The organism is Sphingopyxis sp. LC363 (assembly GCF_000756385.1).
In the GTDB taxonomy this organism is placed as follows: Bacteria; Pseudomonadota; Alphaproteobacteria; order Sphingomonadales; family Sphingomonadaceae; genus Sphingopyxis.
This window is the reverse complement of sequence record NZ_JNFC01000056.1, coordinates 114,611-170,060: the sequence shown is the minus strand read 5'-3', so window position 1 is coordinate 170,060 and position 55,450 is coordinate 114,611. Positions and strand designations below refer to the sequence as shown.

Genomic DNA, 55,450 nt, shown 5'->3' with positions numbered 1-55,450 from the left:
CCGAACCATAGCTGCCGGTCGAACCGCCGACGCCGACCGACACGGGCGAGCGGCGCCCCTCGGGCAGCTGTTCGACGCGGTCGAAGGAGATGCGGACGAGGAGCGGCGCGCGTTCGCCCGACCCGGCGGGGACCAGCCCCTGCCGCTGGAGCTGCTGGTCGACCGCGGCGCGGTAGCTGTTCCATTCGAGCGAGGGTATCGCCGCGCCCGGGGGCCGTGTCCCCGGGGCGTCGAACGTCCCCGGAGCATCGAGCGGGTCGGTCGCGATGGCGTAGCGCGTGCCCGGCGCCCAGCTTGGCGCCGCGTTGGTATGAAAGCGCGTGACTTCGACCGGCGGAACCGCGGTGGCACAGCCGCCGAGAGCGAGCGCCGCTGCAGCGAGCAGGGCGGCGAAAAGAGGACGCGTCATCCGCGCATCATGCGCCAGCAATTATGGCTTGGCAATGAACGGGATGCGCGACGATCCTCCCTGTGCCGCAGGCATGGGGAGGGGGACCGCTCGCAAAGCGAGTGGTGGAGGGGCTGCGACGTCGCGCTAATAGCCCCTCCGTCAGCGCTGCGCGCTGCCACCTCCCCATCGCTGCCCGAAGGGCAGTTCATCCTGAGCGGCCGGCCTGCCGGCCAGCCGAAGGGCGACAGGGAGGATCAAAGATCAACGATAGAAGATGTGGTTGTCGATCTGCGCGATGCGCGTCTTGCGCCAGCCCGGCGAGACGTAGCGCGCGTGGAAAAAGAGCGCGCCGGGGGCGTGGTTCTTCCAGCTGCCGTCGCGCGCGATCTGGGCGATCGCGACGGCGTTGTTCCACTGGGCGCCCTGGCGGATCGCCGGCATCCGGCCGCCGCGCACAAAGCTGAACTGGCTTTTCTGATGGACGACGCCGCACAGGCTTTTGGGGAAGCGGCCCGACTGGGCGCGATTGATCACGACATGCGCGACCGCGAGCTGGCCCGGAAGCGATTCGCCGCGCGATTCGAAATAGACCGCGCCGGCGAGGCAGCGCAGTTCGGGATCGATTTCGGCGGGCCGCGGCGTCGCGGCGACGAGTTCGGCGAGCGACGCGGCGGTCACCGGCGCCGGGGTCGGCGCGGGGTCGGCTTCGGTTTCGTTCTGGGTGCTGTCCTCGACCGGGGTTTCGATTTCGGTCGGGAGATTCGCCTGTTCCTCGACCGCCGGCGCATCGGTGCCCGGGAGGATGATGGCGGGAATATTGGCGTCGGCCGCAAGATCGCTTGCAAAGCCCGGTTCCGCCAGAAGCAGCATGGAGGCGGCAGTCATGCCGACGGCAGCCATGCCGGCCACGTTCAAAATGCGACTCATAGTGTCCGTCAAAAGGGCGGCCGATGAACCGAACCTCTCAAAACAGGCGGGGGACTATGGTCCAATATCGCCTGCGGTCATCGTCCGACTGCGTGTCCGAACCGTTTTACCGGAGCTTCGCCCAAGGCGATGCAACCCGCGGAACGACCTACGCGTTATCGAATGGGCGCCAGTTATTGTGCGCCGCAACAGAGTCAAGTTAACGCGGCCCACTCCGCGACGAGTCGTGGCGCATCTGCGATATCCAGTTCGACGATCCACAGATCGGGATCGGCTCTTCGCCGCCGCTCCTGATAATTGGCGCGCGATTCACTATCTTTTGCGTCGCTTGGGCCGACATCCTCCCAAATATAGTGGCCGCCGGGTGCGAAGCGCCGTTCGAGAAGGGGGCCGGGCTCGCCGCGATCGCTGCACTGGACGAGAATGACGCCCGACGTGTCGTCGCCTTTTGCGAGAATAGTGGCAAAACCTCCCGCTGCCTCGGTGCGGCGGAGGAGCAGGTCGACGAGGAAGCGGCTTTTGAGGCGGGTCACAACGATCCTCCCTGTCGCGATGGGGAGGTGGCAGCGGCGAAGCCGCTGACGGAGGGGCAATGACGCGACGTTACGGCCCCTCCACCATTCGCTTCGCGAACGGTCCCCCTCCCCATGGCTTCGCCACAGGGAGGATTTAGTCAACATGCTAAACGGCGTTACGCCGCGTCACGCGTTTCGGTGTCGGCGAGCAGCGCGTAGAGCGCCTCGTCATTCTTCGCACCGCGCAGCCGGTCGGCGATCGCCTCGTTGCGCAGCATCCGCGACACGCCCGCGAGCGCTTTCAGATGGTCGGCGCCGGCGTCGAGCGGCGAGAGCAGGACGAAAAGCAGGTCGACCGGCAGCCCGTCGACCGCGTTGAAATCGATCGGCCGCGCCAGTTGCAGGAACAGGCCGCGCACCCCGCCGAGGTCGGCCATCTTGGCGTGCGGCAGCGCGATGCCGCGGCCGAAGCCGGTCGAACCCAGACGCTCGCGTTCGAGCAAAGCCTCGCTGACTTCGCCGGCGTCGAGGCCGAGCGAACGGCTGGCGAGATCGCCGACGAAGGGGAAAAGCGCCTTTTTCGAATCGAGCTGAACATGCGCGCGCACGGTCGCCGGATAGAGAAGGGAAGAAAGATTCATCGTCTGGCCAAATCTTGTTAAACGCCGGCCGCCGCCAGGAACTTGGCTGGCAAGCGGTCGCGGATCTGTCGTGGCAGGCCCCCCGCCATCCCGGCTTCGGGCATCGTTGGGCGCGGCCCTTAAGCCGGATGGCGGAGAAAATCCAGCCCTATCGTGGTTCGACCCAGCCGATCGTCCCGTCGTCGCGACGATAGACCATATTATGCGTGCCGGTCTTGCTGTTGACGAAGAGCAGCGCGTTGGTGTTCCGAAGGTCGAGCATCATCACCGCGTCGGACACGCTGCTGCTGGGAATGTCGACGCGCGTTTCGGCGATGATCGCGGGCGCGTCGCCCGCATCCTCTTCGCTGCCGGCGTCGAAGACGGTGTAGGCCGCATTATCCTCGATCTCGTCGATCGTCGGCGACGGGGCCGCCACGCCATTATTATGATCCTTCAACCGCCGCATATAGCGCCTGAGCTGCTTTTCGATGCGTTCGGCCGCGCCCTCGAACGCGACATGCGCGTCCTGCGCCTGACCGTGCCCCTTGAGCACCAGCCCCTGCATCACATGCGCGACGATGTCGCACTGGAAACTGTCGTGCGGACCTTTCCCGAAGGTCGCGTGCGCCCCGATCGCGCGCGAGAAATATTTGTCGGCAATCGCGTTCATCCGGTCCGACACATGCGCCTGGAGCGCTTCGCCGGTTTCGATCTGGTGGCCAGAGACGCGGATTTCCATTTTTCTTCTCCTTCTTGGCCGGTGCGACGACAATGGGAGAGTCGTTACACCGTATCGAGCCACAGCGGCTGGTTCAGCCCTGCGACAAATTCGGCGTGCCGCGCGATTTCGGCGGCCGACGCCATATGGGGACGGGGTTCGCGAAAAGGGCGGTCGGGGCCGCGCGGCGCGGCGGGCGCGTCGGCGTCCATCGACACCGAGACGGCAGCGGCCGCCGCGAGACCGAGGCCGATCTGCCGCCCGCCGGTCATTTCGATATAGAGATGCGCGAGCAGTTCGGCGTCGAGCAGCGCGCCATGCTTGACGCGGTGGCTGCGGTCGATGCCGTAGCGCGTGCAGAGCGCGTCGAGGCTGTGCTTCGCGCCCGGATGAAGCTTGCGCGCCATCTGCACGGTGCAGCACATGCGCGCCATGTCGAGCGCGGGGCGGCCGGCGCGGGCGAGTTCGGCGTTCACGAAGCCGAAGTCGAAGGCGGCATTGTGCGCGACCAGCGGCGCATCGCCGAGGAATTCGATCAGCTCGTCGACGCGCGCCGCGAACAGCGGCTTGTCCGAGAGGAACTGGATCGACAACCCGTGCACCGCTTCGGCGGCGGCGGGCATATCGCGCTCGGGATTGAAATAGGCGTGGAAGGTGACGCCGGTTTCGCGGCGGTCGATCAGCTCGACACATCCGATTTCGACCAGCCTGTCCCCGCTTCTGGGATCGAAACCCGTGGTTTCGGTATCGAAAATAATCTCGCGCATCGAATGGATAATCTGGACCCTATCGGGCGTGGAAACAAGAGGTGATGAAACGAATTTGGCGGTGCGTCTCGCTTTTGGGGCGGCCCGTTTCGATGATGAAATCGGCGCGCGACCGCTTGACCCGATCGGGAACCTGCAGGCGGCGGATTGCCTTCAGTTTCGCAGTCGTCATGCCAGGGCGCCGCATCACGCGTTTGCGCTGCATCCACGCGGGCGCCGAAACGACCGCGATCGCGCCGACCTTGCGCCAGCCGCCCTTTTCGAAGAGCAAGGGAATGTCGAGCACGACGAAATCGCGCGCGCGGTGGCGGGCGAGGAAGCGTTTCTGGGCCTTGCCGACCGCCGGATGAACGATCGCTTCGAGCGCGGCGAGTTCATGGGTGTTGCCGAGCACGCGCGCGCCGAGTTTCTGCCGGTCGACCCCGTTCGGCCCGGTGGTGCCGGGGAAGCGCGCCTCGATCGCCGCGACGAGCGCGCCGCCGGGACCTTGCAGCCGGTGGACCATCGCATCGGCGTCGAAGACGGGGACGCCCTCGCGTTCGAACATCGCCGCGGCGGTCGACTTGCCCATGCCGATCGAGCCGGTAAGCCCGAGAATGAACGGCCGGCGCAGCCGCGAGCCGGGGCGCGGACGATGGGTCATGTCCCTATTATCCGGCCACCAGCAGCGCGCGCAATTCCTCGTCGCGGCCTTCGGGCGGCGACGCGCCGAAGAACAGCTCGAACGCGAGCGCGGCCTGACCGATGAGCATGTCGAGCCCGTCGACGGTGTCGAGCCCGCGCGCCGCCGCGGCTTTGAGCAGCCCGGTCTGGAGCGGCGAATAGACGAGGTCGTAGACGATCGCATCGTCGGGGAGCGGCGACAGGTCGAGATCGAGCGGCGGCTGGCCCGCCATGCCGAGGCTGCTCGAATTGACGAGCAGGGACACTGGCGGCAGCGGAGCGTCGAGCGCGACCACCTCGCCCTTGAGCCCGAAGGTCGCGAGCAGGCCCATCGCCTTCAGCGGCGAGCGATTGAAGATCGTCACCTTGCCGACATGGGCGCGGGCAAGCGCGAACAGCACCGCGCGCGCCGCCCCGCCGGCACCGACCACCGCGACGGGCGCGCCCTCGAGATCGAGTTCGGCGAGCGGCGAATAAAAGCCCGCGGCATCGGTGTTGGTACCGATCAGCGACCCGTCGGGCTGGCGCACGACGGTGTTCATCGCGCCGATCGTGCCGCGGATATCGCCCGGATCGTCGACGAGATCCATAACCGCCCCCTTGTGCGGCATGGTGACGTTGCAGCCGCGCCAGTCAGGATCGCTGCGGCGCTCAGCGATATAGGCGGCGAGCTCGTCGGGTTTCACATGCGCGCGGCGGTAATCGCCGGCGAGCCCCAGCGCGTCGAGCCAGAAACCGTGGATCAGCGGCGATTTCGATTGTGCGATCGGGTCGCCGATCACTTCTGCGTAAGGTGCGCTCATTGCGGCGCGAGCCCGATGGTGCGCAGCCACGCCAGCAAGGGAAGCATCGGCATGCCGATGATGGTCCAGGGGTCGCCTTCGACCCGGTCGAACAATTGCACGCCCGCCCCTTCGATTTCGTAACAGCCGACGGTCCAGCGGATGCTGTCCCAGTTTCGCGCGACATAGTCGGCGATGAAGGCGTCCGACAAGGGGCGCATCCAGAGCTTCGCCTCGCCGACCGCGCGCCAGACCGACGCGCCGTCGCGCGCGGCGACCGCGGCGCTGAACAGCCGGTGCCGCGTTCCCGCCATGCGGCGGAGATGATCGGCGGCCTCTTCGGGGCTTCCGGGTTTCGCGAGCATCGCGCCATCGTCGAGCGCGAGCGTCGAATCGGCGCCGAGCACGGTCACGCCGGGAAGCCGCGACGATATTTTGACCGCCTTCGCCTCGGCGAGCGCGTCGGCGATGTTGCGCGGCGTCTGGCCGGCGGCGAGCAGCGACGCGGTGAGCGCCTCCTCGTCGACATGCGCGGCGCTGGTTTCGAAGGTCAGCCCGGCGGCGCGAAGCATCGCGGCGCGGCCACTGCTTTGCGAGGCGAGGAGCAAGCTCATGCGTCCGTCCGGTCTTCGACGAGCTTGATCACCGCGGCGGCGGTTTCCTCGATCGAGCGGCGCGTCACGTCGATCACCGGCCAGCCATTGTCGGCGAACATCCGCCGCGCATAAGCGAGTTCGGCCTTGACGCGTTCGTCGTCGACATAGGAGGTTTCGGGCGCCTGATTCAGCGACAGCAGCCGGTTGCGGCGAACCTGGACGAGCCGGTCGAGCCCGGTCGTCAGCCCGACGATCATCGGGCGCTTCAGGTTGAACAGCGCGTTCGGCGGCGGCGATTCGGGAACGATCGGGATATTCGCGGTCTTGAAGCCGCGGTTGGCAAGATAGATGCTCGTCGGCGTTTTCGACGTGCGCGACACGCCGGCGAGAACGATGTCGGCCTGTTCCCAATTTTCCCAGCCGATGCCGTCGTCGTGCGCGACGGTAAATTGAATCGCCTCGACGCGCGCGAAATAGGCGGCGTCGAGAACGTGCTGGCGGCCCGGACGCGCCTTCGCTTCCTGCCCGAGCATCCGCGACAGCGCGTCGGTGACCGCGTCGAGCGCGGCGACGGTCGGCAGGCCCTGCGCCCCCGCGCGGCGTTCGAGGCTGGCGCGCAGCTCGCCATTGACGAGGGTGAAGAGGATCATGCCGGGGCTCGCCTGCACTTCGGCCATGATCCGGTCGAGATGCGATTCCGACCGCACCATCGGCCAGAAATGGCGCACCACCTCGACATCGTCGAACTGCGCGATCGCCGCCTTGGCGATATTTTCGAGCGTCTCGCCCGTGGAATCGGATATGAGGTGAAGGTGAAGCCGGCCCATCGCGCCACCATGGCGGGAGTCCGCGAAAAAAGGCAATGCCGGATCACGCCCGCGACGACGAAAAGCCCCTGTGGATAAATTTGGCAAAAGCCCCGGGATGATTTCGGCAGGCAGGATTCATCCCCGGCCGTGTCGATTCCGCTCCACCGCTTATCCACATGGGACGAATCTTATCCACAGGCTGTGAATTAGGGGGACTGTGCAAGGCGACTCCGGGGCGTGACCCGCAACGCCCCGAGTCAAGCTGTTGGCAAAAAGGACGCCCCGGCCTAAAGCCGCCTTGTCCGCCGACCTACAAACCACCACAATCATATTTAAAACTATATGAAGAGAGAAAGAGGGGCCGCGTGAAGGCGTCACCGAAGAAGCTGCTCGCGACGCTGCGCGGGGTGCGGCAGGAACGCCCGCCGCTCTGGCTGATGCGCCAAGCCGGACGCTATCTGCCCGAATATCGCGCGCTCCGCGAGACCAAGGGCGGTTTTCTCGAGCTCTGCTACGATCCCGAGGCCGCCGCCGAAGTGACGCTGCAGCCGATCCGCCGTTTCGGCTTCGACGGGTCGATCCTCTTTTCCGACATTCTCGTCATCCCGCACGCGCTCGGTCAGCATCTGTGGTTCGAAGCGGGCGAGGGGCCGCGGCTCGCGCCGCCGCTCGTCGACAGCGCTTTGGCGTTGCTCGAGGCGGCACCCGAGCGGCTCGACCCGGTTTATGCAACCGTCGCGCGCGTCGCGGCGGCGCTGCCGCCCGAGACGACTTTCTTGGGCTTCGCCGGAAGCCCATGGACCGTCGCGACCTATATGGTGGCGGGACAGGGGTCGAAGGACCAGGCTGCGGCGCGGCGCATGGCGTTCGGCGATCCCGAAGCCTTCCAGGCGATCGTCGACGCGATCGTCGAGCTGACCATCACCTATTTGTCGGGGCAGATCGAAAATGGCGTCGACGCGGTGCAATTGTTCGACAGCTGGGCGGGCAGTCTTTCCCCCGCCCAATATGAGCAATGGGTGATCGCCCCCAACGCCGAGATCGTGCGGCGGATCAAGGCGCTGCATCCCGATACGCCGGTCATCGGCTTTCCGAAGGGTGCCGGGGGCAAGCTTCGCGCCTATGCCGACGAGACCGGAGTCGACGCGATCGGTCTCGACGAGACGGTAGACCCTATATGGGCCGACGCCGCGCTGCCGGCGCATCTGCCCGTGCAGGGCAATCTCGACCCGCTCGCGCTCGTCGCGGGCGGCGGCGCGCTCGATGCGGCGATCGACCGCATCCTTGCGGCTTTCCCGTCGCGTCCCCATATCTTCAATCTCGGCCATGGCATCGTGCCCGACACGCCGATCGCGCATGTCGAACATCTCATCAAACGCGTTCGCGGCGGATAATCTATGGAACTGGCAGGTTTTTTGGGGGCGACGATGCTTTGGATCAAAGCCGCGCATATCATTTTCGTGATTTTCCTGATGGCCGGCCTGTTCATGATGCCGCGCTTCTTCGTCTATCATCATCAGGCTCCGGTCGGGTCCGACGAGGACAAGAAGTGGATCGAGCGCGAGGACCGGCTGCGGCGGATCATTTTGAACCCGTCGCTGATCATCGTCTGGATCTTTGGGCTGATGCTCGCCTTCAACGGCGATTATTGGCGCGAGGGCTGGTTTATCGCCAAATTGCTGCTCGTGATCGCGCTGTCGGGTTATCACGGCTGGATGATCGGCTATTTCAAGAAGCTCAAGAAGGGCGAGCGCCCGCTCAGCGAAAAACAGCTCAGGATGCTCAACGAGGTGCCCGGCGTCGCCGCGGCGATCATCGTCATCCTCGTCGTCGTGCGACCCTGACCTTCATCGCCCCGGCGCAGCCCGATTGACTTGATCCGAAGCCGGTTATAGGGGCGATTCAACCCCGTTCCATACGGGCGGCGCGTCCCCCGCGCCGATGCTATCGAAACGGTCGTCCCACGGCCGGATAGGCACCCCCGCGGTGCGACAAATTCGCGTCCTATTTTTCCCGAAGACCTACCTGGAATCCATCCAATGCACCTCAAAGAACTCAAGACCAAGGCGCCCGCCCAACTCGTCGAAATGGCGGAAGAACTGGGTGTCGAAGGCGCATCGACGCTGCGCAAGCAGGACCTGATGTTCTCGATCCTGAAGGAACTCGCCGAAGAGGGCGAGGAAATCATCGGATCGGGGACGATCGAGGTTCTCCCCGACTCGTTCGGTTTCCTGCGCTCGTCGGACGCGAACTATCTCGCGGGCCCCGACGACATCTATGTCTCGCCGAACCAGGTCCGCAAATATGGCCTGCGCACCGGCGACACGGTCGAGGGCGAGATTCGCGCCCCGCGCGACGGCGAACGCTATTTCGCGCTGACCAAGCTGATCAAGGTCAATTTCGACGATCCCGAAGCGGTGCGTCACCGCGTCAATTTCGACAACCTCACCCCGCTCTATCCGAACCAGAAGCTGTCGCTCGACACCGTCGACCCGACCGTCAAGGACAAGTCGGCGCGCGTCATCGACCTCGTCAGCCCGCAGGGCAAGGGCCAGCGCGCGCTGATCGTCGCGCCGCCGCGCACCGGCAAGACGGTGCTGCTGCAGAATATCGCCAAGGCGATCACCGACAACCACCCCGAGGTCTACCTCATCGTCCTCCTCGTCGACGAACGTCCCGAGGAAGTCACCGACATGCAGCGCAGCGTGAATGGCGAAGTCGTCTCCTCGACCTTCGACGAGCCCGCGACGCGCCACGTCCAGGTCGCCGAAATGGTGATCGAAAAGGCGAAGCGCCTCGTCGAGCACAAGAAGGACGTCGTCATCCTGCTCGACTCGATCACGCGCCTCGGCCGCGCTTACAACACCGTCGTTCCCTCGTCGGGCAAGGTGCTGACCGGCGGTGTCGATGCCAATGCGCTCCAGCGGCCGAAGCGCTTCTTCGGCGCGGCGCGCAACATCGAGGAAGGCGGTTCGCTGTCGATCATCGCGACCGCGCTGATCGACACCGGCAGCCGCATGGACGAGGTGATCTTCGAGGAATTCAAGGGCACGGGCAATTCGGAAATCGTGCTCGACCGCAAGGTCGCCGACAAACGCATCTTCCCGAGCCTCGACGTCGGCAAGTCGGGCACCCGCAAGGAAGAATTGCTCGTCGAGAAGGACAAGCTGTCGAAAATGTGGGTGCTGCGCCGCATCCTCATGCAGATGGGCACCGTCGACGCGATGGAATTCCTGCTCGACAAGATCAAGGATTCGAAGACCAACGAGGATTTCTTCGACAGCATGAACCAGTAAGCCCGGGTCATGGCGGTGATCGAACACGCCCTGCTGCCCGTTCGTGCGGGAAGCGAGGCGGCTGTGGCAGAGGCAAAGCCGCTGATCGAAGCCTCACCGGGCTTTATCTCGCTCAAAATTTTCCGCCCGGCCGCAACCGGACAGGCTTATCTGCTGTTGGTCGAATGGAGGTCTGTCGCGGATCATCGCGACGGCTTCCGGCAATCGGACCGCTACGGACGGTGGCGGGCGTTGCTGCATCGCTTTTATGACCCTATTCCAGAGGTCAGTTATTTCGGAGAGCCGCTGTGATTTTGGAATTTCTGACTCAGGCCGCGTCGCACGCCGGCGGTTTCGGCGGCCCCGCCGGAATGTGGGACGCGATCGTCAAGGATTTCTCTAACATTACCGAGCCGGCCGCCTTCGCGGCGTTCCTGCAGGTGCTGATGATCGACCTCGTCCTGGCGGGCGACAATGCGATCGTCGTCGGCGCACTCGCCGCGGGGCTGCCCGCCGACCAGCGCAAGAAGGTCATCCTGATCGGCGTGCTCGCCGCGCTGGTTCTTCGCATCGCTTTCGCGCTCGTCGTGACGCAGTTGATGCAGATCGTCGGGCTGATCTTCGTCGGCGGGCTGCTCCTGATCTGGGTGGCATGGAAAATGTGGCGCGAACTGCGCCACACGGGCCAGTCGCAGGGTTCGCCCGAGATTGCGGGCGATGAACATTCGGGCCTGAAGCCCGCCAAGAGCTTCGCGGGTGCCGCCTGGGCGGTGGCGGTCGCCGACGTCAGCATGAGCCTCGACAATGTGCTCGCGGTCGCGGGTGCCGCGCGCGAGCACCCCGGCATCCTGATCGTCGGCTTGATCTTTGCCGTCGCGCTGATGGGCATCGCGGCGAATATCATTGCCCAATATATCGAGCGTTACCGCTGGATCGCCTATCTCGGCCTCGCGGTGATCGTCTATGTCGCGGTCAAGATGATCTACGACGGCTGGGTCGACCCGAGCGTCGGCGTCGGAACCTTGTTCGGCTGACCGGTTTTCAGCGTAAAATGAAAGGGCCAGCCTCGTGAGGGGCTGGCTTTTTCGTATCGGCTTCCCATCTCGCGATCATGCCCCAGCTCCATATGACCCGCGTCGCCGTCGGCTGCTCCGATTATCCTGCGCTTGAGGCACGGATCGCCAATTACGCCGCCGATGGCGAGATCCGTTTCGCGACACGCTTCCGGCCCAAGCGCGCCGACGAGCTGATCGGCGGCAAGCTGCATTTCATCGTCAAACACACGCTCGTCGCGCGCGTCGAAATCCTGCGCTTCGACGATCGTAGTGATGGCCGCGTCGACATTGTCTGCGTCGCCGACCTCGAGCGCGTGCACCCGCAGCCGAAGCGGGCGCACCAGGGGTGGCGGTACCTGATCGATGCCGATGCGCCCAAGGGTATCGACGATGCGAGCGGGATCGGCGCGTTGCCGCCCGAACTGTATCGCGAGCTTGCCGAGCTCAGCCTGATCTAGCTTGCGGCCTGCGCTGCGAGCATTTCGGCCATTTTTTCCCAGACCTTGTTGATCGCCTTGAGCGGCCTGACCATCACCTTGAAATCTTCTATCTTTCCGTCGGCGTTCCACCGGATGATGTCGACCCCGTTGATCTGGATGCCGTCGAGGATGCTCTGAAACTCAAGGACGGCTTGGTTGCCGTCGACGATCTCGCGCAGATAGCGGAAATCGTCGCCGCCGAGGACATGGCTCGCGGCGTGGAGATAGGCGAAGACCTTGTCGCGCCCTTCCTGCGGCGTGTGGACGACGGGCGAGTGGAACACCGCATCCTCGGCGAGCAGGTCGCGCAAGGCCCGCGGGGCGCCGCCGCCCGCCATATAGGCGTGCCAGGCGGCGAGACCGGGATGCGGCGCGGTCATGCGAGATGCTCGGCGAAAAAGGCGCGCGTGCGGCCGTCGGCGAGCTGCGCGCCGTCCTCGTCGCGCCGGTTGCCCATCGTCGCGGCAAAGCCGTGGTCGAGCCCCGGATAATCGTGAAGCGTCACCTTCGGATGCGGATCGAGCCCTTCGTGAATCCGCTTTTGCGCATCATGGTCGACGAGATGATCCTCGGTCGGGATATGGAGCATCAGCGGCCGCGCGATCGCGTGGCTTTCGTTCAGCATCTGGTCGATCATGACGCCATAATAGCCGACCGACGCATCGATATCGGTGCGCGCCGCGGTCATATAGGCGAGGCGGCCGCCGAGACAGAAGCCCACCGCACCGACCTTGCTCGCACCCTGGCCGTGCAGCCAGCGGATGGCCGCCTCGATATCCTTCACCCCGTCGTCGGCATCATATTGGGCGAAATAGCCGAAGGCTTCCTGCAGCTCGGCCTCGACATCGGGATTGAGCTCGACCCCGGGCGCGAAGCGCCAGAAGATGTCCGGTGCGATCGCGAGATAGCCTTCGGCCGCCCAATCGTCGCATTTCTTGCGAATCCCTTCGTTGATCCCGAAAATTTCGGGAATGACGATGATCGCGCGCGAGCTGTCGGCGTCGGGGCGCGCGACATAAGCGGGAATTTCGTTCGTCCCGTCGAGTGCGGGGATCGAGATGTTGGTCGCGGCCATGCGGGGAGCTCTCCTGTCTCTTGCTTCTTTGCGGTGAAAGCGCGAAGCTAGACGCGCGATGGGCATGGCTCAAGCGGCTAACCGGCATTTTTCGGGGCGGAGACAGGCGATGAAGTTCAATATCGAGATCGATTGCACCCCCGAGGAAGCGCGGCGCCTGTTCGGTCTCCCCGATCTCGAGCCGCTGCACGACATCTACCTCGACCGCGTCAAGGAATTGATGGCGAAGGGGATCACGCCCGACATGGTCCAGTCGATGGTCAAGACCTGGGTGCCGATGGGCGAGAGCGGGCTGGGGCTGGTCCAGTCGTTGCTCGGCCAGTTCGGCGGCGGACTGATGGGCGGAGCGAAGCCGGCCGATGCAACTGCCGATGATGACAAGCCCGCCAAGGGGCGCAAGAGCTGAATCAAGATCCGTCAAGCGATACGATTTTCGCGCTGTCGAGCGGGATGCCGCCGGCGGCGATCGGCGTCGTGCGCGTCAGCGGACCGGCGGCCGGGGCGGCGCTGCAAGCGCTGGCGGGACGCCTGCCCGCGCCGCGCCGCGCGGTGCTGGCGGAGTTGAAGAACGGCGATGGTGCGGCGCTCGATCGGGCGCTGATCCTGTGGTTTCCGGGGCCGGCGACGGCGACGGGCGAAGATCTGGCCGAGCTGCATCTGCACGGCGGACGCGCGGTGGTTGCGGCGGTCGAGGCGGCGCTTGCGGCGCTGCCGGGGCTCCGCCGCGCCGAGCCGGGCGAGTTCACGCGGCGCGCGTTCGAGAATGGGCGGATCGACCTTGCCGAGGCCGAGGGGCTCGCCGACCTGCTCGCGGCCGAGACCGAGAGCCAGCGGGTGCAGGCGCTCGGCATGGCGAGCGGGCATGTGTCGCGCGCGGTGGCGGGCTGGCAGGATCGGCTGCTTGGACTGATGGCGGGGGCGGAGGCCGAGCTCAATTTCGCCGACGAAGATGATGTGGAAGTTGTCGAAGGTGCCGCGCGGCGTTTGATTTCGGGGATGGGGGCGCTTTCGGACGAGCTGGGCACATGGCTGGCGCGGCCGGCGGCGGAGGTGATCGCCGAGGGACTGTCGGTGGTGATAGCGGGGCCACCAAATGCCGGAAAATCTACTTTAATCAACGCGTTAGCTCAGCGTGAGCTGGCGATCGTGTCGCCCGTCGAAGGAACGACGCGCGATGTGATCGAGACGCCGCTGGCGCTCGACGGCATCGCGATGCGCTTTTCGGACACGGCGGGGATCCGCGGGGGAGGTGCCGATGCGATCGAGGCGATCGGGATCGACCGCGCGAAGGCAGCGGTCGAGGCGGCGGACATATTGTTGTGGCTCGGGCGGCCGAAGGAAGCTCCGGAGCATCCCCGCTGCATCACGATCGCGCCGCAGGCCGATCGCTGGCGCGGCGACGCGGCGGCGGAGGCCGACGCGGCGCATTGCGACCTCGCGCTGTCGGCGGCGACGGGCGAGGGGATGGACAAGCTGCACCGCATGATCGTCGAGATGGCGCGGACGCTATTGCCGCGCGAGGGCGAGGCGGCGCTGCGCCAGCGCCAGCGCGCCGCACTTGCCGAAGCAAAGCAATGGCTGACGGTCGAAGCCGATTCGCGGGAGGCTGGCGATTTAATCCTTCTTGCAGAAAGGCTTAGGCTCGCCGCGACCGCGCTCGACCGCATCACCGGGCGCGCGGGGGTCGAGGAGATGCTCGACGCGCTGTTCGGCCGTTTCTGCATCGGGAAATGATGTTTCACGTGAAACATCGAGCGGCAAGCAGTGCGGTGGATTCGATGCGCGCTTTGCGCTATGCGCGCCGCCATCATGCCGGATAGCGCAATTTTCGATGTCATCGTCGTCGGCGGGGGGCACGCCGGGACCGAGGCCGCCGCGGCCGCGTCGCGGCTCGGCGCGCGCGTCGCGCTCGTCAGCTTCGACCCCGCGCTGATCGGGACGATGTCGTGCAACCCGGCGATCGGCGGGCTCGGCAAGGGGCATCTGATGCGCGAGGTCGATGCGCTCGACGGGTGGATGGCGCGCGCGGCCGACAGCGCGGCGATTCATTACCGGATGCTCAACGCGTCGAAGGGTGCGGCGGTGCAGGGGCCGCGCATCCAGGCCGACCGCAAATTGTACCGCGACGCGATCCAGGATTTGCTCGCCGCCGAGGATGGCATCGCCGTCGTCGCGGGCGAGGCGGCGGCGCTGCGGCTGTCGGACGAGGGACGCGTCGAGGGCCTCGAACTCGCCGATGGGTCGGTGCTGACGGCGAGCGCGGTCGTGCTCGCGACCGGAACCTTCCTCGGCGGACGCCTGTTCCGCGGCGAGGAGCGGATGGATGGCGGGCGCATCGGCGAGGCCGGAGCGCACCGGCTCGCGGAGCAACTTCGCGCAGCCGATCTGCCGATGGCGCGGCTCAAGACGGGGACGCCGCCGCGGCTCGACGGGCGGACGATCGACTGGGCGCGGCTGGACGAGCAGGCGTCGGACAGCGCCGATGGCGCGAGCTGGACCTGTTCCACGTGGAACAGCACCCGCACGGTGCCGCAGATTTTCTGCGCGATCACGCGCACGAACGTAGAAGCCCATGCGATCATCGCGGCGAACCTCGACCGATCGCCGCTGTTCACGGGGGCGATCGGGGCGGCCGGGCCGCGCTATTGCCCGTCGATCGAGGACAAGATCCACCGCTTCGCCGACCGCGACGGGCATCAGGTGTTTCTCGAACCCGAGGGGCTCGACACGTATCTTGTCTATCCGAACGGCATTTCGACCTCGCTACCCGCCGATGTGCAGCTTGCGATGCTGCGCACGATGGAGGGGCTCGAGCGGGTTACGATGGTCGTCCCCGGCTATGCGGTCGAATATGATCATATAGATCCGCGCGCGCTCGACCGGACGTTGCAGGTGCGCGCGATGCCCGGCGTGTGGTGCGCGGGGCAGATCAATGGCACGACGGGTTATGAGGAAGCGGCGGCGCAGGGGCTGGTCGCGGGCGCCAATGCGGCGCTCAGCGTTCAGGGGCGCGATCCGCTGATCCTCGACCGGGTTGAATCCTATATCGGGGTGATGGTCGACGATCTGGTGCTGCAGGGGGTGAGCGAACCCTATCGGATGCTCACCGCGCGCGCCGAATATCGGCTGCGACTGCGCGCCGACAATGCCGCGACGCGGTTGACGCCGAAGGGGATCGCGCTGGGGCTGGTGCGTCCGGCGACGGCGGAACTGTTCGCCGAACGCCAAGCCGAGCGGGCGAGGGCCGAAGCCTTGCTCGACGCTGCGGTGAGCACCGCCGATTATGCCGTGGTCGGGCTGGCGTTGCCGGGCGACGGAATGGCGCGCAAGCGGATCGACCTGCTGCGCTATCCCGAGATGACGATGGCGCGGCTTGCTTTGCTCGCGCCCGAACTCGACGCGATCGACCCGGCGATTCTGTCGGAGGTTGCCGAGGACGCGCATTATGCTCCTTACGTGGCACGGCAGGATGCCGAACTGCGGTCGCTCGCGGCGAACGAGGCAATCCTGCTCGACCCCGCGCTCGATTATGGCGCGATCGGAGGCCTGTCGCGCGAGATGGTCGAGCGGCTGACCAAGGCGCGCCCCGAAACGCTGGGGCAGGCGGGGCGCATCGACGGCGTGACGCCGGCGGCGCTCACCGCGATCATGGTGCATAGCCGGCGGCGCGCGGCTTGAGCTTTTCGGGTTCGGTGCGAGAGCGTCCGTTAGGGGTGGGGAGCTGTCGTTAAAAAACCTCCCTGTCTCGAAGCGATGGGGAGGGGGGAGTGCGGGGTTGAACTGCCCCCGGCAGTCAAGTCCAGTCCTGGGGACTGGACGGCCCAGCACTCGCCCACAGGGCGTGGTGGAGGGGCCGCGGCGTCGCGCCATTTGCCCCTCCGTCAGCGCTTCGCGCTGTCACCTCCCCATGCCTGCGGCACAGGGAGGATCTTATGACAACTATCGGTCGATTTGGACCTTTCTCGCTTCCCGTTCGTGTCGAGCGAAGTCGAGGCACCCCTCGACGACGCGCCTAGAGCGAAGGGCAATCTCCATTTCGCTCGATGCGAACGGGGTTGGAACGATGTCCGCAAGCCACCGAGAGCGGTCCCCTTGGTAGGCCACGGACGAAAGCACCCTTTCAGGCGGTGCAACTGGGCTCGGGCTTTCGCCGGGGTGCACAATGACATTCGCCGTCAGTTGATTCTCGTTGTCATCCTCGAACGAGACTCGTGGCTCGTTCGACTTGATCCGGGATCCATTTGTAGCGCCGAAGTCATGGACCCCGGATCCAATCCGGGGTGACGGGGGAGATGTGTCCCGTCTCGTTTGGGCATGAGGCTTTCAATGCCGCATGCAAAGGCGCTAGGGCGTGAAGAGTGGCTGGATTTCCGCTTCGGCGGGAATGACGAAATATGGGCGGGTAGCTGGTGAATACAGACGGCGGGATTCTGATGAGCGAAGATGAAGCAAGGACCTGGATCGGGGCCGCGTTTTCGCCGACCGCCGATCAATGGGCGCGGCTCGATCGCTTCGCCCAAATGCTAATCGCCGAGAATGACCGACAGAATCTGATCGCGGCGTCGACGATTCCGACGATCTGGGTGCGGCATATCGCCGACAGTGCGCAGCTTCTGGCGCTCGATACCGAGGGCGAGGGGCTTTGGGTCGATTTGGGGAGCGGGCCGGGGTTGCCGGGGCTGGTTGTCGCGATTCTGAGCGCGCGACCAATGCTGCTCGTCGAATCGCGCAAAAGGCGGTGCGAATTCTTGCGCGCGGTCGCTGACGCGTTGGGGCTGGGGCATGTCGAGGTCGCCGAGGCGCCGCTCGAGCGTGTCGAAACGCGGCGCGCGGCGACGATCAGCGCGCGCGCCTTTGCGCCGCTCGACAAGCTCATCGACTTATCCGCCCGTTTTTCCACCGAATCGACGCACTGGCTGCTGCCAAAAGGCCGAAACGCGGTTAAGGAACTGGCTTTGCTGCCCGAGCCATGGCAGAGAATGTTCCACGTGGAACAGAGCCGCACCGACGCCGACAGCCGGATTCTGGTCGGAACCGGAAAATTAAGGGTCGAAACCCGGTAGTTGCACGATCGAGGTTTGAAGCGATTTTGTTCAGTGTGAGGAGGCAAGGCGCAGGAATATGTCGATATTTCCAAACTTGCCGACAACGCAATGGACAAAATCGGTCAAATCCCGAAGGGACGTCGAAATGGCTTCGATCTCGTCTCCGCGCGGCCTTGCAGATGGAACCACCATGCGCTGCGGCCCCGCGAAGCCGATATCTTCGCCATTTCGACGCCTCGAACGTGCAACTACCGGGTTTCGACCCTTAGCAAAACAGCGAGGAAAGCGATGATCCGCATTGCCGTGGCGAACCAGAAGGGTGGGGTCGGCAAGACGACGACGGCGATCAATCTGGCGACCGCGCTCGCGGCGACCGGATGGCGCACGCTGATCATCGACCTCGATCCGCAGGGCAATGCCTCGACCGGCCTCGGGATCAAGCAGTCGCAGCGCGAATATTCGAGTTACGAGCTGCTGCGCGGCGACGCGACGGTCGCCGAATGCGCGATTCCGACCGCGGTGCCGCGGCTCGACATCGTCAGCGCGACGGTCGACCTGTCGGGCGCCGAAATCGAGCTGATCGAATTTCAGGACCGGCTCCACCGGCTCCAGCAAGCCTTGTCGGGCGCCGAAGCGGGGCAGTGGGACATCTGCCTGATCGATTGTCCGCCGTCGCTGGGCATGTTGACGCTCAACGCGTTGATCGCCGCCGAATCGCTGATCGTGCCGCTCCAATGCGAATTTTTCGCGCTCGAGGGGCTGAGCCAGCTGCTCACCACGGTCGAGCGCGTGCGCGAGCGCTTCAACCAGAAATTGTCGATCCTCGGCGTCGCGCTGACCATGTTCGACCGGCGCAACCGGCTGACCGACCAAGTGTCCGACGATGTGCGCGAGGTGCTGGGCCCGGTGGTGTTCGACACGGTGATCCCGCGCAATGTGCGCCTGTCCGAAGCGCCGAGCCACGGCCTGCCGGCGCTGATCTACGATCATCGCTGCGCCGGGTCGGCGGCCTATATCGCGCTCGCGCGCGAGCTGATCGACCGGCTCCCCGAAATCCGCAAGGCGGCATAAATGGCTGATAATGAAAAAGAAAGTGGCGCAACGCCGATTCGCAAACGCCCCTCGGGGCTCGGCCGCGGGCTGAACGCGCTGTTCGGCGACGCGGCGGTCGAAGCGCCGGTGCTCGCGACCCCCGGAAGCGCGGCGCGCGCGGCGCCGGTGGTGGGCGATGCGGTGCAGCATGTTCCCGTCGGCGCGATTCGACCGCTGCCCGGGCAGCCGCGGCGCCATTTTGACGAGAATGCGATCGCCGAACTCGCCGATTCGATCGGGCTGCGCGGATTGCTCCAGCCGATCATCGTGCGCCGGTCGCCGGATGGCGAGGGTTTCCAGCTCGTCGCGGGCGAACGGCGCTGGCGCGCGGCGCAGCGCGCGGGCCTGCACCAGATTCCCGCGCTCGTGCGCGAACTCGACGACGCCGCGACCTATGAGATCGCGCTGGTCGAGAATATCCAGCGCCAGGACCTCAATGCGATCGAAGAGGCGAGCGCGTATCGCCGGCTGATCGAGGATTTCGGGCATAATCAGGAAGCGCTGGCGAAGCTGGTCGGCAAATCGCGCAGCCATGTCGCCAATTTGATGCGCCTGCTCGACCTGCCCCAAGCCGTGCAGGCGCTCGTCGGCGACGGATCGCTCGCGATGGGTCACGCGCGCGCGCTGATCGGTGCCGAAGACGCCGAAGCGATCGCGCGCCGCGTCGCAAAGGAAGGCCTGTCGGTGCGCGCGGTCGAGGCGCTGGTGCGCGCGGGCAAGCGCGGCGATGCGCCGCCGCCCAAGGGACCGCTCGAATATAAGAGCATGGATGGTGGGCGCGATCCCGACATCGTCGCGGTCGAACGCCACCTGTCCGAACTGCTCGGCATCGGGGTGGCGATCCAATATGCGGGCGAGGGCAAGGGCGCGCTGACGCTGAAATTCGCGTCGCTCGACCAGCTCGACATGATCTGCCAGCGGCTTTCGGGCGAAGGGATCTGATTCGCGTCGTGGGCGTTGGAATGTGCCAGTTCGGGCCGTCAAAGCAGAAAAAGGGCGTTCCTTGCGCGCTTGAAAAACGATCTAAACAATTGATAATTAATGGATATATCGCTTTGTGCGCGCAAGCCCTTGTTGCGCCGTTAACCAAGCTTGCTGGCAAAAGCTGAACAGGTCGCGGCCTAAACGGGTCGGTGAATGGGGTGGGATTTCCATTCGAATATCGACCGAATTCAAGGGACCAATCATATGCGCAAATTCGGAATGAAGCGCGCCCTGCTGGGCGCCGCGATTGCTGCTCTCGCCATGAACGCCCCGGCGGCGCATGCGGCGACAGCCACGGGCACGGCGACGGCCAAGATCCTTCGCCAGATCACGCTCACCAAGACCAGCGACCTGCAATATGCGACGATCATCAGCGGCGCGACCGCGTCGACCGTCGCGGTGTCGACCGCGGGCGGCGTCACTTGCGGCGCGGGGCTGACCTGCACCGGGACGACGGCGGCGGGCAGTTTCGACGTCGCGGGCACCAGCGGTGCGGTCGTGCTCGTCGGCGGCGATTCGAGCGTGACGCTCAACGGCTCGCTCGGCGGCTCGATGACGTCGACGCTGACCTATTCGGCGCCGAACATCACGCTGGGCGCGACGGGCGGCAGCTTTCAGATCGGCGGCACGCTGAGCGTCGGCGCCAATCAGGCGTCGGGTGACTATTCGGGGACGTTCAACGTCACCGCCAACTATCAGTAAATTTGGGGGGCCTGGCGGGCCGAGACCCGCCAGCCGTGTAAATGGGGCCGCCGGGCGCGCGCCGGGCGGCCCCTTTTTTTGCGCCCGTGACGGCGATGGTTAGCGAAATATCAACCATGTAAGCGCAAGCAGGATGCGACCATCGGGACGGTGTGGGGCCGCTTCCCGGACGATTGTGGGGATCGTGACCAATGTTTCGCTTTCTGAAGGCCCTTGGCCTGTCCACCGCGGCCGCGCTCGGCGCCGCGGCCGCTCCCGCCCATGCGGCGGGCGACCTGCTCGTCGCGCCGACGCGGGTCATCCTCGACGGATCGCGCGGGACCGAAGTGGTGCTCAATAATATCGGCAGCGAGCCCGCGACCTATCGCATCAGCCTCGAGATCAAGCGGATGACCGCCGTGGGCGGGCTCGACGAGATCGCCGAGGAAAATATCACGCCCGCCGAGCGCGCGGCGCTCGACATGATCGTCTTCAGCCCGCGCCGCGTCACGCTGCCGCCGAACCAGCCGCAGGTCGTGCGCGTCGGGGTGCGCGTGCCCGAGGGGACGCCGGCGGGCGAATATCGCGCGCATATGCTGTTTCGCGCGGTTCCCGACGCGGTGGCGACGAATGCGGCCGAAGCGAAGCCCGCGAGCACGGGGGTGTCGATCGCGCTCACCCCGATCTACGGAATCACGATCCCGGTGATCGTGCGCGTCGGCGACCTCGGCGCCGAGGCGGCGATCGGCGACGCGTGGGTGAGCGAAGGTGCCGAAGGGCCGGCGTTCAATTTCGATCTGTCGCGGACGGGTGGCCGCTCGGTCTATGGCGATATCGAGGTGACGCGGCCGGGGGTCGCCGAGCCTTTGCTCGTCGCGCGCGGCATCGCGGTCTATCCCGAGGTCGCCGCGCGCACGGTGTCGCTGCGCGTGCCGGACGATGTCGCGGCAAAGCTGAAGGGGCCGGTGCGCATCCGCTATTCGGAGGACCGCGAAATCGGCGGCGGGACGATCGACGAAGCCGAGCGCATTGTGAAGTAGGAAGCGGACGGACAGTTCAGGTGCGGCCGTGATGCGGTGGGGGCGCTTCATCGTCGCCGCGCTGGCGCTGGCGGGACTCGCGCCCGCCGGCGCCGAAGCCGCCGAGCGAATGCCGGTTTCTCCCACCGCGGCGGCGTGGGCGCCGAATGCCGACGACAGCTGGCTGTTCGATGTGCGCTCGGGTCAGTATCGGCTCGGCGACGGGGTGCGCGGCTATCAGACGCCGCAGGGGATTTGCGTCGACCTGGGCGATGTCGTGCTCGCGCTCGACCTCGCGGTGCGCGTCGATAAGAAGTTGCGCCGCGCAACCGGCTGGGTGTTCGACGAGCGGCGCAGCCTGACGATCGACCGCGAGACGGGCGAGGTGCGCGCGGGGAGCGAGCGTTTCCGCCTCGCCGCGACGACGATCCGCGACACGGCGGCGGGCTGGTGCGTCGATCTGGACAGTCTGAACGCGTGGCTCGGCGTGCCGCTGACCGCCGATCTGTCGAACGCGGTGCTGCGCGTCGATGCGAAGGAGAAGCTGCCGTTCCAGCTCGCAGCCGAACGCCGCGCGCGCGCGGCGTCGATCCGCCCGCAAGCGCAATTCGATCTTGCCACTCTACCGCAGGCGGCGCGGCCGTATCAGGCGTGGGCGACGCCGTCGGTCGATGTCGTCGCGTCGGTCGGCGCGGTGTCGGACAAGCGCGGCGGATCCTATGGGCAGGGGCGCTACGAGATTTTCGCGGCGGGCGAGCTGCTCGCGCAGAGCTTCGACGCGCGGCTGTCGTCGGACAATGAGGGCGTTCCCGACAGTCTGCGGATGCGGCTCTATCGCACCGACGCGCAAGGGCGGCTGCTCGGGTCGTTGAAGGCGACGCATTATGGCGTCGGCGACGTCAGCCTGCTGTCGACGGGAATCGTCGCGGCGTCGACGCCGGGGCGCGGCGCGGTGCTGACCAACCGCCCGGTCGAGCGCCCCGACGCGTTCGACAAGACCGATTTTCGCGGCGATTTGCCCGCGGGCTGGGATGCCGAACTGTATCGCAACGGCCAGCTGCTCGCTTTCACGAGCCCGAATAGCGACGGGCGTTACGCGTTCATCGACGTGCCGTTGCAATATGGCGCGAACCGCTTCGAGATCATACTGTACGGGCCGCAGGGGCAGATAAGGCGCGAAATCAAGCAGGTGCAGGTGGGGCTCGATTCGATCCCGCCGCAGCAGAGCTGGTATTGGGCGGGCGTCGCGCAGGAAAATGCCGACCTGATCGACTTCGGCGGCCGGCGGCGCGGCGCGTTCCGGCGCGGGTGGCGCGGGACGGCGGGGATCGAGCGCGGGCTCGATACGCGCACGTCGGCTTCGGCCTATCTGCACAGCCTGCTGATCGAGAATGTCCGCTACAATTATGGCGAGCTCGCGCTGCGGCGCTCGATCGGACCGACCCTGCTCGAGGTCGGCGGCAGCTATGAACAGAAGGGCGGCGTCGCCGCGCGCGCGAGCTGGCTCGCGGCGTTCGGCGAGACTTATGTGCGCGCCGATGCGCTGCGCGGCTGGGGCGGCTTCGTGTCGGACCGTTTATTTTCCAATATCAACGCCATATATTCGGTGTCGGTCGACCAGTCGGTGAAGCTCGGGCGGACGATATTGCCGCTCCACTTCGACGTGCGGCAGGTCGAGCGATGGTCGGGAGGCGACAGCATCGAGGCGAGCGCGCGCGCGTCGGCGAGTTTCCGCGCGATGACCTTCACCGGGCAGCTCGACTGGAGCCGGACCAAGGCGCCGATCGGCCCCGACCCGCCCGACAATCTGATCGCGAGCCTGCTGGCCAACGCCCGGATCGGGCGAGTGCGCGTCCGCGGCGAGGCGCGCTTTGCGCTGTCGGGCGAAAATAGCGACACGCGCATGGCGCTGATCGGTGAATGGGCGGGGAAGGGCGAGGCCGAATGGCGCGCCGAACTCGGTTATGACCGCGGACTCGACCGCGCGCGCGCCGGGCTTGGTTATACACGCCGTTTCAACAAGTTGCAGCTCAGCGGCTTCGGCGAGGTCGCGAGCGACGGATCGGTCGCGGCATCGCTGGCGCTCGCGTTCAGCTTCGGGCCGAAATCCGCCGGCGGCTGGCGCGTATCGGCCGAGAAGCTCGCGAGCCGCGGGCAGGTGATCGCCGATGTCTGGATGGACGAAAATGGCGACGGGGTGCGCCAGCCGGGCGAGGCGGCGCTGCCCGCCGTGCCGCTGACCGCGGGCAACGCCCTTGTCGATGCGGCGACCGACAGCGAAGGGCGCGGGACGATCGACGGGCTCGAGCCGTTCCGCGCGGTGATGATCGGCATCGACGCGGGGAGCCTGCCCGATCCCTATGTTCAGCCCGCGCTGCCGGGGGTGGTGGTCGCGCCGCGGCCCGGGGTCGCGACGCGCGTCCTGTTGCCGATGGTCGCGGCGGGCGAGATCGAGGGGATTTTCCGGCGCGACGGCGGCCATGTGGTCGAAGGGCTGCGCGTCGAACTGGTCGATGCCGAAGGGCGCGTGCGCGCGGCAACGCTGACCGAGTTCGACGGCTATTTCCTGTTCGAGGGCGTGGCTTACGGGCGTTACACGGTGCGGCCGGGCAAAGTCTCGGCGGCGGCGCTGCGGCTCGATGGCGCCTTTTCGACCGGCGCCGCGCCGGGCAAGGCAGCGCCGCGCGTAAGGCTGGGGACAATGGTGCTGAAGCCGTTGATCCGCGCCGTTGCGATTCGGGACGAAGCGCCGTCCGGCAGCAAAACTGCCCGCGGGCCGCCGGGCGAACAAGATGGCGGGTTGTAGTCGTCAGGCGTTCGGGGTGGAAGGCGGACATTCGTTTCTTTCGTCACCCCGGATCAAGTCCGGGGTGACGATGATGGATAGGGCGGCTTCCGATCGAATGGCGACGTTCGACATCGGTTCGGCGGTCGCTCCCAGCACTTCCCCGTTCGCGCCCGACCGCGATTGACTTCGCCGCCGCTTCGGACGATAGCGGCGGCAACGGGCCGGTGCGGACGCCCGTTCAGGCGAAGCGCTCGCCCAAGTTCCGCTCCACCCGCCGCCTTTTCGCGGCGTTCGGAGCGTTGATATGACCACCGACCTTGCACAAGCCCGCCCGTCCGAACTCAGCCTGACGGCCCTCTTCCTGAAATTCCTGCGTTTCGGATTCCTCGCCTTTGGCGGCCCGGTCGCGCAGATCGCGATGATCCGGCACGCGCTGATCGAGGAAGAGCGCTGGATCGAGCCGGCACGCTTCAACCGGCTGCTCGCGGTGCTGCAGGTCCTGCCCGGGCCCGAGGCGCACGAGCTTTGCGTGCATCTGGGCATGGTTGCGCGCGGCCGGATCGGCGGGCTGCTCGCGGGGCTGGGATTCATGCTGCCGGGTTTCGCGCTGATGCTGATCGCGGGGTGGGTCTATGTCGGCTGGATCGCGGGAAGCGCCGGGCTGTCGGGCATGCTGCTCGGCGTGCAGGTCGTGGTGCTCGCTGTCATCCTGCGCGCGGTGGTGCGGATCGGCGAGCATATCGTCGAGGACCGCCTGCTCGCGCTCGTTGCGGCCGCAAGCCTGCTCGCGACGCTCGCAGGCGTGGCCTTCTGGATTCCGCTCGTCGCCGGCGGCCTCGCCTATGCGGTGTCGCATCGACCGGTTGCAGCGATTGCCGTCATTCTCGCCGCGGCCGGTGTGGCGGCGGCGGTCCATCTGACGGCAACAACTGCTTCGAGCGGCCCGGCGACGGCCGCGGCGCCCGTGACGCTCGCGGCGCTGTTCGTCGCGGGGCTGAAGGGCGGGCTGCTGACCTTCGGCGGCGCCTATACCGCGATCCCCTATGTCCGCGCCGACACCGTCGGGCGCGGCTGGATCGGCGACGGGACGTTCCTCGACGGCATCGCGCTCGCGGGCGTGCTTCCGGCGCCGCTCGTCATCTTCGCGACCTTTGTCGGCTATGTCGCGGGCGGCCCGGGCGGCGCGCTGGCGATCACCGCGGGCATGTTCCTGCCCGCCTTCGCCTTTTCGCTGATCCTGTTCGAGCGGCTCGAGGCGATCGTCGAGAATCCGGCGCTGCACCGCTTGCTGGCGGGGGTCGCCGCGGCGGTGGTGGGGATCATTGCCGCGACCTTCGTGCAGTTGGGGCAGGCGACAGGTGCGCGGGTTGCGGAGCCGTGGTTTGCGCTGTTGCTGTTCGCGGCGGCGCTGGTGGTGGTGTGGCGCATCAAGGGCGCGTGGGCGACGCCGGCGATCGTTGCGGGCGGGGCGATTGCGGGTTGGCTGGGAATGTCGGTTTAGGGGTGGTGAGCGGACGTTGCGGCAATTTAGCCCCTCCCCTGAAGGGGAAGGGCTTTCTTCTCTCAATGGCCCAACCGGTCGGGAGCTGCCCTTCAATTTCAGCTCAGCAACGGTTCGAGCGCGTCCCATTCGCGGTCGACGGCGCGGCGGCCGGCGTCGATTGCTGCGCGGATTTTCGCGGGGTTGAATTCGAGCGTTTCGGCGACCTCCTCCTCGGGCTCGATGATGCGGATCGGCGCGAAGCGGTAGCGCGCGATCTGGACGTCGAGCGGTCGGAGGATGCGCGCGGCCTGCGCGCCGCCGATGCCCTCGCTCTGGAGCGCGCGGAGCTGGCCCTCGCGCGCGGCGATCAGGTCGTTGATCAGCGCGGCTCCGGCGAGGTCGTTCGCCGACACCTCCGACTGGAGGATGTCGACCGCGCGCAGCCCGATCTTGATGAGATTGGGGAAGGTGCGCACCGCACCGGGCTGCGGTGCGGGGGAGGCGCGCACCGCGATCACGCCGCGCGGGTTCATTTGGAGCGCCGAACTCAAAGGGGTCACGTCGCGCACGCCGCCGTCGACCCATTGTTCCTCGGTCCCGTCGCGTGCGCGCGTCTTCAAGGGATCGAAGAAGAGCGGCATCGCGCAGCTGGCGTAGACCCAATTGTGGATGCCGGGGACGCTTTCGTCGATCGTGCGATAGGTGCCGGTGCCGAGATTGACGACGCCGAGCAGGAGCTTGCGCCCGCTCGCGCGCAATTTCGTCTCGTTCGCGAAGCCCTTGAGCAGTCGCTTCAAGGGCCCGGTGTCGTAAAGCGCATCCTCGCCGAGCAGCCCGCCGACGACGCCGAGCGGGCGCGATTTGTAGATCGAACTGTTGCCGCGGATGCCGAGCCAGGCGTCGAGCAGCGCGGGCACATCGTCCTGCGCGACGCCCAAGGCCTGGATCGCGCCGGTCGAGACGCCGGCGACGATGTCGAGCCGGACGCCGCGATTGACGACGAGTTCGTGGACGACGCCGACCTGGAAGGCGCCCTTGGCGCCGCCGCCGCTCAATACGATTGCCAGACCGCCTGCCATTGCCGAGCGCCTCCTTGCCGGCGCGAGTCTACATGAGGTCCGCCCGCCGCCCAAGCCCGCGGGCGCCTCATCGGCGAAAAATCCATGTCTTTGATATCCCTATCGCGACATTAACCGGTTTTTAGCGCGCCATGGCATAGGGAGCGCGGCGGGCTGAAACATGGCCACAGGAAGAAACCAATGGCCGGACCGACAGCGAAAACGCCCGATGACCGGAATCCCTTTTCCGCGCTTTCCCCCGATCGGCTGGCGCTGATCCTGTGGCTGGGCTTCGTTGCGGCCAGCCTGTATATCCATCGCGACGCCATCGCGACGCTGGCATTTTCCGATCCCGACAATGCGATGCGTCTCGTGCAGGTGCGCGACCTGATCGCCGGGCAGAGCTGGTTCGATACAACGCAATATCGCACGAATCCGGGCAACGGCGGACTGACGCATTGGTCGCGGTTCATCGATGCCCCGATCGTTGGACTGATCGAATTGCTGAGCCTGATCGTCGACCCGCGCACGGCCGAGCGCTGGGTGCTGGCGGCCTATCCGCCGCTGCTTGCATTGCCGTTGCTGCTCGTCTTTTCCCGGATATTGCAGATGTTGGGCGACCGGCCGTTCGTCCTTGTCGGCCTCGCGATAGCGGCCACGACGATCACCTATCTCCATCATTTCGCGCCGCTCAATATCGATCATCACAATTGGCAAGTGCTGCTTTCGGTCGTCCTTCTGTGGCTCGCATTGCGCCCGGCGTCCTTTGCGAACGGATTTCTGTCGGCCTTCGTCGCGAGCATCTATGTCGAGATTTCGCTCGAAGGCTTTCCTTTCCTGGGGATTTTCTGGGCGCTCTTTGTCCTCGACTGGTTGCGCGATCCCGCGAGCGAGAGCCGGCTGCGCGGCTTTTCGGCGGGGATGATCCTGCTCCCGGCGCTGTGGTCGTTGCCGCTGCGCGGCACGCACTATGTGGCGAGCGTCTTTTGCGACAGCTTTTCGCTGCCCTATATCGCCGCCGCCGCGCTGGCGGGAGCGGTCTTCCTGATTTTCCTGACGGCGCCGGCGCGCTGGACCGGCTCGCTCGCGCGGCGCGTGTCGATCGTCGGGGCGGCGGGGGTCGCGTTTGCGGCAAGCTTCGGCCTGACCGGCGCCTCCTGCCTCGCGGGGCCTTTCGGCGAGCTCGAGCCCCTTGTCCGCACCTTTTGGTATGAACCCATTCTCGAGGGACGACCCCTCTGGGAACAGGTACCCGCGCGGATGATCGCGTACAGCCTCGCGACCGCCGTCGGCGGGGCGGCGACCGTCTGGGCCTGCCGCCGGGCCCGCGGCCGTCCCGAAGCCGAAAACTGGATGCGCCTCGCGGTGCTGATCCTGTGCAGCGCGATTCTGGCCCTGTTGGTGATACGGTCGCTCGCCGTCGCCCACGCCTTCATGATTCCGGCCTTTGCCGCATTGGCGGTGGCCTTCTGGCGCTGGGGTGATGCCGGGCCAAGCACATGGCGCCGGCTGTGCGGGACGCTGTTGCTGCTGCTGTCGATGCCGACGATCGATATCGCGCTGGGTTTCAACCTGTCCTTGTTGACGACGCGGTCGACCGAAAGCGGCAGCACTCCGGTCTGCCTGTCGCGGGGGGACTTGGCGCTCGCCGACGAGCCTCCCGCGCTTCTCTTTTCGTCGATCCATATCGCGCCCACCTTGCTGGCCGGTACGCCGCACAGCGTGGTGACGACGGGGCATCATCGCAATCATGCCGCGATCAACCGCGTCCTGTCGGCCTTTCTCGCGCCGCCGGACGCCGCGCGCCGATTGGTCGGCGCACAGAATGCGCGATATCTTGTATTTTGCGAAAATGAACTGGCGCCGCTTGCCCGCGTCAGCCCGCGCGGACTGGCGGCCCATCTGCTGGAAGGGCGGCCGATAGATTGGCTCGAGCCGCAAGCGAGGCTCTCGTCGGGCGGCTTTCATGTGTATCGTATCGTCGATATCGCCGGAAAAAGCGCGCGATCCTCACGAAATTCCCCGCCCCGTTAACCGGTTCTTAGCCATGTTTCCCCCATTGCGACCGGCAGCATCTGTCTGTGTGGGGGAATTTGAAGTGATGAACGCCCAAGTGCCGGAAAATCGTCCGACGAGCGCCGACGTCGCCATCATCGGCGCGGGGCCTGCGGGGCTGACCGCCGCCTATCTGCTGACGCAGCAGGGCTATAAAGTGACGGTGATCGAGAAGGATCCGGTTTACGTCGGCGGGATCAGCCGGACGGTCGAGCATGAGGGCTTTCGGTTCGACATCGGCGGGCATCGTTTCTTTTCGAAAAGCCGCGAAGTCGTCGAGCTGTGGAACGAGATTTTGCCTGACGATTTCATCGAGCGTCCGCGGATGAGCCGTATCTATTACGAAGGCAAATTCTATTCATACCCGCTGCGGGCGTTCGAGGCGCTGTGGAACCTCGGCGTCGTGCGCTCGACCTTGTGCATGATAAGCTATGCCAAGGCGAAGCTGCTGCCGAAGAAACAGGTGCGCAGTTTCGAGGACTGGACGATCAACCAGTTCGGGAAAAAGCTCTATTCGATCTTTTTCAAAACCTATACCGAGAAGGTGTGGGGCATGCCGTGCGACGAAATGTCGGCCGACTGGGCGGCGCAGCGCATCAAGGGGCTGAGCCTCGGCGGCGCGGTGATCGACGGGCTGAAGCGCAGCCTCGGGCTCAACAAAAAGCCCAATGACGGCATGGCGACCAAGACCTTGCTCGAAACCTTCCGCTATCCGCGGCTCGGCCCCGGCATGATGTGGGAGGCCGCGCGCGACAAGGTCGCCCAAGGCGGCAACCATGTGCTGATGGCGCACAGCTTCAAGCAGCTGACGCAGGATCAGAAGACCGGCCGCTGGCGGATGACCGCGACCGGACCCGACGGCGACGTCGTGATCGATGCGGGCCATGTCATCAGCTCGGCGCCGATGCGCGAACTCGCGGCGCGGATCCATCCGCTGCCGGCGTGCGCGCTCACCGCGGCGCCCAAGCTCAATTATCGCGACTTTCTGACCGTCGCGCTCAAGATCCGGTCGGAGGATCTGTTCCCCGACAACTGGATCTATATCCACGACAGCAAGGTGCAGGTCGGCCGGGTGCAGAATTTCCGCAGCTGGTCGCCCGAAATGGTGCCCGATCCGGCGATCGCGTGCGTCGGCCTCGAATATTTCTGTTTCGAGGGCGACGGGCTCTGGTCGTCGAGCGACGAGCGTCTGATCGCGCTCGCGACGAAGGAGATGGAAATCCTGGGGCTTTGCGACCCCGAAGACGTCGTCGGCGGCGCGGTGGTGCGGCAGGAAAAGGCCTATCCCGTCTATGACGATGACTATGCCGCGCATGTCGAAACGATGCGGAGCGAGCTCGAGGCGCGTTACCCGACGCTGCACATGGTCGGGCGCAACGGCATGCACCGATACAACAATCAGGATCATGCGATGATGACCGCGATGCTGACGGTGCGCAACATCGTCGCGGGCGAGAAGCTCTATGATATCTGGGGCGTCAACGAGGACGCCGAATATCATGAGAGCGGTACCGAGGGCGAACAGGCGGCGCTGGCGTCGGTCCGCGAGGTGCCGGCGCGCGTCGCGAAGGCGGCCTGAGCTGTTTGCCGGGGGGATCGGCGCCATGCTTCCTGTGACCAAATTGATCGCGTCGGTGCGGCGCGGCGAGATTCGCTGGCTCAATTATCTGCTCGCGAGCGGGCTCGCGCTCGGCAGCGATGCGGGGCTGTTCCTGCTGTTGCTCGACGCCGGGCTGGCGCCGGTGAAGGCGTCGGGGACGGGCTATTGCGCGGGGATTCTCGTCCACTGGGTCATTTCGAGCCGGCTCGTCTTCGCCGACGGCGCCGCGGCGCGCGGCACGGGTGAACGCCATCGCCAGAAATTGCTTTTCGTCGGCTCGGCGCTGATCGGCCTCGCGGTCACCACCGCGATCGTCGGCGGCGGCAGCGCGCTGGGGCTCGACCCGCGGCTCGCCAAGCTCGCGGCGATCGCCGTGAGTTTCCAGACGACCTATCTGCTGCGCCGCCATATCGTGTTCCGGGCCGCCGCTGCGTGACCGGCGCGCCGCCCGCTTCCGGTTCGGGCGGCATCGAGCTCGGCCCCTGGTTCACGCCCGCGCGCATCGCGCTGATCGTGTGGGGCTTGATGAGCCTGATCGCGATCGGCGCCAAATGGCAGGCGATCGGGGCGCTCGACCTTTCCGACACCGACGATGCGATGCGCATGGCGCAGGTGCGCGACCTGCTTGCGGGGCAGAGCTGGTGGGATCTCGCGCAATATCGCGTCAATCCGGCGGGCGGCGGGGTGCTGATGCACTGGTCGCGGATCGTCGACGCGCCGCTCGCAGCGGGCATATTGCTGCTGAAGCCGCTGTTTGGGCAGGCGATGGCCGAGCGGATCGTGATGGCGCTGTGGCCGCCGCTGCTCGGCGCGGCGCTGAGTGTTGCGTGCGCGCTCGGCTACCGCAACCTCTCCGACCGCCGGATCGCCTATGTGGTGCCGCTGTTCCTGATCATGTCGGGTTATATCCTCGTGCAGTTCCGGCCGCTGCGCGTCGACCATCATGGCTGGCAGATTTTCCTCGCGATGCTGGTGATGGCGCAGGCGCTGCGCCCCGCAGCCTGGCAGGCGGGGCTGCTCGGCGGATTGTTCGCGGCGGCGCTGCTCGCGGTGTCGATCGAAGGCCTGCCGGTCGTCGCGCTGTTCGCTGGGCTTGCCGCCTTGCGCTGGGCGCTGAACGGAAAGAACGGCGATCGCGCGCGTCTCTGCGGCTATATGGGCGCGCTCGCGGGTGGGGCGATCCTGCTCCAGTTCGTGACGCGCGGTCCGGTGGGGCTGGTCGGAAGCTGGTGCGATGCCTTGTCAGCGCCCTATATGGCGGCGTTCGTCGCGGCGGCGGCGGTGAGTTTCGCCGCCGCACGGGCCAATCCGGCTGCGGTCTGGGTCCGCTTCGCGCTGCTCGGGCTGGCCGGCGTGGCGGCTGCGGGGGCGCTGGTCTGGACCGAGCCCCAATGCGCGAACGGTCCCTTCGCGGCGCTCGACCCGATCGTCGTGCAATATTGGTATCGCGGCGTCCTCGAAGGCCAGCCTTTGTGGGTCGCGAAACCGCACGACATGATCCATGTGCTCGTGCCGTCGCTCGTCGGCCTCGCGGGGGCGATTCTCGCCTGGCGCGATAGTGCCGGACCGGCGGACCGGCGGAACTGGGCGACGGTCATCGTTGCACTCGCGGGCGCGGCGGCGCTGTCCTTGTTCGTATTCCGTACCGTATCGACCGCGCATCTCTTCGCCTTGCCGGGCTGCGCCTGGCTCGGGCTGCGCGCCTGGGCGCGGGCGCGGACGATTGCGTCGACCGTGCCGCGCATTCTCGCATCGGCGATGGCGGCGCTGACGCTGCCGCTGCTTGGCAGCATGGCGGTCGCGGCGGTGCTGACGCCGCTCGTTCCCGCGCTCAAAGAGGAAGAGAAGCGCGGGGCGGCGGAGAAGGCCGAAGCCAATCCCTATAAAGCGAACTGCCTCGACCCCACGGCGATCGCCGATCTCAATCATCTGCGGGCGACGGTGTTGCTGACGCCGATCGACCTCGGCGCGCCGCTGGTTTTCTGGACGCGGCACAACCTCGTTGCGACGCCGCATCACCGCAACAGCCACGCGATGGCCGACACGATCCGCGCCTTTGCGGGCGATCCGGCGAAGGCCGAGGCGCTGGTACGCGGGCAGCAGGCGACGCTGGTGGTCTTTTGCCGCACCGCCAATGATTTCACCAAATATCGCCGCGCGCGCAAGGATTCGCTCGCTGCTGCGCTTTATGCGGGGACGCCGCCGGCGTGGCTCGAGGGGGTGCCGATCAGCTCGCCTGCGGGGCTGGCGGTATGGCGGGTGAAGCCGGAGTGACTTAGAGCCAATTGCGAAGCTTTAAATCATCCGCATCCCCGAGCGAAGTCGAGACAGCGGGATTACGCGGTTCTCGCTCCGCTCGCACGAGCCCCTCGTCTTCGCTCGGGGATGCGGATCAGATTAATGCACGCGGCTTCTAAGAGGCGCGAAAGCGGAGCGCGGCGCCGTTCATGCAATAGCGCTTGCCCGTCGGTTTCGGCCCGTCGTTGAAGACATGGCCGAGATGGCCGCCGCAGCGCCGGCAATGCACCTCGGTGCGCGCATAGCCGAGGTCGCGGTCGGTCGACGTACCGATCGCGCCTTTGAGCGGCGCCCAGAAGCTCGGCCAGCCCGTGCCGCTGTCGAACTTGGTCCTGCTCGAATAGAGCGGCAGCGCGCAGCCGGCGCAGACGAAGGTGCCGGCGCGCTTTTCCTTGTCGAGCGGGCTGGTGAAGGCGCGCTCGGTCGCCGCTTCGCGCAGCACGCGATACTGAAGCGGCGACAGGCGCTTTTTCCACTCGGCGTCGCTGAGCTGCCAACCGGCCTGCGCTTTCGGCCGCGCCGATTTGGCGAAGAGCATCGGTGCGCCGATGATGGCGCCGCCGAGCGCGAGTCCGCCGAGAAGGTAACGACGTTCGATCATGGCTTTGATACGCATGCCGCGGCCACGGGGTTACTGGGGCGCGTCAATATTTTTCGAGTTGGACCGGCATGTGTCGGTAGCCGTGGACGAAGCTTGCATGCACCCGCTCGGGCTCGGCGAGGACGTTGACGCGCAGACGGCGGCGCTGCATTTCGGAGATCAGCGTGGTGAGCTGCAGTTCGGCCACACGCGCCCCGACACAGCGGTGGATGCCGTAGCCAAAGGCGAGGTGGCGCCGTGCGTTCGCACGATCGACGATGATGCGGTCGCCGTCGGGAAATACGCTCTCGTCCCGGTTCGCCGACGCATACCACAGTGCGATCTTGTCGCGCGCCTTGATCTGGTGGCCGAACAACTCGGTGTCCTCGGTCGCGGTACGGCGCATATGCGCGAGCGGGGTCTGCCAGCGCAGAATCTCGTGCATCGCATTGATGGCGAGGTCCGGGTCGTGATTGGTTTCGAGCTTCGCGCGTTCTTCAGGAAATTTGTGGAGGCCATAGGCGTAGGCCGACATCGAATTGCGCGTCGTGTCATTGCCTCCGACGATGAGCAGGATGAGGTTCCCCATGAACTCATTCTCGCTCATATGTTTCATCGCGTCGGACTGGAGCATGATCGAAATCAGGTCATGCTCGCCCGGGTTCTGGGCCTTTTGGTCCCACAATTGCTTGAAGGCGGCGCCCATTTCGAAGGCCTGGGCGAGGCGCGCCTGGCGCTTTTCGAGTGTATCGAAGCTTTCGATGTCGCCAAGCGCGTCGGACCAGCCGGTGAGCCGGTGGCGCTCTTCCCACGGGAAATCGAACAGAATCGCGAGCATGTCGGTGGTGAGTTCGATCGACAGGCGTTCAACCCAATCGAAGGTCTCGCCCACCGGGAGCGTGTCGATCAGCGCGGCGGTGCGCGCCTGGGTGTCGGCGCGCATACGTTCTATTTCAGAGGGGCCAAAGGCGGGGGCGACGGTGCGGCGCTGTGCGGTGTGCTGCGGAGGGTCCATCGCGATGAACATCGGCATCGGGATTTCGCCCTCCTGAAGATGTTCGATGCCGTCGCCGGCGACGGTGATCCCGCCATATTCCCATGAAGAGGAGAAGATTTTCGGGAGTGCTTCGATATGCTGAATCGGTTTGTAGGTCGTCACCGACCAATAGGAACCGAATTTCGAATCTTCGCAGCGATAGATCGGCGCCTCGGCGCGCAACTGGCGCATCGGTTCCTGCCAGCGATCCTCGCTCCACAGCTCGGCGCGGCTGACATCCAGCGGGTTGGCAACTTCGGGGGCGATACGCATCTGGGTGGCCATGGGCTGTTCCTCTCAAGCGGCCGTCGGACGCGGCCGATTAAGTTGCAGAATGCCACTATTTACAGCTTTGTCAATGGAAGCGGAACAATGGCGCCGCGGCGATCACGCTGGCCGGTCTCGCCGCCAGAATCGCCAGCTCTTGCCGCTCCCTAGAACGCCCGAACGAAAAAGGCGCACCGAAATCCAGACGACGAGCGCGACCCACAGCGCCTGCCAGCCGAGCGCGAGCAGGTGGATCGCCTTCGAATCGTCGGTCGCGGCGCGTGCGGCCATCGCGAGCGGCGAGGAGAAGGGAAATATCTGAGCGAAACGGGCGAGGCCGCTGTCGGGCGCGCTCGCAGCGGCGGCGCACAGGCTGAACATGCCGACCTGGAAGATGGTGATCGGCAGGCTGAGCATCTGGATCTCGCGCACCGTCGCCGCCTGCGCGCCGACGCCGAGGAAGACGGCGCCGAGCAGCAGGAAGGCCATCACGAAATAGATGAAGCCGATGCCGAGGAAGAAGGGCCAGCCGGTCGCGGGCGTCGCGGCGAGCGCGGTCGCCGCCTTGCCCGCCTTGCCCGCCGCAGCGATCGCCGCGGGATCCATCTGCGTCGCGGCGATCAGTCCGCCGCCGAACGCAAGGGCCATCCAGAAGGCGATGAACAGCACGGCGACGCCGAGGAAGCCGAGCAGCTTGCCGAGAAAAACGCTTTCGAGCGGCACCGCGGCGGCGAGGATCTCGATGACCTTGTTGCCCTTTTCCTCGGCGAGCGAGCTCACCGTCTGGCCCGCGAGGAGCAGGGTCAAAAGGAAGATGACGAACACCGCGCCGAAACCGAGCGATTGCTGCACCGCGATGCTCGTCCCGCCGCTCGCGAGGCTTTCGAAACGCGGCGTCACCGGCGGCAGGTCGCCGGCGGCCTCGGCGCGGCGCACTTCGCCCGCGAGCAGCGCGAGATAGCGTCCCGAGCCGCTGCCCTCCTCGCGCTCGACGATGCGCGGCGCGTCGAGCGGACCGCTCATCACCGCATAGGTGTCGCGGCCCTTTTCGCGCGCGATCGCGAGCGGGTCGGCGGCGGGACTCGCGACGCGCAGTTCGAGCAGCGCGGGCTCGCGCGGCATCGCGGCGCGGAGCCGCGTGTCGGCGGCGCGCAGCGCCTCGATCTGGGCGGGATCGGCGACCGCGACGATGCGGCCCTTGCCGCGCGCGCTGTCGGCGAGCTGCGACGCGCCCATGCCGCCCGCAAGCACCATGCCGACCATGAACAGCGGCGCGAGCAGGAAGAGGAGGAAGGTCGGCGTCGCGACGATCGCGAGAAAGTCGCGCCGCGCAACAACGAACATATTGCGGATGAAGGGGGTCATGCGCTCGCCTCCTCGATAGCATCTTCGGCGGCGTCGGCGTCGAAACCCGCGTCGACCTGACGCACGATATGGACGAAGGCGTCGTGGAGCGCCGGGCGGCTGATCGACAGGCCGGTGACGCCATGACCGCTCGCGGTGATTTGTGCGAGCAAGGGTTCGACGCCGCCGTCCTCGATCGCGAAATGCCACGCGTCGCCGCGCCGCTCGGCGCCGGCGGGCAGGGTCGCGGCGACCGCGGCGGGATCGCCGGCATCGCGCGGCGTGTAGCGCACCTGCATCGGCAGCAGCGCGCGCGCCTCGTCGACCGTGCCTTCGAAGCGCCGCGCCGAGCGCGCGATGATCGCGATCCGGTCGCAGAGGCGCTCGGCGTGCGCCATCACATGCGTCGAGAAGAGGATCGTCGCGCCGCGCGCCTGCTCGCGCCGGACGAGCGTTTCGAGCCGCTCCTGATTGACCGGGTCGAGCCCCGAGAAAGGCTCGTCGAGCACGATGAGGTCGGGGGCGTGGACGATCGAGCCGATGAGCTGGACCATCTGCGCCATGCCTTTCGACATCTTGCGGATCTTGGCATCGATGACGCGTTCGAGCCCGAGTTCGGTCATGAAGGTCGCGGCGCGGCGGCGCCCTTCGGACCAGTCGAGCCCGCGCAGTGCGCCCATGAAGGCGATCGCCTCGCGCGCTTTCATGCCCGGGTAGAGCCCGCGTTCTTCGGGCAGGTACCCGATGCGGCCGCGCACGCTCTGCGGCTTGTGGCCGCCGAGCAGCCGGCTCGTCCCCTCGTCGGGGTCGATGATACCGAGCGTCATCCTGAGGCTCGTCGTCTTGCCCGCGCCGTTGGGACCGAGCACGCCATAGATGCTGCCCGCCGGCACGCTGAGGCTGACATGGTCGACCGCCTTGTAATCGCCGAAATATTTGGTGAGGCCGTTCGCCTCGACGCTGAAATCGTTCAAATGCCGGTCCCCAATCATTCCCATACCAGGCTATGGCACGGCGAGGCGGCTCGCGTATAGAGCGCCAATGGTTGCCGAAGCCTTGCCATCGCTGGAACAGCGCCTCGAAGCGGTTGCGCGCGAACATGGGTTCGCAGCGTTCGGGATCGCGCGTGCCGACGCGGCGCCGCAGACGGCGGCGCGGCTGAACCAGTGGCTGGCCGAGGGGCGCCACGGCGACATGATCTGGATGGAAAGCCGCGCCGCGCAGCGCGGATCGCCAAAGGGGCTGTGGCCCGAGGTCCGCTCTGTGATCGCGCTCGGCATGAGCTATGCGCCTGCATTCGACCCGCTTGCGCTGGCGGCGCAGCCCGATCGCGGCCGGATTTCGGTCTATGCGCAGGGCGGCGACTATCATGACGTCGTCAAAAAGGCTCTGAAAGCCGTCGCGCGCTGGCTGGTCGGCGAAGTGAGGGACGCCGAGGTCAAGGTGTTCGTCGACACCGCGCCGGTGATGGAAAAGCCGCTGTCGGCCGCCGCGGGGCTCGGCTGGCAGGGCAAGCACACCAACCTTGTCAGCCGCGAGCATGGCAGCTGGCTCTTCCTCGGCGCGATCTATACGACGCTCGACCTGGTGCCGTCGGTGCCGGGGCGCGATACGTGCGGCAGCTGTGCGGCGTGTCAGGATGCGTGCCCGACCGATGCCTTTCCCGCGCCGTACCGGCTCGATGCGCGGCGCTGCATCTCCTACCTCACGATCGAGCATCAGGGTCCGATCCCGGTCGCGCTGCGGCGCGGGATCGGCAACCGCATTTACGGTTGCGACGATTGTCTTGCCGCCTGTCCGTGGAACAAATTCGCCGACACCGCGCATCGGCACAGGGCGTTTTTGCCGCGCGCCGAGCTGGCGGCGCCGTCGATCGGCGACCTGCTCGACCTCGACGATACGGGGTTCCGGCAGGTCTTCGCGGGGTCGCCGATCAAGCGGATCGGGCGCGGACGGATGGTGCGCAACGCCGCGATCGCGGCGGGGAACAGCGGCGACCGGGGTTTCGTACCGGCGCTCGAGCGGCTGGCGACGGATGAATCGCCGATGGTCGCCGATGCGGCCTTATGGGCGCTTAAAGAGCTGGCGTCGTGACGTCTTTCCGCTCCTCCCCATCGCTGCGCCACAGGGAGGAAATTTCAGCGTCGCAGCGCCTGCGCGCAGCTATCGACCTCGGCGTTGCGGCCGTCGGGGGTGCGCGCGTCGACATGCGTCGCGACCGGATCGGCGCCCGCGCGCGGGGCGTAGAAATAGACGTCGAGAATGCAGTTCGACCCCGCGTACTGGATCTTGCGGCCGGCGCCTTCGGTGACGTCGAGCCGCGGCTTGCCGAACATGCGGCCGATCGCGTCGGCGCTGTTGCCGATCAGCACATTGTTCTGCACCGGCCGCACGACGGTCGGCGGCGGCGCGGTGGCGCGCGGCGGGGTCGCGCGCGGAATCGCGGGGCCGGCGCAGGCGCCGAGGGTCAGGCCGAGCATGGCCACGGCGCCGAGGCGGCGGTTATCGATCATATTTCGGGGTCCCCCTTGCCGAGATGCAGCATGTGGACGGCCATAGCGGCGCTCAATATCGGCGCCAACAAATTGGCGACGGGCACCACGAAGCTTGCGGCGGACAGCAGCCCGAGCGACCAGCGCGCCGGCCGGTCGAAGCGCGGACGATCGGGGTGGCGCGCGAGCACCATCGCCTCGAGATCGCGGCCGAGCAGCAGCGCGTTGACGAAGAGCGCGAAGACCGGCGTGCCGATCCCCGTCGCGAGCAGCAGGATATAGACCGGCAGAGCGAGCAGATTGCCGCCGATCAGGCGGACGAGCGAGGCGAGCGCGAGGCGGATATTCTGCCGCCAGCCGACGTCGACCGCGCGCGCCGCGGCGGCGGGATAATAGCGCCCCTCGACATCGGCGACGATGCCGTCGGCGAAAAGGCCGATGACGACGATCGCGACGGCGCGAAAGAGCAGCCAGCTTCCGGCGATGATCAGGAGGATGATCAGCACGCCCGCCATGTCGAGCTGCGCGCCGTCGAGCCACTTCCAGTGCGCGAGCGCCCAGCGTGCGCCGAAGAAGATCGCCGCGCCCGCAGCGGCGAGGAGCAGGAGCGTGAGCGCAAGGCTTTGCGCGAGGACGCGGAGCACGCGCGGATGCGGCAGGTCTCTGAGCGCGAGCAGGAAAGCGTGGGCGGCGCGGGCCATGATTTGAGATGACGCGCGCGGGGGGCTTGCGTCAAGCTCTGGCAATCCATTCCCTTCGTCATCCCGGACTCGATCCGGGGTCCATGGCTTCGGCGCCGGGATGGATGCCGGATCAAGTCCGGCATGACGACAATAGGAAAGAGGCGGGATGGCGCCGCGCTTGCGTTGGCGCGCCGTCGTCCCTAAAGCGCGCGCAGCTTTTTCCCGCCAGCACAGGATTTCCCATGGCCTCCACCGCCCGTTTCGACGTCGTCGCCATCGGTAACGCGATCGTCGACGTTCTTGCCCGCGCCGACGATGCGCTGATCGCCGCCGAAGGCCTGACCAAGGGGTCGATGCGGCTGATCGATGCCGAAGAGGCCGAGCGTCTCTATGCGGCAATGGGCCCGGCGGTCGAAGTGTCGGGGGGCAGCGCGGCGAACACGCTCGCGGGCATGGCGGCGCTCGGCGAACGCTGCGCCTTCATCGGGCAGGTCGCCGACGACCAGCTCGGCCATGTCTTCACGCACGATCTGCGCGCACTGGGCGTCGCTTACGAGACTCCGGCGCTGAAGGAAGGCGCACCGACCGCGCGCTGCCTGATCCTCGTCACCCCCGACGGGCAGCGGACGATGAACACCTTTCTCGGGGCGAGTCATTTGCTCGATCAGGCGATGATCGACGAGCAATGGATCGCCGATTCCGAGATCCTCTATCTCGAAGGCTATCTGTGGGATCCCGAACTGTCGCGCGCGGCGATGCGGCGCGCGATCGACGTGTCGCGCGCGGCGGGACGCAAGGTCGCCTTCACGCTTTCGGACGCCTTCATCATCGACCGCCACGGCGCCGACTTCCGTGCGCTGATCGCTGAAGGGTTGTTCGACATCCTGTTCGCGAACGAGGTCGAGATCCGGGCGCTCGCCGAAACCGACGATTTCGAGGCGGCGGTCGCGAAGATCGCGCCGCAGGTGCCGTTGCTCGTCGTCACGCGCGGCGCGCACGGGGCGATCGCGTTGCAGGGCGGGACGCGCACCGAGGTCGGCGCCGAGCCGATCGAGCAGGTCGTCGACACGACGGGGGCGGGGGACCTGTTCGCTTCCGGATTTCTCGCCGGCCTTGCCGAAGGCCGGTCGATGGCCGATTGCCTGACGATGGGCGCGGTGTGCGCGCGCGAGATCATCGCGCAGGTCGGCCCGCGCGCGCAGACCGACCTCAAGGCGAAGGTCGCGGCGCGGCTGGGGTAGGAACCTTCACGCGCGTCCGGGCGTCCTATGCGGCATCAAGCAGAGGAGGTCCGGACATGGCCGATGAAATCCACACGACGCGCGATCCCGACGGGACGACGCACACTACCACGGTTATCGACCGCGAACCGCGCCGCGGCGGCGGGATCGGCATCGGGCTGATCCTGCTCGTGGCGATTCTGGTGGCGGCCTTTTTCGCCTATCAGTTCCTTGCGAGCGAACAGGCCGAAAGCGGCGCGATCAGCGAAGCGGCGCAGCAGGTCGGCGACGCCGCGCAGGATGTCGGCGACGCGGCGCAGAAGGCGGTCGATTAAGAATCAGCTCGCGGGTGCCGCGGCCGGATCGGGGTGCTTCCGGAACAATTCGCGGTCGGCGGGCCCGAAGCCGCGCGTCCAGATCAGCCAGCCGTAAATGCCGAGGATGAAGGGCACGCCGAGCAGCAGCTCGGCCCATTCGGGCAGCTGCGTCGCGCCCCAGCCGAGCACCGCGGCGCCCGCGGTCGCCCAGACGAGCGCCCAGCGCAGGCTGTTCACCGGGGCGCCGAGAATATGGGCAAGCAGCCGCGCCTTGACCAGCGAGGCGAAACCGAGCGCGAGCATCAGCGCGAGCGCGACCGCCGCAGCATAATAGATCGGCGGCCATCCCATCGACTGCGCGATCAGGATCAGCGCGACGCTGAGCACCGCCTGCAGCGCGAGCGTCGCCAAGCTGATGAGCAGGTTGCGGTGGCGCGCGACATAGACGAGCGCGGCTTCGCTGACCACGGCGGTCGCCGCGACGACTTCGGCGGCGAGCAGAAAGGCGAGCGCGGCGGTGCCGCTGACGAATTCGGGGCCGACGAGGCCCATCACCGCCTCGCCCGGAATGCCGAGCGCGAGCGCGACGCCCGCTTGCGCGGCGATGATCCAGAAACCGACCTGGCTGACCTGCGCCGCCACCGCGCCCAGCCGCTTTTCGGCGAGGTTGCGCGTGATCACCGGGCCGAGGATCGGCTCGAAGCTCGTCTTCAATTTTTGCGGCAGCGAGGCGACCTGCTGCGCCATATAATAGATGCCGTAGATCGTCGGCGAGGTGAACTGGCCGAGGATGAAGAGGTCGAGGCGGCGCGTGCCCCATTCGATCGCGTCGGCGGCGGCGAGCGGGGCGTTGCGCCGCGCGAGCATGATCAGATGCGCCGGGTGCGGCCGCCATACGCCGGGGCCGCCATAGTGGCGGATCATCGGGATGAGCGCGGTGAGAAAGGCGCCGACCATCGCCGCAGCATAGGAAAGCATCAGCCCGTCGCGCACCGAAACGAACCAGAAGCCCGCCGCGGCGACGCTGATCACCCAGGGTTCGACGATCGCGCGCGCGCGCACGGTCGCTCCGACGTCGAATTTATACGCGCAGGCGGCGAGCGCGATATCGGTCCCTGCGATCACGAAGACGAGCAGCGCCATCCAGCGGTCGGCGCTGTCGACATCGCCTGCGGGATACATCAGCTGCGGAAACAGGAGGAGAAGCGCCGATCCCGCCGCCGAGACGATAAAGGCGACGAACATGCCGTCCCACACGACGATGCGCTGGTCGGCGCCCTCCGCGCTCAACTGCTCGGCGAGGCCGCGCTTGAGCCCCAAAGTCGCGAGCTGCGCGACGAGTTCGATGACGAGCACGGCAAAGGCGAAGCGCCCGACCGCCTCGGGCCCGTACCAGCGGCCCGCCACATAGAGAAAGGGCAGGCGCGCGACGAGGCGGAGGATGAAGCCGAAGAAATTGGTGCGCCCGCCCTTGGCGAGCGCCGCCGTGTCCGCGTCGCGCGACGCGACGTCGGGCGATTGGGGCGCGGCTGCGCTATCGGTCTGGCTCAAGCCTGGCGCCCCTTCTGCTTTGCCCTGAGACGCAGTCTAGCGCGGCGGGAGGGAGCAGGCAATTGTGTGCGGCAATTCATCGCCCTTCGGGTCGCAGCGGACGGCTGAGCAGGGCCTGAATGGCGTCGGTGACGCGCACTTCGCCGGCGACGAGGCGCGCGACGGTATCGGTGATCGGCATGTCGATCCCGTCGGCGTGCGCGGCGGCGGCGACGACCGGCGCGCTGAATGCGCCCTCCGCAACGGTGCGGCGATCGGCCATGAGCTCGGTGGCCGCTTCGCCGCGACCGAGCCCCTGACCGAGCGCGAAATTGCGCGAATTGGACGAGGTGCAGGTGAGCACGAGGTCGCCGAGCCCCGCAAGCCCGGCGAGCGTTTCGGCCTGCGCGCCGCGCGCCAGCCCGAAACGCGTCATTTCGGCGAAACCGCGGCTGATCAGCGCGGCGCGCGCGTTGAGCCCGAGCCCGGCGCCGTCGACGATGCCGCAGGCGATCGCGAGGATATTCTTCACCGCGCCGCCGATCTCCGCCCCGATCATGTCGGTCGAGACATAGGGACGGAAGTGCGGGCGCGCGAGCGCCTGCGCGAGTCCCCCGGCGACATCCGCATCGGCTGCCGCGAGGGTGATCGCGGTCGGCAGGCCGGCGGCGACCTCGTGCGCGAAGGTCGGTCCCGACAGCACGGCATGCGGACGCTGCGGCACGAGTTCGCGCGCCATGTCGATCGGAAAAGCGAAGCTGCCCGCCTCCATGCCCTTGCTGCAGAAGATCAGCGGGGCGTCGCCGGGCGGCAGGTCGGCGAGCACCGCGCGGAGATACGGGACGGGGACGACGATCAGCAGCGCGTCGAGATCGGCCATGTCGGCCAAGCTGCCGGTGGCGGTGAGCGATGGCGATAGCGGCGCGCCGGGAAGGAAGACCGGATTGCGGTGTTCGGCGTTGATCGCGGCAACGACATCGTCTTCGCGGGCCCAGAGGCGGACGGGCGCGCCGTCCGCCGCGAGCAGCTGCGCGAGCGCGGTGCCCCACGCGCCGCCGCCGACGACGCCGAATTTCGCGTATGACGTCATGCTTTCACTCCGGCGCCGCGCACCGTCTCGGCTTCGGGATCGAGCGGCCAGCGCGGGCGCGCGGGGGCGTCGAGCGGGTCGGTGAGGCCGGCGGCGAAGCGTTCGGCGCCCGCCCAGGCGATCATCGCGCCATTGTCGGTGCAGAGCCAGAGCGGCGGCGCGACGAAACCCTTGTCGAAGCGCGCGGCGAGATCGGTGAGTGCGGTGCGGACCCTGCCATTCGCTGCGACCCCCCCGGCGACGACGAAAGCGGTCGCCTCCGGACAGGCGGCGAGCGCGATGCGGCTGCGGTCGACGAGGCAGTCGACGACCGCCTGCTGGAAGGATGCTGCGAGGTCGGGAACGCTATGCTCTCCGCTCTCCGCCGCGCGCGCGACCGCGCTCTTGAGCCCGGCGAAGGAGAAATGCGGCTCGGCGCTGCCGACGAGCGGACGCGGCAGCGGCACCGCGTGCGGGTCGCCGTCCTTCGCGACGCGCTCGACCGCGGGGCCGCCCGGATAGCCGAGGCCGAGCAGCTTCGCGGTCTTGTCGAACGCCTCGCCCGCGGCGTCGTCGATCGTCGTCGCGAGGCGGCGGTAATCGCCGACGCCCTCGACGAGCAGCAACTGGCAATGCCCGCCCGACACGAGCAGCAGCAGATAGGGAAATTCGAGCGCCGGATCGGTGAGGCGCGGGCTCAGCGCATGGCCTTCGAGATGGTTGACCGCGATCAGCGGCTTGTTCGCGGCGTGCGCGAGCGCCTTGCCGGTGACGAGCCCGACCATCACCCCGCCGATCAGCCCCGGTCCGGCGGTCGCGGCGATCGCGTCGATGTCGGCGAGCGACACTCCGGCGTCGGCAAGCACGCTCTCGACGATCGGTGCGAGCCGGTCGACATGCGCGCGCGCCGCGATCTCGGGGACGACGCCGCCATAGGGGCTATGCTCGGCTTCCTGCCCCGCGACGCGCTGCGCCAAAATGCGCCGCTCGCTGTCGACGAGCGCCGCCGCGGTTTCGTCGCAGCTCGATTCAAGGCCAAGGATGAGGGTCATGTGCTTGCTCCCCTTACGCGCGCACCGGGCCACGGAGCAAGCGGCAGGACCTTGAAGATTCGCGCGGAGGCGCAGAGACCGCAGAGAAGGCGGGGATTTGTTCACGCGAAGGCGCGAAGCTTTCGCGCGGGCCGCGAAGCGGCTTTTTTGTCGACGTTGGGGCGCGGCCAGGAGGTGGAAGGAGGAAGGGGGTCTTTTCGGCCCAAACGATCCTCTCCGCGGTCTCTGCGCCTCTGCGCGAATCCCTTCTCTTCCCTTTCGGGCGCGCAGGGCTTAGCAGCGGCGCATGATTGACCTTCCCACCTCCGACCATCCGCTGCGCATCGGGACGCGGGCCTCGCCGCTTGCGATGGCGCAGGCGCATATGGCGATGGCGGCGCTGATGGCCAGCCATGGCCTGCCTGCCGAGGCGCTCGACATCGTGCCGATGACCGCGACCGGCGACCGGATCCAGGATCGCGCGCTCGCCGAGGTCGGCGGCAAGGCGCTGTGGACGCGCGAACTCGACGCGGCGCTCGATGCCGGGACGATCGACGTCGCGGTGCATTCGCTGAAGGACGTCGAAACGCTGCGCGATGCGCGCTTTTTCCTCGGCGCGATGCTCGAGCGCGCCGACCCGCGCGACCGGCTGGTGGTGCGCGAGGGGATAGGGGCCACGACGATCGCCGACCTGCCGCCCGGCGCCCGATTGGGCACGAGCAGCCCGCGCCGCGCGGCGCAGGTGAAGCGGCTGCGTCCCGATCTCGACACCGTGCTGCTGCGCGGCAATGTCGCGACGCGGCTTGCCAAGATCGCGGGCGGCGACGCCGATGCGACGCTGCTCGCTGCGGCGGGGCTCGATCGGCTGGGGATGCACGATGTCGGGGTCGTGCAGGACGCGGCGCTGCTGCTTCCGGCGGCGTCGCAGGGCGCGATCGGGATCGAATGCCGCGCCGACGATGCCGGGGCGATCGCGCTGCTCGCCGCGGTCGACTACGCGCCGACACATGGTGCGGTTGCGGCCGAGCGCGCCTTTCTCGCGGCGGTGGGCGGCGATTGCCGTTCGCCTGTTGCGGCGCACGCCTTCTGGCAGGAGGATGGCGCGCTGCGCCTCGCCGCCGAGATTTTTTCGGAGGATGGCGCCGAGCATGCCGCCGGGCATATCGTCGTGACGGGGCCCGATATGCCCGCTGCGCTGGCGCGCCGCCTGCTCGCCGAGGCGCCCGACAGCGTTCGGGCGCTGTTCGCGCGATGACGGATGGGCCGCCGCTGATCGTCACGCGGCCCGAGCCGGGCAACGCCGCGACGGCCCTGCGGGCCCGGGCGATGGGTTTCGAGGTGCATGCGATGCCGCTGTTTGCAGCGCGCCCGATCGCCTGGCGCGCGCCCGCAGCCGAAGATTTCGACGCGCTGCTGCTGACCAGCGCCTTTGCCGCGCGGCTGGCGGGCCCGGAAATCGCGGGCCTCCGGGGCTTGCCCGTCCACGCCGTGGGCGATGCGACCGCGCGCGCGGCCGAAGCGGCGGGTCTGACGGTGGCGCGGACCGGCACAGCCGACGCGCAGCGACTTCTTGACGCCATGACGTCGCAAAATATTCGAACGATATTATGGCTTTGCGGGCGTGACCGATCCGAATTCAACGCGCGCGGCGCGGCGATCACGGCGCTGCCCTGCTATGCCGTCGACCCCATCCCGCCGTCCGCGGAATGGGCGGGGTTGATCGCCGCACCGGCGGTGCTGCTCGCGCATTCGGCGCGCGCGGCGAAGCGCATTTCCGATCTGGCCGGCACGGCGCGCGCGCATCTGTCGCTCGCCGCGATCAGCCCGGCGGCGGCGGCGGCGGCGGGGGAGGGCTGGCGCGATGTCGCGGTTGCCCAACGGCCCGACGATGTTGCAATATTGGCACAGGCGCGTGCTTTGTGGCACAAGGGTGCGAAATAGGGTCGTTCGAAAGAGAAACATGGCAATCGACAGCTTCGAAACCTCCCCGTCTGCGGGCGGGGCGGTCCCGGCGAAGGGGCTATCGTTCCGCGCGCTCGTCATCGGTGCCCTCCTCCTCCTGCTCATCGGCATCGTCGGCGGCGGATGGGCGGTGAATCGCTGGCTGAACGGCGGCAATATATCGCCCGCGCCCAAGGCGGTGGGCGCACCCGCGGGCGCGGCCAATCCGCTGCTGACCGGCGGGACGGCAAAGGGCGACACCGCTGTGCCGCCGCTGATGGTGACGCCGGTCGACGGCGCGAATGCGCTCGCGGCGCGCGTCGCCGAACTCGAACAAAGGCTGTCGCGCATCACGCTCCAGGCCGAATCGGCGTCGGGCAACGCCTCGCGCGCCGAGGGGCTGCTCGTCGCCTTCGCGGTGCGCCGCGCGCTCGATCGCGGGCTGTCGTTGGGCTATCTCGACGCGCAGCTGCGGCTGCGCTTCGGCGACGACCAGCCGAATGCGGTCAAGACGATCATCGACACCTCGCGCGACCCGGTGACGCTCGAGCGGCTTCGTACCGAACTCGACGCGATCGCGCCGCAGCTCGTCGGGCGGGGCGGCGACGGAAACGGCAGCCTGTGGACCGGGCTTCGCCGCGAACTGGGCGAGCTGTTCGTCGTGCGCGCGGCGGGAACCAAATCGCCGCGCGCATCCGAACGGCTCGATCGCGCGCGGCGCTATCTGACGGCGGGGCAGGCCGATCAGGCGATCGCCGAGGTCGAAGCGATGCCCGGCGCCGATGTCGCGGGCGAGTGGCTGATGGACGCGCGGCGCTATCACGAGGCGCGGCGCGCGCTTGACCTGATCGAGACCGCGGCGATATTGGAGCCGCGCGACAGCCCGCCTGCCGCGGTGGCCCGTAAAACGGCCGAACCGACCCCGTAGCGACCCGGTCCCGTAGGTCGCTTTTTGAAGAAAGCAGACCCATGGCCCTCGCCGATCCGCAGCGTATCGAAGCGCTCGACCCGCTCGACCCCCTCCAGCTCGACGCCGAACTGAGCGACGAGGAGCGGATGGTGCGCGACACCGCGCGGTCCTATGCGACCGATGCGTTGCTGCCGCGCGTGACCTCGGCCTTCCTCGACGAGCGGTTCGACCGCGAGATCATGTCCGAAATGGGCGCGCTCGGCCTGCTCGGCGCGACGATCGATCCCGAATATGGCGGCGCGGGGCTGAACTATGTCAGCTACGGGCTGATCGCGCGCGAGGTCGAGCGCATCGATTCGGGCTACCGCTCGGCCTGTTCGGTGCAGAGCAGCCTCGTGATCCACCCGATCAACGCCTATGGCAGCGAAGAGCAGAAGCGCAAATTTCTGCCCGGGCTGACCGCGGGCGAGCTCGTCGGCTGTTTCGGCCTCACCGAACCCGATGCGGGCAGCGACCCGGGCGGGATGCGCACGCGCGCCGAAAAGATCGCGGGCGGATATCGCCTGAAGGGCGCGAAGATGTGGATCACCAATTCGCCGATCGCCGACGTCTTCGTCGTATGGGCGAAATCGGAAGCGCACGACGGCGCGATCCGCGGCTTCCTGCTCGAAAAGGGGATGAAAGGCCTGTCGGCGCCCAAGATCGAGGGCAAGGTGAGCCTCCGCGCCTCGGTCACGGGCGAGATCGTCATGGACGGGGTCGAGGTCGGCGAGGATGCGCTGCTCCCCCATGTCTCGGGGCTCAAGGGGCCGTTCGGCTGTCTCAACCGCGCGCGCTACGGCATCGGCTGGGGCGCGATGGGCGCGGCCGAATTCTGCTACGAAGCAGCGCGCAATTACACGCTCGAGCGCCAGCAGTTCGGGCGGCCGCTCGCAGCGAACCAGATCGTCCAGCTGAAGCTCGCCAACATGCTCACCGAAATCGCGTTGGGCTTGCAGACGGCGCTGCGCGTCGGGCGGCTGATCGACGAAGGGCGGCTCGTCCCCGATGCGATCAGCCTCTTGAAGCGCAACAATTGCGGCAAGGCGCTCGATATCGCGCGCGTCGCGCGCGACATGCACGGCGGCAACGGCATTTCGGCCGACTATCATGTCATCCGCCATGCGGTGAACCTCGAGACGGTGAACACCTATGAAGGCACGCACGATGTGCACGCGCTGATTCTCGGCCGTGCGATCACGGGCATTTCGGCCTTTGCCTAAACCGTTGGAGGGCATCCGCGTCGTTGAACTGGCACGGGTGCTCGCGGGGCCCTGGTGCGGGCAATTGCTCGCCGATCTCGGTGCCGAGGTGGTCAAGGTCGAGCGGCCGGGCGTCGGCGACGATACGCGCGAATGGGGTCCGCCCTTCGTCACCGGTGCCGGCGGAGAAAATCTCGGCGCAGCCTATTATCACAGCTGCAACCGCGGCAAGCAGAGCGTCGCGATCGATATCGCGCGTGCGGAGGGACAGGCGGAGGTGCGCGCGCTGCTCGCCGGTGCCGATGTCGTGATCGAGAATTACAAGGTCGACGGGCTCGTCAAATACGGGCTCGATCCGGCGCGGCTCCGCGCCGATTTTCCGCGGCTGGTCGTCTGTTCGATCACCGGTTTCGGCCAGACGGGCCCTTATGCGCACCGCGCGGGATATGATTATATCGTGCAGGCGATGAGCGGCTTCATGTCGCTGACCGGCGAGCCCGACGGCGCGCCGCAAAAGGCGGGGATCGCCTACGCCGACATCTTCACCGGCATGTATTCGGCCGTAGCGATCCTCGCGGCGCTGCGACGTCGTGACGTCACCGGCGCGGGCGCGCATGTCGATATGGCGTTGCTCGATTCGCAGGTCGCGGTGCTTGCCAATCAGGCGGCCAATTATCTCGCGAGCGGGGTCGTGCCGAAACGGATGGGCAATGCGCACGTCAATGTCGTGCCCTATCAGGTCTTTGCCACCGCCGACGGCCAGCTGGTGATCGCGGTCGGCAACGACGGGCAATATCGCAAACTCTGCGCGATATTGGGCGTCCCCGAATGGGCCGACGATGTGCGTTTCGTCAACAATGCCGCGCGGCTCGCGAACCGCGCCGAGCTGGTTCCGCTGCTCGCGGCGAAGATCGCGGCGTGGGAGGCGCAGCCGCTGTCGCTCGCGCTCGAGGCCGAGGGGGTGCCGGCGGGGCCGATCAACGACCTTGCGCAGGTGTTCGCCGATCCGCAGGTCGTCGCGCGCGGCATGCGCTTCCGTCCCGAGGGGGCGTCGATCGACGGGGTCGCGAGCCCGATCGTCATCGACGGCGAGCGCATGGTTGCGCACAAAGGCGCGCCGCCGCTTGGCGGTTAGCGGCCGGAAAGCGGCGCCCGCTACCCGCCCCGAAGCCGCCATCGCCGCCATTGCCCCATATCCGCCGCCGCCGAATTGAAAGCCGGCCGCGGCATCTGTTATCCTGCCGCCCATGACGAGCTTCGTCCCCTATGCGCCGCTCAACGTGCCCAAGCCGTTCGGCGAGGGGATCTGGATCGTCGACGGCCCCGAAATCCGCATGGACTATGGTCCCGCGTCGATGCCCTTTCCGACGCGGATGACGGTCGTGCGACTCCCCGGCGGACGGCTGTGGGTCCACTCGCCGATCGCCCCCGACGATGCGCTGTTCGCGGCGATCGACCGGCTGGGCGAGGTCGGCTGGCTGGTCGCGCCGAGCAGCATCCATTACTGGTATGTCGCCGACTGGCAGGTCCGCTATCCTGCGGCCCAGACCCTCGCCGTGCCCGGGCTCGCGGAAAAGGCGAAGCGCGACTTCCGCGTCGACGCGCTGCTCGACGGCCCGGCGATGCCGCTTCCCGACGATATCGCCGGCGTGCTGGTCCCGGGCACGATGGTCAGCGAAGCGGTCTTTTTTCACCGGCCCTCGCGCACCGTGATTCTGACCGACCTGATCGAGAATTTCGAACCCGCGCGCGTTCGCAGCCGGCTGTTTCGCAGCCTGGTGCGGCTCGCGGGGGTCGCGCATCCCGGGGGCGGCACGCCGGCCGACATGCGCCTGACCTTCTGGCCGCGCCGCCGGGCGGTGCGCGCCGCGATGGCGCAAATTCTCGCCTGGGACTGCGAGCGCGTCGTGATGGCGCACGGTCTCCCCTATGAAAGCGGCGGCGCAGCCGAATTGCGCCGCGCCTTCGGGTGGGCGCTTTAGTCGCGAGTGGGGCTGGAAAGGGACAGACGACCTGTTTCGAACGCTTGCGGACATAGATCCTCCCTGCGGCGAAGCCGTGGGGAGGGGGACCACCGCGAAGCGGTGGTGGAGGGGCTGTGACGGTGCGCTATGGGCCCCTCCGTCAGCGCTTCGCGCTGCCACCTCCCCATCGCTGCGCGACAGGGAGGATGTTTCTTCGTCACCCCGAGCTTGACCCGGGGCCGCCCTTCTTTTCATGGCCAGCCGGAAGGAAGGCGGGTCCCGGGTCAAGCCGGGATGACGGAAGTGAGAGCGTGCAACATCCCCGCCCACCGCAAAGCAGCCGCGCCCATCCCAATGCCCCATATTCGCCGCGGGCTTGGGCCCGCCGGGGGCCACACGCCGCTCTAGAATTCGACGATGATCCGGATTCTGTCGGCGCTGACGCCGATGGCGCGCGCGATCTCTTCGCGGCCGCGGTCGATCAGCTCCTGCATCCCTTCGGGCGTGGCATCGCCGAGCAGGTCGGAGGTTTCGACGCCCAGAATCTTCGCGAGCGCCGCCATCCGGCCCGGCCTGGGGCGGGCCCGGTCCTTTTCCCAGCCCAGAACCGATGCCGCGCTGACGCGCATGCGTTTGGCGACGTCGGCCCGGTCGAGCTTCGCTTCGATGCGAAGCCGCCGCAGGCGGTCGCCGAAGGATTCGCCCGTTGCCGGTTCCGGCTCTTCCTTTTCGGGAGCGGGGGCCGCGTCGGTGGCGCTCTTCAGTTCGACGGCACTCAGCGTGGCGCGCGATACCGGACCTTCGAACTGGCAGCCGAAATGCCGTCCGCTGGCCCAGATCACGATAGCGGTAATGTCGCCGGCATGCGGCAGCTCGATTTCGATTCGGTCGCCGGTCGACAGCTTGATGTCGCTTTCGAACAGCAAGCCCGATCCCGAAATATTGTGGATTCGGACGTCGATGCCCGTGCCGTCGTGCCGCGCGCCCTTGGCGAGAAGGCTGAGTTTCCGGCGGCCGTCCTGCCGTCTGTCGGCGCCGGGTTCCACGGGAAGAAAATATCCGGAAATGGCCATATTAGCTTGTTGGGCCGCGCTGGTTAAAAGAGCGTTAGCGAGGGCCGGGAAAGATGGCCAGGGACTCTGGATATCGCATCGGCGCGGCAGGTAACGGATGCGTGGGCGGAGTTTCAATTTGCGAGGGGGGAGTGTGGGCGGTGGTGGCGATGTCGGCTTAGGGGTGGTGAGCGGACATTCCACAACCGTCGCCCCCGCGAAGGCGGGGGCCGCTAGCGGCCTTACTCAGCGGCATTGTGTAAAACGACAGCGGCCCCCGCCTTCGCGGGGGCGACGGCTAGGTTCGGTCGGGAGCGGTCATAAGCGGCTGGTCGCGGCTAATGCCCCATGTCCGCCGCCGATGCGCGCGGCCCGCCGGGTTTCGGCGGCTTCAACAGCAGCACCAGCGGGACCGACGCCAAAGTCACCCACATCATCAGCCAGAAATCGTCGATATAGGCGACCATCGCCGCCTGCCGGTTGATCTCGGCGTTGATCATCGCCATCGCCGTGTCGCCCATCGCGCCGAAGCGGTCGGACGTCGACGGATCGAGCAGGCCGACCGAGCTGTTGGTGACATGCGCCGCCAGATCCTCGTGGCTCGTCTGCGTGTTCACGCCGAGCAGCGTGGTGACGACCGAAATCCCGACCGACGCGCCGAGGCTGCGGAGCAGGTTGAGCAGGCTCGACCCGTCGGTGCGATGCTGCGGCGCGATCGTCGCGAACGCCATGGTGTTGAGCGGAATGAAGATCAGTCCCATGCCGACCCCCTGCACCAGCCCGCTGACGATCACCGGCTCCATCCCCATCATCAGCGACCAGTGGCTCATCTGCCACAGCGAATAAGCGGCGATCAGCAGGCCGGTGCCGACCAGCCAGCGCGCGTCGATCCGGCCGAGCAATTGCCCCGCGACCCACATGCTCATCAAAATGCCCACCCCGCGCACCGCGAGGACGATCCCGGTGTCGATCACCGGCCAGCCGAACAGATTCTGCAGCATCGGCGGCAGCAGCGCCATCGACGCGAACATCACGACCCCGATCACGACCATGAAGCCCATCGCGGTGACGAGATTGCGGTCGGCGAGCATCTTGCGGTTGAACAGCGTATCGCCGCGCGCGGTGAACAGATGGACGAAGAACATCCACAGGCACGCGATCGCGACCCCGCATTCGATCCAGATTTCGACGCCGTTGAACCAGTCCTCGTGCGCGCCGCGGTCGAGCATCAGTTGCAGCGCGGCGAGGCCGAGCGCGAGCATCGAGAAACCGAACAGGTCGAACTTGCGATCGGTTCTGCGCGTCGCGGGCAACAGCGCCCACATCATCGCGAGCGTCAGCAATCCGACGGGGAGGTTGACGTAGAAAACCCAGCGCCAGTTGACGCTTTCGGTCAGCCAGCCGCCGAGCACGGGGCCCAGAATCGGCCCGATCATGATCCCCATGCCCCAGATCGACATCGCGCGCGCGTGGCGCTCGGGCGGGTTGATGTCGAGCATCACCGACTGCGACAGCGGCCCGATGAACGCCGCGAAAATCCCCTGCATGAAGCGAAAGGCGACCATCTGATCGAGCGTCTGCGCCGCGCCGCACGCCATCGACGCGACGATGAAGCCCGCGACCGCGCCGAGGAACAATTCGCGCCGTCCGATGCGGTCGGCGAGCCAGCCGGTGATCGGCATCGCGATCGCCGAGGCGAGGATATAGCTTGTCAGCACCCAGGTCACCGTCTCGCTCGTCGCGCCGAGCGCCGACTGCATGTGCGGGATGGCGACGTTGGCGATCGTCGTGTCGAGGATCTGCATGATCGACGCGCCCATGACGGCGACGGTCAGCAGGCCGCGATAGCGGACGCGCTCGTGGAGGGGGATCATATCGTCGTCGGGCAAGGCCGCGGCGGCGGGCCGGCGGGGGAGGGCGTTGCTGGCCATGGCTAAAACCGATCCTCCCTGTCGCGAAGCGATGGGGAGGATATATTCGCACGGGAAATCGACGGACGACCAGGCATTCCGCTTACTTCGTAAACACCCGCACATCGGCCGACAGCCCCGCGATCATATCGCGCGACGGCTTTTCGTCGAAGGCGATCCGCACCGGCACGCGCTGCGTCACCTTGACCCAGTTGCCGGTCGCGTTCTGCGCGGGGAGCACCGAAAATTCGCTGCCCGTACCCGCGCCGATCGTCAGCACATGGCCACGCACCGTCAGCCCCGGATAGGCGTCGAAGCGGATTTCGGCGCGCTGGCCGACGCGCATGTTCGCAAGGTCGGTTTCCTTGAAATTGGCCTCGACCCACGGATGCGCGGTGTCGACCAGCGTCACCGCGGGCAGCCCCGCGACCATCATCTGGCCGACTTGCAATCGGTCCGACTGCGCGATGCGCCCCGCGCCCGGCGCGCGCACCGTCGTCCGGTCGAGGTTCACCTGCGCCTGCGACCGCTGGACGCGCGCCGCCTCGACCTGCGGATTGATCCCGCTCGACGGGCCCGCGGCGAGTTTTGTGCGCGCTTCGGCGGCGGCGGCTTCGGCCTGCCGCACGCTTTCGCGTGCTTGGCTGAGCGCGTGGCGCGAGGCATCATAGGCGGCTTTCGTCGTGAAGCCCTTTTCCATCAGCGCCGCCTGCCGGTCGAAGGTCACCTGGGCGAACTTCACATCCTCGCGCGCCGCGGCGATGTCGACGCTCGACGTGTTCGCGCTCGCCGCCAGATTGCCGACTTCGACCTTGGCGGCGTCGATCGCCGCGGTCGCCTGCGCGACGCTCAGCGCATAGGGCTCGCCGTCGATGCGAAAGAGCAATTGGCCTTTTGCGACCTGCTGGCCGTCGCGGACGGCAACTTCGGTGATCCGTCCGCCGACTTCGGCGGCGACCGACACCTTGTCCATCTGGACATAGGCGTTGTCGGTCGACACCGACCCGCCGCTCGTCAGCCACCAGCCGGCGCCGCCCGCGATCAGCAGCGCGGGCAGCCCGAACATCAACAGCCGCGTGCGCCAGCTCGCCTTGGGCGCGGCGTCGGCGGCGGGCGCGGGGTCCGGCAGCAGATCGGCCTTCGGCGCGCGCTTCGGCGGCGTCGCCTCTTCGGCTTTCGGGCGGGAGGGGGAGAGCTGGTCCATCAGATCGTCTCTTTTTCTTTTTGGCAGATGCGGCGGGACAGGTTGGCGCGGACGCGCTCGACAAGGTCGATCAGCTGCTCGACCTCGGCGGGGTTCAGCCCTTCGGTCGCTTCGGCGGTCAGCGCATCGGCGGTGGCGCGCATCCCGCCGAGCAGTTCGCCGGCGCGCGGCGTCAGGTAAAGCTGCCACGCGCGGCGGTCGGCGGGGTCGGCGCGGCGCTCGACAAGATCCGCCTCGGCCAGCCGGTCGACCATCCGCGACAGCGTGATCGGCTCGACCTCGATCAGCTCGGCGAGCGGGCCCTGGCGGATACCCTCGTGGCGCTTGAGGTAGGTGATCAGCCGCCATTGCAGCGCGGTGATGCCGCTGTCCTTCGTGCGCGCGTTGAACGCGCGCCGGAACAGGCGCGCGCTATCGTTCAGCAGATATCCGATCGTCTCGCTCATGTCATAGCATATAATAGCAATTGCTACTATATTCAACCGCAGCACGGGATTGCCAACAGTCTCGGATATGGTGTAAATTTTCTTTACACTGCTTGCGTGGGGCATGTTTTTGGGCAGGATGTGGGGATGACTTTAACCGCCGACCTTTTCTGGTCCTTCCGTTCGCCGTACAGCTATCTTGCGGTCGGCCGCTATCGCGCGCTCGCCGCCAGCCACGACGTGACGATCAACCTGCGCCCCGTCTATCCGCTTGCGGTGCGCCAGCCCGACTTTTTCGAGCGCAATCATCCCAATTGGCTGAGCTACACGATGCGCGACATGATCCGCGTCGCGCAGTTCCACGGCATTCCCTTCGGCCCGCCGCGTCCCGACCCGATCGTCCAGAATGTCGCGACGCGCGAGATCGCGGCCGAGCAGCCCTATATCCATCGCCTT

Annotated in this window: 56 protein-coding genes (2 of these 56 cut by a window edge); 30 read left to right on the top strand and 26 right to left on the bottom strand. The window is 67.1% G+C overall.

All coding sequences use genetic code 11. The features are described 5' to 3' along the window. The 10 genes from FG95_RS17465 to FG95_RS17420 form a co-directional block, all read right to left on the bottom strand. Positions 1-409 carry the 5' portion of a DUF4136 domain-containing protein gene (locus FG95_RS17465; protein WP_037557499.1) on the bottom strand. Its footprint begins 239 nt before the window's first position, so only the first 409 of its 648 coding nucleotides appear in the window; the start codon lies at positions 407-409; its stop codon lies beyond the left edge, outside the window. A gap of 243 nt (positions 410-652) precedes the next feature. Continuing rightward, positions 653-1,276, bottom strand: coding sequence for a cell wall hydrolase (locus FG95_RS17460; RefSeq protein WP_235211609.1), 624 nt, complete (start codon positions 1,274-1,276; stop codon positions 653-655). Between the two features lie 236 nt (positions 1,277-1,512). After that, positions 1,513-1,851 carry a DUF1491 family protein gene (locus tag FG95_RS17455; protein WP_235211608.1) on the bottom strand — a complete coding sequence of 113 codons (339 nt, stop codon included), beginning with the start codon at positions 1,849-1,851 and terminating at the stop codon, positions 1,513-1,515. A gap of 158 nt (positions 1,852-2,009) precedes the next feature. Beyond that, positions 2,010-2,474 (bottom strand): PTS sugar transporter subunit IIA, encoded by a 465-nt coding sequence (locus FG95_RS17450; RefSeq protein ID WP_037557497.1) that lies wholly within the window; start codon positions 2,472-2,474, stop codon positions 2,010-2,012. A 148-nt stretch (positions 2,475-2,622) separates the two neighbouring features. Next, positions 2,623-3,195 (bottom strand): ribosome hibernation-promoting factor, HPF/YfiA family, encoded by a 573-nt coding sequence (gene hpf / locus FG95_RS17445; protein ID WP_037557496.1) that lies wholly within the window; start codon positions 3,193-3,195, stop codon positions 2,623-2,625. 44 nt (positions 3,196-3,239) lie between these two features. Beyond that, positions 3,240-3,941: a DNA polymerase III subunit epsilon gene (gene dnaQ / locus FG95_RS17440; RefSeq protein WP_037557495.1), complete on the bottom strand. Its 702-nt coding sequence runs from the start codon at positions 3,939-3,941 to the stop codon at positions 3,240-3,242. Between the two features lie 19 nt (positions 3,942-3,960). Next, positions 3,961-4,584, bottom strand: a complete 624-nt coding sequence (gene coaE / locus FG95_RS17435; protein ID WP_052182470.1) for a dephospho-CoA kinase — start codon at positions 4,582-4,584, stop codon at positions 3,961-3,963. Positions 4,585-4,591: 7 nt separating this feature from the next. Continuing rightward, complete coding sequence (gene aroE / locus FG95_RS17430; protein WP_037557494.1) at positions 4,592-5,407, bottom strand: shikimate dehydrogenase; 816 nt, start codon at positions 5,405-5,407, stop codon at positions 4,592-4,594. Next, complete coding sequence (locus FG95_RS17425) at positions 5,404-6,000, bottom strand: Maf family protein (protein ID WP_081933224.1); 597 nt, start codon at positions 5,998-6,000, stop codon at positions 5,404-5,406. The genes aroE and FG95_RS17425 overlap by 4 nt, the downstream gene beginning before the upstream one ends. Beyond that, positions 5,997-6,809: a pyruvate, water dikinase regulatory protein gene (locus tag FG95_RS17420; protein WP_037557493.1), complete on the bottom strand. Its 813-nt coding sequence runs from the start codon at positions 6,807-6,809 to the stop codon at positions 5,997-5,999. The genes FG95_RS17425 and FG95_RS17420 overlap by 4 nt, the downstream gene beginning before the upstream one ends. A 347-nt stretch (positions 6,810-7,156) precedes the next feature. Between FG95_RS17420 and hemE the strand changes: the two genes are divergently transcribed. The 6 genes from hemE to FG95_RS17390 all read left to right on the top strand — a co-directional run bounded on the left by hemE (position 7,157) and on the right by FG95_RS17390 (position 11,579). Continuing rightward, positions 7,157-8,185: a uroporphyrinogen decarboxylase gene (gene hemE, locus FG95_RS17415; protein WP_037557492.1), complete on the top strand. Its 1,029-nt coding sequence runs from the start codon at positions 7,157-7,159 to the stop codon at positions 8,183-8,185. 33 nt (positions 8,186-8,218) lie between these two features. Continuing rightward, complete coding sequence (locus tag FG95_RS17410; RefSeq protein ID WP_409581468.1) at positions 8,219-8,635, top strand: CopD family protein; 417 nt, start codon at positions 8,219-8,221, stop codon at positions 8,633-8,635. Positions 8,636-8,830: 195 nt separating this feature from the next. After that, entirely contained in the window at positions 8,831-10,087 is a 1,257-nt protein-coding gene (gene rho / locus FG95_RS17405) for a transcription termination factor Rho (protein ID WP_037557490.1), read from the top strand. 9 nt (positions 10,088-10,096) lie between these two features. Next, entirely contained in the window at positions 10,097-10,378 is a 282-nt protein-coding gene (locus FG95_RS17400) for an antibiotic biosynthesis monooxygenase family protein (RefSeq protein ID WP_037557489.1), read from the top strand. Positions 10,379-10,437: 59 nt separating this feature from the next. Further along, positions 10,438-11,100 carry a TerC family protein gene (locus FG95_RS17395; RefSeq protein ID WP_409581488.1) on the top strand — a complete coding sequence of 221 codons (663 nt, stop codon included), beginning with the start codon at positions 10,438-10,440 and terminating at the stop codon, positions 11,098-11,100. Between the two features lie 92 nt (positions 11,101-11,192). Next, on the top strand, positions 11,193-11,579 hold the full coding sequence (locus FG95_RS17390) for a DUF1489 domain-containing protein (RefSeq protein WP_235211607.1): 387 nt from the start codon (positions 11,193-11,195) through the stop codon (positions 11,577-11,579). Here FG95_RS17390 and FG95_RS17385 read toward each other — a convergent pair. Together FG95_RS17385 and FG95_RS17380 are read right to left on the bottom strand one after the other, a co-directional pair. Continuing rightward, the gene (locus FG95_RS17385; protein ID WP_037557487.1) at positions 11,576-11,980 is read right to left on the bottom strand and encodes a nuclear transport factor 2 family protein; all 405 of its coding nucleotides are present in this window, start codon (positions 11,978-11,980) and stop codon (positions 11,576-11,578) included. The two genes, FG95_RS17390 and FG95_RS17385, sit on opposite strands and share 4 nt — an antisense overlap. Beyond that, on the bottom strand, positions 11,977-12,675 hold the full coding sequence (locus tag FG95_RS17380; RefSeq protein WP_037557486.1) for a dienelactone hydrolase family protein: 699 nt from the start codon (positions 12,673-12,675) through the stop codon (positions 11,977-11,979). Before FG95_RS17380 ends, FG95_RS17385 begins: the two co-directional genes overlap by 4 nt. Positions 12,676-12,784: 109 nt before the next feature. On the opposite strand from FG95_RS17380, the gene FG95_RS17375 reads away from it, so the two are divergent. The 10 genes from FG95_RS17375 to chrA all read left to right on the top strand — a co-directional run bounded on the left by FG95_RS17375 (position 12,785) and on the right by chrA (position 25,785). Beyond that, positions 12,785-13,081 (top strand): DUF6489 family protein, encoded by a 297-nt coding sequence (locus tag FG95_RS17375; protein ID WP_037557485.1) that lies wholly within the window; start codon positions 12,785-12,787, stop codon positions 13,079-13,081. Between the two features lie 23 nt (positions 13,082-13,104). Further along, positions 13,105-14,409, top strand: a complete 1,305-nt coding sequence (gene mnmE, locus FG95_RS17370) for a tRNA uridine-5-carboxymethylaminomethyl(34) synthesis GTPase MnmE (protein WP_268746868.1) — start codon at positions 13,105-13,107, stop codon at positions 14,407-14,409. Positions 14,410-14,484: 75 nt separating this feature from the next. Further along, positions 14,485-16,353, top strand: a complete 1,869-nt coding sequence (gene mnmG / locus FG95_RS17365) for a tRNA uridine-5-carboxymethylaminomethyl(34) synthesis enzyme MnmG (protein ID WP_037557525.1) — start codon at positions 14,485-14,487, stop codon at positions 16,351-16,353. A gap of 755 nt (positions 16,354-17,108) precedes the next feature. Continuing rightward, complete coding sequence (gene rsmG / locus FG95_RS17360) at positions 17,109-17,738, top strand: 16S rRNA (guanine(527)-N(7))-methyltransferase RsmG (protein WP_037557524.1); 630 nt, start codon at positions 17,109-17,111, stop codon at positions 17,736-17,738. Between the two features lie 270 nt (positions 17,739-18,008). Further along, positions 18,009-18,791: a ParA family protein gene (locus tag FG95_RS17355; protein WP_037557482.1), complete on the top strand. Its 783-nt coding sequence runs from the start codon at positions 18,009-18,011 to the stop codon at positions 18,789-18,791. Next, positions 18,792-19,754, top strand: coding sequence for a ParB/RepB/Spo0J family partition protein (locus FG95_RS17350; RefSeq protein ID WP_037557481.1), 963 nt, complete (start codon positions 18,792-18,794; stop codon positions 19,752-19,754). A 246-nt stretch (positions 19,755-20,000) separates the two neighbouring features. Beyond that, positions 20,001-20,498, top strand: coding sequence for a DUF4402 domain-containing protein (locus FG95_RS17345; protein ID WP_037557523.1), 498 nt, complete (start codon positions 20,001-20,003; stop codon positions 20,496-20,498). Between the two features lie 191 nt (positions 20,499-20,689). Further along, entirely contained in the window at positions 20,690-21,517 is an 828-nt protein-coding gene (locus FG95_RS17340; protein ID WP_037557480.1) for a fimbrial biogenesis chaperone, read from the top strand. A gap of 31 nt (positions 21,518-21,548) precedes the next feature. Further along, entirely contained in the window at positions 21,549-24,302 is a 2,754-nt protein-coding gene (locus FG95_RS17335; RefSeq protein ID WP_037557479.1) for an MSCRAMM family protein, read from the top strand. A 286-nt stretch (positions 24,303-24,588) separates the two neighbouring features. After that, on the top strand, positions 24,589-25,785 hold the full coding sequence (gene chrA, locus FG95_RS17330; protein ID WP_037557478.1) for a chromate efflux transporter: 1,197 nt from the start codon (positions 24,589-24,591) through the stop codon (positions 25,783-25,785). A 98-nt stretch (positions 25,786-25,883) separates the two neighbouring features. On the opposite strand, the gene FG95_RS17325 is transcribed toward chrA, so the two are convergent. Further along, entirely contained in the window at positions 25,884-26,846 is a 963-nt protein-coding gene (locus FG95_RS17325; protein WP_081933222.1) for a patatin-like phospholipase family protein, read from the bottom strand. Between the two features lie 180 nt (positions 26,847-27,026). Between FG95_RS17325 and FG95_RS17320 the strand changes: the two genes are divergently transcribed. The 4 genes from FG95_RS17320 to FG95_RS17305 all read left to right on the top strand — a co-directional run bounded on the left by FG95_RS17320 (position 27,027) and on the right by FG95_RS17305 (position 32,754). Further along, complete coding sequence (locus FG95_RS17320) at positions 27,027-28,859, top strand: hypothetical protein (RefSeq protein ID WP_037557474.1); 1,833 nt, start codon at positions 27,027-27,029, stop codon at positions 28,857-28,859. A gap of 67 nt (positions 28,860-28,926) precedes the next feature. Further along, the gene (locus tag FG95_RS17315) at positions 28,927-30,459 is read left to right on the top strand and encodes an NAD(P)/FAD-dependent oxidoreductase (protein ID WP_037557473.1); all 1,533 of its coding nucleotides are present in this window, start codon (positions 28,927-28,929) and stop codon (positions 30,457-30,459) included. 25 nt (positions 30,460-30,484) lie between these two features. Further along, positions 30,485-30,916, top strand: coding sequence for a GtrA family protein (locus FG95_RS17310; protein WP_052182469.1), 432 nt, complete (start codon positions 30,485-30,487; stop codon positions 30,914-30,916). Further along, positions 30,913-32,754 (top strand): hypothetical protein, encoded by a 1,842-nt coding sequence (locus FG95_RS17305; protein ID WP_052182468.1) that lies wholly within the window; start codon positions 30,913-30,915, stop codon positions 32,752-32,754. Before FG95_RS17310 ends, FG95_RS17305 begins: the two co-directional genes overlap by 4 nt. Before the next feature lie 139 nt (positions 32,755-32,893). On the opposite strand, the gene msrB is transcribed toward FG95_RS17305, so the two are convergent. From msrB to FG95_RS17285, 4 genes are all read right to left on the bottom strand, one after another. Then, entirely contained in the window at positions 32,894-33,316 is a 423-nt protein-coding gene (msrB, locus tag FG95_RS17300) for a peptide-methionine (R)-S-oxide reductase MsrB (RefSeq protein WP_409581487.1), read from the bottom strand. Positions 33,317-33,422: 106 nt separating this feature from the next. After that, positions 33,423-34,679 carry a cytochrome P450 gene (locus FG95_RS17295; RefSeq protein ID WP_037557472.1) on the bottom strand — a complete coding sequence of 419 codons (1,257 nt, stop codon included), beginning with the start codon at positions 34,677-34,679 and terminating at the stop codon, positions 33,423-33,425. A 102-nt stretch (positions 34,680-34,781) separates the two neighbouring features. Beyond that, on the bottom strand, positions 34,782-36,026 hold the full coding sequence (locus FG95_RS17290; protein ID WP_037557471.1) for an ABC transporter permease: 1,245 nt from the start codon (positions 36,024-36,026) through the stop codon (positions 34,782-34,784). Further along, positions 36,023-36,997 carry an ABC transporter ATP-binding protein gene (locus tag FG95_RS17285; protein ID WP_152567700.1) on the bottom strand — a complete coding sequence of 325 codons (975 nt, stop codon included), beginning with the start codon at positions 36,995-36,997 and terminating at the stop codon, positions 36,023-36,025. The genes FG95_RS17290 and FG95_RS17285 overlap by 4 nt, the downstream gene beginning before the upstream one ends. Positions 36,998-37,046: 49 nt before the next feature. Between FG95_RS17285 and queG the strand changes: the two genes are divergently transcribed. Then, a complete protein-coding gene (gene queG / locus FG95_RS17280; protein ID WP_037557469.1) occupies positions 37,047-38,099 on the top strand; it encodes a tRNA epoxyqueuosine(34) reductase QueG in 1,053 nt (350 codons plus the stop codon). A 44-nt stretch (positions 38,100-38,143) separates the two neighbouring features. Here queG and FG95_RS17275 read toward each other — a convergent pair whose 3' ends face one another. Further along, positions 38,144-38,518 carry a hypothetical protein gene (locus FG95_RS17275; protein WP_037557468.1) on the bottom strand — a complete coding sequence of 125 codons (375 nt, stop codon included), beginning with the start codon at positions 38,516-38,518 and terminating at the stop codon, positions 38,144-38,146. After that, on the bottom strand, positions 38,515-39,198 hold the full coding sequence (locus tag FG95_RS17270; RefSeq protein ID WP_037557467.1) for an EI24 domain-containing protein: 684 nt from the start codon (positions 39,196-39,198) through the stop codon (positions 38,515-38,517). The genes FG95_RS17275 and FG95_RS17270 overlap by 4 nt, the downstream gene beginning before the upstream one ends. 224 nt (positions 39,199-39,422) lie before the next feature. Here FG95_RS17270 and FG95_RS17265 point away from each other — a divergent pair, with 224 nt between their 5' ends. Together FG95_RS17265 and FG95_RS17260 are read left to right on the top strand one after the other, a co-directional pair. After that, a complete protein-coding gene (locus FG95_RS17265; RefSeq protein ID WP_037557466.1) occupies positions 39,423-40,421 on the top strand; it encodes an adenosine kinase in 999 nt (332 codons plus the stop codon). 56 nt (positions 40,422-40,477) lie between these two features. Then, a complete protein-coding gene (locus tag FG95_RS17260; protein WP_037557465.1) occupies positions 40,478-40,735 on the top strand; it encodes a hypothetical protein in 258 nt (85 codons plus the stop codon). 3 nt (positions 40,736-40,738) lie between these two features. On the opposite strand, the gene FG95_RS17255 is transcribed toward FG95_RS17260, so the two are convergent. The 3 genes from FG95_RS17255 to tsaD all read right to left on the bottom strand — a co-directional run bounded on the left by FG95_RS17255 (position 40,739) and on the right by tsaD (position 44,368). Then, entirely contained in the window at positions 40,739-42,268 is a 1,530-nt protein-coding gene (locus tag FG95_RS17255; protein ID WP_037557464.1) for a lipopolysaccharide biosynthesis protein, read from the bottom strand. A gap of 76 nt (positions 42,269-42,344) precedes the next feature. Then, a complete protein-coding gene (locus FG95_RS17250) occupies positions 42,345-43,337 on the bottom strand; it encodes an NAD(P)H-dependent glycerol-3-phosphate dehydrogenase (protein ID WP_037557463.1) in 993 nt (330 codons plus the stop codon). Beyond that, positions 43,334-44,368 carry a tRNA (adenosine(37)-N6)-threonylcarbamoyltransferase complex transferase subunit TsaD gene (tsaD, locus tag FG95_RS17245; RefSeq protein WP_037557462.1) on the bottom strand — a complete coding sequence of 345 codons (1,035 nt, stop codon included), beginning with the start codon at positions 44,366-44,368 and terminating at the stop codon, positions 43,334-43,336. The genes FG95_RS17250 and tsaD overlap by 4 nt, the downstream gene beginning before the upstream one ends. Before the next feature lie 286 nt (positions 44,369-44,654). Between tsaD and hemC the strand changes: the two genes are divergently transcribed. The 6 genes from hemC (at position 44,655) to FG95_RS17215 (ending at position 50,421) form a co-directional block, all read left to right on the top strand. Beyond that, positions 44,655-45,602, top strand: a complete 948-nt coding sequence (gene hemC / locus FG95_RS17240) for a hydroxymethylbilane synthase (RefSeq protein ID WP_037557461.1) — start codon at positions 44,655-44,657, stop codon at positions 45,600-45,602. Next, positions 45,599-46,288: a uroporphyrinogen-III synthase gene (locus tag FG95_RS17235; RefSeq protein WP_037557460.1), complete on the top strand. Its 690-nt coding sequence runs from the start codon at positions 45,599-45,601 to the stop codon at positions 46,286-46,288. Before hemC ends, FG95_RS17235 begins: the two co-directional genes overlap by 4 nt. Positions 46,289-46,307: 19 nt before the next feature. Beyond that, positions 46,308-47,216, top strand: coding sequence for a mitofilin family membrane protein (locus FG95_RS17230; RefSeq protein ID WP_037557459.1), 909 nt, complete (start codon positions 46,308-46,310; stop codon positions 47,214-47,216). Positions 47,217-47,257: 41 nt separating this feature from the next. After that, complete coding sequence (locus tag FG95_RS17225) at positions 47,258-48,460, top strand: acyl-CoA dehydrogenase (RefSeq protein ID WP_037557458.1); 1,203 nt, start codon at positions 47,258-47,260, stop codon at positions 48,458-48,460. Then, entirely contained in the window at positions 48,453-49,574 is a 1,122-nt protein-coding gene (locus FG95_RS17220) for a CaiB/BaiF CoA transferase family protein (protein ID WP_037557457.1), read from the top strand. Before FG95_RS17225 ends, FG95_RS17220 begins: the two co-directional genes overlap by 8 nt. Positions 49,575-49,686: 112 nt before the next feature. Then, entirely contained in the window at positions 49,687-50,421 is a 735-nt protein-coding gene (locus FG95_RS17215; RefSeq protein ID WP_037557456.1) for a DUF4336 domain-containing protein, read from the top strand. 386 nt (positions 50,422-50,807) lie between these two features. Here FG95_RS17215 and FG95_RS17210 read toward each other — a convergent pair whose 3' ends face one another. The 4 genes from FG95_RS17210 to FG95_RS17195 form a co-directional block, all read right to left on the bottom strand. Continuing rightward, on the bottom strand, positions 50,808-51,476 hold the full coding sequence (locus tag FG95_RS17210) for a helix-turn-helix domain-containing protein (RefSeq protein ID WP_037557455.1): 669 nt from the start codon (positions 51,474-51,476) through the stop codon (positions 50,808-50,810). A gap of 317 nt (positions 51,477-51,793) precedes the next feature. Then, the gene (locus tag FG95_RS17205; protein ID WP_037557454.1) at positions 51,794-53,386 is read right to left on the bottom strand and encodes an MDR family MFS transporter; all 1,593 of its coding nucleotides are present in this window, start codon (positions 53,384-53,386) and stop codon (positions 51,794-51,796) included. An 82-nt stretch (positions 53,387-53,468) separates the two neighbouring features. Beyond that, a complete protein-coding gene (locus FG95_RS17200; RefSeq protein ID WP_081933221.1) occupies positions 53,469-54,569 on the bottom strand; it encodes an HlyD family secretion protein in 1,101 nt (366 codons plus the stop codon). Continuing rightward, a complete protein-coding gene (locus FG95_RS17195) occupies positions 54,569-55,015 on the bottom strand; it encodes a MarR family winged helix-turn-helix transcriptional regulator (protein WP_037557453.1) in 447 nt (148 codons plus the stop codon). Before FG95_RS17195 ends, FG95_RS17200 begins: the two co-directional genes overlap by 1 nt. 126 nt (positions 55,016-55,141) lie before the next feature. On the opposite strand from FG95_RS17195, the gene FG95_RS17190 reads away from it, so the two are divergent. Then, positions 55,142-55,450, top strand: partial view of a 2-hydroxychromene-2-carboxylate isomerase gene (locus FG95_RS17190; protein WP_037557452.1) — the beginning only. The gene runs 339 nt beyond the window's last position; only the first 309 of its 648 coding nucleotides appear in the window; the start codon lies at positions 55,142-55,144; the stop codon falls past the right edge of the window.

Coding starts and splice junctions, on each gene's coding strand:
- aroE (WP_037557494.1), bottom strand. CDS start 5,407: ATGAGCGCACCTTACGCAGAAGTGATCGGCGACCCGATCGCACAATCG.
- FG95_RS17225 (WP_037557458.1), top strand. CDS start 47,258: ATGGCCCTCGCCGATCCGCAGCGTATCGAAGCGCTCGACCCGCTCGAC.
- FG95_RS17200 (WP_081933221.1), bottom strand. CDS start 54,569: ATGGACCAGCTCTCCCCCTCCCGCCCGAAAGCCGAAGAGGCGACGCCG.
- FG95_RS17325 (WP_081933222.1), bottom strand. CDS start 26,846: ATGGCAGGCGGTCTGGCAATCGTATTGAGCGGCGGCGGCGCCAAGGGC.
- FG95_RS17250 (WP_037557463.1), bottom strand. CDS start 43,337: ATGACGTCATACGCGAAATTCGGCGTCGTCGGCGGCGGCGCGTGGGGC.
- FG95_RS17410 (WP_409581468.1), top strand. CDS start 8,219: ATGCTTTGGATCAAAGCCGCGCATATCATTTTCGTGATTTTCCTGATG.
- FG95_RS17395 (WP_409581488.1), top strand. CDS start 10,438: ATGTGGGACGCGATCGTCAAGGATTTCTCTAACATTACCGAGCCGGCC.
- FG95_RS17295 (WP_037557472.1), bottom strand. CDS start 34,679: ATGGCCACCCAGATGCGTATCGCCCCCGAAGTTGCCAACCCGCTGGAT.
- FG95_RS17320 (WP_037557474.1), top strand. CDS start 27,027: ATGGCCGGACCGACAGCGAAAACGCCCGATGACCGGAATCCCTTTTCC.
- chrA (WP_037557478.1), top strand. CDS start 24,589: ATGACCACCGACCTTGCACAAGCCCGCCCGTCCGAACTCAGCCTGACG.
- hpf (WP_037557496.1), bottom strand. CDS start 3,195: ATGGAAATCCGCGTCTCTGGCCACCAGATCGAAACCGGCGAAGCGCTC.
- rsmG (WP_037557524.1), top strand. CDS start 17,109: ATGAGCGAAGATGAAGCAAGGACCTGGATCGGGGCCGCGTTTTCGCCG.
- FG95_RS17310 (WP_052182469.1), top strand. CDS start 30,485: ATGCTTCCTGTGACCAAATTGATCGCGTCGGTGCGGCGCGGCGAGATT.
- FG95_RS17210 (WP_037557455.1), bottom strand. CDS start 51,476: ATGGCCATTTCCGGATATTTTCTTCCCGTGGAACCCGGCGCCGACAGA.
- msrB (WP_409581487.1), bottom strand. CDS start 33,316: ATGCTCTTCGCCAAATCGGCGCGGCCGAAAGCGCAGGCCGGTTGGCAG.
- FG95_RS17355 (WP_037557482.1), top strand. CDS start 18,009: ATGATCCGCATTGCCGTGGCGAACCAGAAGGGTGGGGTCGGCAAGACG.
- FG95_RS17230 (WP_037557459.1), top strand. CDS start 46,308: ATGGCAATCGACAGCTTCGAAACCTCCCCGTCTGCGGGCGGGGCGGTC.
- tsaD (WP_037557462.1), bottom strand. CDS start 44,368: ATGACCCTCATCCTTGGCCTTGAATCGAGCTGCGACGAAACCGCGGCG.
- FG95_RS17215 (WP_037557456.1), top strand. CDS start 49,687: ATGACGAGCTTCGTCCCCTATGCGCCGCTCAACGTGCCCAAGCCGTTC.
- FG95_RS17425 (WP_081933224.1), bottom strand. CDS start 6,000: ATGAGCTTGCTCCTCGCCTCGCAAAGCAGTGGCCGCGCCGCGATGCTT.
- rho (WP_037557490.1), top strand. CDS start 8,831: ATGCACCTCAAAGAACTCAAGACCAAGGCGCCCGCCCAACTCGTCGAA.
- dnaQ (WP_037557495.1), bottom strand. CDS start 3,941: ATGCGCGAGATTATTTTCGATACCGAAACCACGGGTTTCGATCCCAGA.
- FG95_RS17385 (WP_037557487.1), bottom strand. CDS start 11,980: ATGACCGCGCCGCATCCCGGTCTCGCCGCCTGGCACGCCTATATGGCG.
- FG95_RS17290 (WP_037557471.1), bottom strand. CDS start 36,026: ATGACCCCCTTCATCCGCAATATGTTCGTTGTTGCGCGGCGCGACTTT.
- mnmG (WP_037557525.1), top strand. CDS start 14,485: ATGCCGGATAGCGCAATTTTCGATGTCATCGTCGTCGGCGGGGGGCAC.
- FG95_RS17400 (WP_037557489.1), top strand. CDS start 10,097: ATGGCGGTGATCGAACACGCCCTGCTGCCCGTTCGTGCGGGAAGCGAG.
- FG95_RS17380 (WP_037557486.1), bottom strand. CDS start 12,675: ATGGCCGCGACCAACATCTCGATCCCCGCACTCGACGGGACGAACGAA.
- FG95_RS17350 (WP_037557481.1), top strand. CDS start 18,792: ATGGCTGATAATGAAAAAGAAAGTGGCGCAACGCCGATTCGCAAACGC.
- FG95_RS17420 (WP_037557493.1), bottom strand. CDS start 6,809: ATGGGCCGGCTTCACCTTCACCTCATATCCGATTCCACGGGCGAGACG.
- FG95_RS17345 (WP_037557523.1), top strand. CDS start 20,001: ATGCGCAAATTCGGAATGAAGCGCGCCCTGCTGGGCGCCGCGATTGCT.
- coaE (WP_052182470.1), bottom strand. CDS start 4,584: ATGACCCATCGTCCGCGCCCCGGCTCGCGGCTGCGCCGGCCGTTCATT.
- FG95_RS17235 (WP_037557460.1), top strand. CDS start 45,599: ATGACGGATGGGCCGCCGCTGATCGTCACGCGGCCCGAGCCGGGCAAC.
- FG95_RS17390 (WP_235211607.1), top strand. CDS start 11,193: ATGACCCGCGTCGCCGTCGGCTGCTCCGATTATCCTGCGCTTGAGGCA.
- FG95_RS17375 (WP_037557485.1), top strand. CDS start 12,785: ATGAAGTTCAATATCGAGATCGATTGCACCCCCGAGGAAGCGCGGCGC.
- FG95_RS17260 (WP_037557465.1), top strand. CDS start 40,478: ATGGCCGATGAAATCCACACGACGCGCGATCCCGACGGGACGACGCAC.
- FG95_RS17270 (WP_037557467.1), bottom strand. CDS start 39,198: ATGGCCCGCGCCGCCCACGCTTTCCTGCTCGCGCTCAGAGACCTGCCG.
- FG95_RS17315 (WP_037557473.1), top strand. CDS start 28,927: ATGAACGCCCAAGTGCCGGAAAATCGTCCGACGAGCGCCGACGTCGCC.
- FG95_RS17450 (WP_037557497.1), bottom strand. CDS start 2,474: ATGAATCTTTCTTCCCTTCTCTATCCGGCGACCGTGCGCGCGCATGTT.
- FG95_RS17335 (WP_037557479.1), top strand. CDS start 21,549: ATGCGGTGGGGGCGCTTCATCGTCGCCGCGCTGGCGCTGGCGGGACTC.
- FG95_RS17285 (WP_152567700.1), bottom strand. CDS start 36,997: ATGATTGGGGACCGGCATTTGAACGATTTCAGCGTCGAGGCGAACGGC.
- FG95_RS17265 (WP_037557466.1), top strand. CDS start 39,423: ATGGCCTCCACCGCCCGTTTCGACGTCGTCGCCATCGGTAACGCGATC.
- queG (WP_037557469.1), top strand. CDS start 37,047: ATGGTTGCCGAAGCCTTGCCATCGCTGGAACAGCGCCTCGAAGCGGTT.
- FG95_RS17460 (WP_235211609.1), bottom strand. CDS start 1,276: ATGACTGCCGCCTCCATGCTGCTTCTGGCGGAACCGGGCTTTGCAAGC.
- FG95_RS17275 (WP_037557468.1), bottom strand. CDS start 38,518: ATGATCGATAACCGCCGCCTCGGCGCCGTGGCCATGCTCGGCCTGACC.
- FG95_RS17195 (WP_037557453.1), bottom strand. CDS start 55,015: ATGAGCGAGACGATCGGATATCTGCTGAACGATAGCGCGCGCCTGTTC.
- FG95_RS17340 (WP_037557480.1), top strand. CDS start 20,690: ATGTTTCGCTTTCTGAAGGCCCTTGGCCTGTCCACCGCGGCCGCGCTC.
- FG95_RS17205 (WP_037557454.1), bottom strand. CDS start 53,386: ATGGCCAGCAACGCCCTCCCCCGCCGGCCCGCCGCCGCGGCCTTGCCC.
- hemC (WP_037557461.1), top strand. CDS start 44,655: ATGATTGACCTTCCCACCTCCGACCATCCGCTGCGCATCGGGACGCGG.